The organism is Neolewinella xylanilytica (genome assembly GCF_002934605.1).
GTDB classification, from domain to species: Bacteria; Bacteroidota; Bacteroidia; order Chitinophagales; family Saprospiraceae; genus Neolewinella; species Neolewinella xylanilytica.
Map to the genome: position 1 here is coordinate 1 of NZ_PTJC01000007.1, position 57,671 is coordinate 57,671.

Consider the following 57,671-nt stretch of genomic DNA (forward strand, 5'->3'; position numbering starts at 1 on the left):
TAGCTGGGCAAGGAACTGGGTTAGAGCGTGAGTCATTCCCCTAAGTTCGGCCGCAATCTAATGTCGTAAAATACTTAGCTTAATGGCCATGAACACCGCGCCATCGTCAAGCCGGCGGTGGTGGTTTTGGACGTCGAGTATGCTTCATCGGCTAGGAAAAAAACGTTCTGATCACCACGTTGGCTGGTTTAGCGGCCTACAGCCTTCCCGCATCCTTGTTTCCGGTGCAAGCGGTCCTAGGGATAGGTAACCTGCCATTGCTCAGGCGATCGTGAAGTTCATTCAATCCGGCCGACCGGGAGTGAGGCGGAGTCAGGGCAGGGGTAGCAAATTGCTACATCGGATGTCCTGGTCGTTGAGCGGAGGGGTGAAAACAGGGCCGGGCTTTCCCTTTCCCGGTCGCAGCTTTCGGGAAGCGTACGTTTTCGTGTGATGTACTACCGAATGACTACCTCTCCCGATCCGATTCCCCCCCGTAAGCGAAAACAATATTGTCGGATTCCAGTCCGGATGTTTCGAGATAAAGCGATACGTTGGTTACGGGTTCTTTGGCCCCGCGATCATTGATAAGGTGGGGTAAGTATCCAACGGTACGCAGTAATTGTTCCGCCCGTTTGTGGCTAGCATCCCCCCTGCTCTTGGTGACATATTCCATTACGATTAGCGGGTGATGGTCCCGTACATAAGGCAGGAGGCCGTGGATGACGGTATACTCCGCGCCCTCAACGTCAATTTTAACGACGGCGGGGTGAATGGCTTCCGCTTCCAGATAGTCACCGAGTAGAATAGAAGGTATGTCTACCCGGGTAGGCCCGTTCTCGGAATACCAGTCGTTCGTTTTGTAGGCATTGATAAAGGAAGAATTGTACTCCGAGTACAAATTGGGGAATTCATAAAAGGCTACCCCGTCCGGGGTATCGGATACGGCAACGTTGTTCGTTCTGATGTTGGCGTACTGGGTCGTGTTGGCGTTCAAGACGCTGAAATTAGTTGGAGATGCCTCAAAGGCGATCACCCGCCCCGCCTCACCTACGATTTCGGAGGCAAGCAGCGTAAAGTAGCCATAGTGGGCCCCCACGTCAACGAACACCCCGCCCCGTTCCAACGCGTAAATTAAAAACTTGGCCAGCCTGATTTCGGAAGCGTGCGTTTTTCCACCCGTCAAATAGATGTCCATGCCGGCGGGAAGGGAGAGCTGCATCGGGGCGCCGAAAAAGGTCTCGGCTTTCACCTGCTTTGGCGCTTTGTTTCTTTTGTAAACGATTTCCCGGTGTATCATCGCCCGGATGTATCGAAGTGGGTTGCGCGCCATCCGATTCAATCTGCTTGCTAAAGCGATTGCTTCAACCTGGTGGAGCCGATCGATCAGTTCTTGTTTAAGCATATTTATTTCATTGCAACTTCGGCAGACTTCGCAAAAGTACCCTACGCCGCAAGCAATGCCGGAAGTTCTGAAGATAAGGGTACGGTTGGGGGGGGCGGCTCCATCGCTCCGACCACGAAAGTGGACCGAGGCTGCGCGCTGCCGATTCGCACGGGAGTCCGTTAAGTAGGGGCGGTCCGGAACCGCTGCCCTGCCGACCTCCGGCTTCGTCCCGGAGTAGACCCCGCCCCGGTGACGATGGGTAAGGCCGCCGCATCACCGGGCTAACCGATTCCGGAACACAGCGGTCGAAGAGAAGCTGAATTCGTGGCTCCGTCCGAACGTACCGGCCGCCACGCTCGTTGCCAATTAGACGGTGCCCCCGCTCCGGTAATCAACCGCTCGGGCGCTATTTTTTCATCACGGAATGCGGCCAGTCCGGCTCCTTTCCACCAAATAATCTACCCTTGGCACGCATCTTCATCACCGGATCCACCGACGGTCTCGGCCAGATGGCCGCCCGGGAACTCATCGAAAAAGGCCACGAGGTTTACCTCCACGCCCGCAACGCGGCCCGCGCCGAAGATGCCCGCCATGCCTTGCCCAATGCCACGGGCGTCCTCATCGCCGATCTTGCCGACCCCGAGGCCACCCGGCAACTGGCACGGGATGCCAACGCCACCGGGACCTTCGATACCGTCATCCACAATGCGGCCGTCTACCGGGCAAAAGGCCCCCTCATCGCCACCGTCAACGTGCTCGCGCCCTATCTCCTGACCTGCCTGATGGACCGACCCGACCAGCTTATCTACCTCAGTTCCAACGACCACACCTGGGGTAACTGGAAGGCCGCAGAGCTCAAACGGGACGCGCCCGACCTTACCTACGCCGACTCCAAATTGCTCATCGCCGCCTTCGCCCTGGCCGTAGCCCGTAAATGGGCGGCGGTACGCGCCAATGCGATTGATCCGGGCTGGGTGCCGACCAAGATGGGGGGCTCCGGGGCTCCCGACGACCTCCAGCAGGGCTACGCAACCCAGGTATGGCTCGCGGATGGAACCGATCCGGCGGCTCGGATTTCGGGCCACTATCTCTACCACAAACAAGACGGCAAGCTCCAGGAAGCGGCCCGCGACGAAGCCAGGCAGGACGAACTGATCCGGATCTGCGCGGACGTTACGGGCGTAACCTTTCCCGGAGCGGAATGACAAAAGTAGGGCGACGGAGCGCAGGTGAAGGAAACCATATCTTAGTCCGACGGTCCGGAACCGGGAAAATGGATCGTTGTACCGCTTCCTTCCACGCGATAAACCCTTGCTCCCGCGCGTCGGCGCAATAAACCTCCTTACCATGGCGAAGCTCTTTACGGATCAACGTCCCCTCCGCTGGGGCATCATCGGTTGCGGCGACGTCACCGAGGTCAAGAGCGGACCGCCCTACCAACTCACCCGGGGCTTCGAACTAGCCGCCGTAATGCGCCGGGACGAAGCCAAACTGCATGACTACGCCCGCCGGCACGGGGTCCCGAAAACCTACACCGATGCCGACGCGCTGATCAACGACCCGGAGATCGACGCCGTTTATATCGCCACCCCGCCGGACAGCCACCGGGAATACGCCCTGCGGGTGGCCGCCGCCGGGAAACCCTGCTGCATCGAGAAACCGCTCGCCCCTTCCTACGCCGATAGCCGTGCGATCGTGGATGCCTTCGCGGGAAGAGACCTGCCGCTCTTCGTGGCCTATTACCGGCGCACCCTGCCGCGCTTCGAGCGGGTGCGGGAGTGGCTGCAGTCCGGCGCGATCGGGATGGTGCGCCACATCGACTGGCAGCTTTGTAAACCACCCTCCGCGCTCGATCGAGCGGGCAAGGAGAATTGGCGTACCGAGTCCCGCGTGGCCCCCGGCGGCTACTTTGACGACCTGGCCAGCCACGGGCTCGACCTCTTCGTACACTACCTCGGGGAGATAAAGGACGTCCGTGGCTTTAGCCTCAACCAGCAGGGGCTGTATACCGCCCGGGACGCCTTCACGGCCTGCTGGCTGCACAAAAGCGGCGTGACCGGCGCGGGAAGCTGGAACTTCGGGACCCAAGAACGGGTGGACCGGGTAGCTATCTTCGGCAGCGAGGGCACGATCCGCTTCTCCCTATTCGACGACAACCCGGTGGAGTTGCGTACGGCCACCACCGAGGAGGCCCTGCACGTCGATCACCCCGAGCACGTACAGCGACCCCACGTAGAAGCGATGGCCCGCCACCTTTTCGAGGAAGGGTACGTACATCCTTCCTCCGGTCGATCGGCCCTGCACACGAGCTGGGTCATGGACCAGATATTGGGTGGAGCGAACGTAAGCTGAAGGGAATTATCGGTCGTCCGGTCGTAGTATTGCAGGATCGGCAGGTTCCCTTCCCCTGCGAATAAGCAAGTGTATATGACTGCATACCGTCCGGAATTCCGCTACCTCATCCTGCTGTTGGCCGGCCTGGCCGGAATTGCTTCCTGCACCCCCGCGCGGCAACCTTCGGCTACGGCACCCCCGGTGGCAGCGGGCTGGGTCGACCTGCTGGACCGCGAGCTTACCGACTGGGACACCTACCTCAGCTTCCGCCACCAACTGGGCTACGACGGCTCCGCCCCCGTAGACGAGGGCGGCAACCCGATCGAGCCGATCGGCATGAATCCGGAGGGGTATGACGTCTTTACCACCCAGGAAGAAGCCGGGGAGGAGGTGATCCGGGTAAGCGGGGAAGTGTACGGCTGCCTGATCTCGAAGGAGGAATTCGAGAACTATCACTTGCAAGTCCAGTATCGGTGGGGAGACGAAAAGTGGGTCCCCCGGCAAGCACTGCTCAAGGATTCGGGGGTGCTGTACCACTCGATCGGCCCGCCCGGCGCCGAACACTGGCGTACCTGGATGCTCTCCCAGGAATTCCAGATCATGGAAGGCCACACCGGTGATTACTGGAACCAGGCCTCTTCCGCCATGGATATTCGGGCCTACACCCCGGAGTACCTGATGAACCCGATGGCGAATGCCACCCAGGATTACCTGCACATCGGCGAGGGCGGTCCGTACAAGAATTACTGTCTGCGCAGCAACGACTACGAGCGTCCCCACGGGGAGTGGAATACCCTGGATCTGATCTGCTACGGCGATAAGGCCCTCCACATCGTAAACGGGGAAGTGGTGATGATCCTCAAGAACTCCCGCTACGTAAACGAAGCCGGGGAGGTGGTACCGCTGACCAAGGGCAAGATCCAGCTACAGAGCGAAGCGGCGGAGGTATTTTTCAGGGGCATCCGCGTTCGTCCATTGGAGGGAATGCCGGCCGAATACGCGGCCCTCTTCTAAGAGAACCGGGGCCCCCGTATCCCCGGCAGAAAGTATTTTTCCCGGCCAAACGATTCGTTGTATGTCCGCTACCACCGTTACCTACCGCCCCGCTACCCCCTTCGACGCGCCCCGGATTGCCGCCCTGCACGCCCAGAGCTGGCAGGAAAATTACCGCGGTGCCCTGACTGACGAATACCTGGATCGGGAAGCCACGGCCGAGCGCCTCTCCGTATGGACCGAGCGCTTCTCCCAACCCAACGACGATATGCAGGTGATGCTGGCCGAAGCAGGGAATCAGCTCGTAGGGTTTTGCTGCGTATTCCTGCACCACGACCCGCAGGACGGCGCCCTCCTGGACAACTTGCACGTCCGCGCCGAATACCAGGGCCGGGGAGTGGGCCGACGCCTGATCCGCTGGGCGGCCGTAATTGCCGTAGCCGCGGATCCCGAAAACAGACTGCATCTCTGGGTACTCAAGACCAACACCAGCGCCGCTGCCGTCTACCGTCACCTCGGCGGCCGCACGGGCCGCACGGAAAGCAAACAGCTTGTCCCCGGCCAGCCGGCACCGGTGGAAGCCATTTGCGTGCACTTCGATGCGGAGCAACTGATTTAAGGGGAGCTTTCCCGAAGTAATCGATCAGCCCGGCCCTGGAAGGGACGCCACGACGTAGCGAGGTCTGCCCGAGCGGTAGCGAGGTAAGGGCCTCGCGGCCAATAACTCCCCAAAACGTACCTTCCGAAAAACAACGCCGCCCCATGCCCCGCCCCTACATCCTAGCCGAAACCAACTGGAAGCACCTCCAAGACGCCACCGTCGACCTGGCCATACTGCCCTGGGGGGCCACCGAGGCGCACAATTTCCACCTGCCCTACGCCACCGACAACATCGAGGCGGAAGGGCTGGCCTACGAAGCGGCGCGCCAAGCCTGGGACCGGGGAGCAAAGGTGATGGTGCTCCCGACGATTCCCTTTGGCGTGAATTCCGGGCAGACCGACGTCTTTCTCGACATGAATCTCAACGGCAGCACGCAAATGGCCATCCTGCGCGATCTCATCGAGGTGCTGGACCGGCAGGGAGTGAAGAAATTACTCGTTTTCAACAGCCACGGGGGCAATAGCTTCAAACCGCTGCTGAAGGAACTCGGACTGGAATTCCCGGAGATGTTCCTCTGTACCTCCAACTGGTTCCAGTCGATGGACAAGACGAAGTACTTCGAGGAGGCCGGCGACCACGCCGACGAGATGGAAACCAGCCTGGTCATGTACCTTCGGCCGGAATGGGTGCTGCCGCTGGCGGAAGCCGGTCCGGGCCGGGAGCACCCCCACCGCATCCGGGCCTTCCGGGAGGGTTGGGTATCCCACGAGCGACGTTGGTCGCAAATCACCGACGATACCGGGGTGGGGAACCCGATGAAGGCGAGCGCGGAAAAAGGGGAGCGCTTCTTTCGGGACGTGACGGCGAAGTTCGCCGACCTGTTCGTCGAGTTGGCGGTGCTGGACATCGATAATATGTACGAAAAGCCGGCAAGCGACGGTGCCTAACCAACATGTTGGGCGGTATCGGCTTATACTAATAGTCCCCAGTACTCCGACCCAGTAAACCCCGGTATGCAGCTTTCTTTCCTCTTGTCGCTTTTGTCCACCCTGCTTATCGGCACCGGGTCGCTGCTGCGCGTAGAGGTGGCGGGTACCCACGGGCTTAGCGATGCGCTGCTGATCGCCGGGCTGGTGTCGCTCGTGCTGGCCATCATCGCCCTTTATTACCGGACACCGGCGGAGGAGCCGGTGTAAGTATTCGCCGCTCCCGCATTTCGCCGCTGACGGACGTATCTTCAAGAGCATGAAGTGGTTCATCCCACCGGTGCTCACCGGGTGCTGCGTCGCGCTCATGGTCTTGCTGGACCGAGCCCTCCCTATACTGACCGTTTTTTCCCGTGACTGGCGCCCCGCTGGAATCGGATTGCTCACGACAGGATCTCTCCTGATCGCCAGCACCGGCCTGCTGTTGCTGCGACGGGATACCGAGCTCCATACCTTCGGGCAGCCGCGCACGCTGCTTACCGACGGACCGTTTCGATTCAGTCGCAACCCCATTTATCTGGGTTTTCTGCTTAGCCTGTCTGGGTTTTGGGTCTACCTGGGCAGCTTGTCGCCGCTGCTGGGTTGCCCGATCTTCTTCTTCGTGGCCGAGCGCTGGTACATTCCCTTCGAGGAAGCGCAGCTGGACCGGAAGTTCGGGCCAGCCTATGCGGTTTACCGGGACCGGGTAGGTCGCTGGCTATGGTTTTTATGACCGTTCACCGGATTCCTTCGGTTCCCGCGCGCCGGCGCAAAAAAACCATTCGGGCGACGGAGCGCAGGTGGAAAAAAAAGCACCGAGCAGGTCCGCTGGTCGGTAAAAGCGTACCGGCGGTCGATGGAAAATGATCGAAGCCGAGCATACCCTTTACTTGTTGGACCATCCAATTGTCCCAAATACCTTGAAAGCAATCGTCATGAACGGTTACGGTGCCCCCGAGCGCCTTGGCCTGGCCGAAATTCCCATCCCCGACCCGGGCCCCGGAGAGGTCCTGGTGCGGGTCCACCACGCCGCCATCAATGACGTCGACTGGAGCCTCGTGCGGGGGCGGCCCTACGTTTACCGCTTACTTTTCGGACTACGGAGGCCGAAACACGCGGTGCCCGGCATCGAACTATCGGGAACGGTCGTCAAGACGGGAACGGGGGTAGATGGGTTTCGGGAAGGGGAGGCCGTATTCGGAGACATCTCCGGTAGCGGATGGGGCTGCCTCGCCGAATACGCGGCCGTAAAGGCCACGGACCTCATGGCGCGCCCTCAGGGGCTTTCCTCGATCATGGCCGCCGCCCTGCCCCACGCCGGTATGCTGGCCTGGCAGGCAATCTTCCGTTACGGGCGGCTGCAAGCGGGCGAACGCGTACTGATCAACGGGGCCGGTGGCGGGGTAGGGACCCTAGGATTGCAACTGGCCAAGCTCTACGGTGCTACGGTAACCGGGGTAGATGCCGGTCCGAAGCTCGACCGGCTCCGGCAGCTCGGATTCGACCGGGTGATCGACTACCGGCAGGTGGACTTCACCCGGACCGGAGCAACCTACGACCTGATCGTGGATGCGAAGACGAATCGGTCCGCGTTCGCCTACGCCCGGGCATTGCGACCCGGCGGACGGTACGTCACCGTAGGTGGGACGCCCGCGACCTTAGTGGGGATACTAGCCTTGCGCGGCTTTACCGGTCGGGAGATGCAAATCGTGGCGCTGAAGCCGAACCGGGACTTGGGAGAACTCCTCCCCCTGGTGCTGTCCGGAAAAGTAGTCCCGGAAATCGACGGGCCGCATCCCCTTGCGACGGTACCCAAGCTGCTGCGCTATTTCGGCAACGGCGAGCATCAGGGAAAAATCATTGTCGAACTGACTAATGTAAACGAAGCATGAACGCCATGGCACCAAACAATACCATGCGGGCGGCCAAACGGGATGCGTACGGCCCGCCGGAAGCGATATCCGTCACCCGGCTTCCGGTACCCTCGCCCAACCGCGGCGAACTGCTGGTGAGGATTCACGCCACGACCGTGAACCGGACCGACTGCGCCAACCTGACCGCCCGGCCGCTGGTCATGCACCTGGTGCTGGGAATACGTACCCCCCGGCAAGCCCGTATCGGCACCGACTTCGCGGGGGAGGTGGCCGCGGTGGGTACCGGGGTGACGCGCTACCGGGTGGGGGATCGCATCTGCGGCTTCCGGGATACCGGATTGGGAGGGCAGGCCGAATACCTGACGATCGCGGAGGACGGTCCGGTAATGTCCATTCCCGCTGGTTTGTCGGATGCCGTGGCCGCTGCCAGTCTGGAGGGGGCTCACTACGCCTTTGCCTTCCTGCAACGCGCCAACGTACAAGCAGGGCAGCGGGTGCTGATCAACGGTGGCACCGGGGCCATCGGCTCGGCCTTGCTGCAGTTCACCGCCGCATGCGATGCGGAAATAACGGTAACCGGCCCCGCCGACGCGGCTGGAATACTGTACGGGATGGGAGCCAGGCGGGTCATCGATTATACCCGCCAGGACTTCACCCAATCGGCCGAGCGCTACGATTGTGTTTTTGACGCGGTGGGCAAAAGCACCTTCGGCCGGTGCCGAGGACTCCTGAGCCGGACCGGCGTCTATATTTCATCGGAACCCGGTCCTTACTGGCAGAACGTAGGCTATGCGCTCCTGACCCCACTCGGGCGGGGGAAGCGGGTACGTTTTCCCGTCCCTTATGGTCACGAGCACAGCTTCCCCTTTATTCGCCGCCACCTAGAAGCCGGCACCTTCGTGCCGCTGCTTGACGAGCGCAGCTTTACGCTGGACGGGGTGGTCGAGGCATACCGGTACGTCCTGACCGGGCGGAAGCGGGGGAACGTCATCCTGCGAATCGGCGAAAAGGATCGGTGTTAAGATCTATTGCCCGCATGCACCCGGCGGAACGGGCAGCGTTATCCCGGCAACATTTATTGCCCGAAGTCAGGCTAACGGACCGATTTTTCCCCCGGGAAAGGTCGCTTCGGACGACGGGTGAGCGACACATTTTTTTGCGTGGTATCGGGTGATTGTTCGCCGGGCATACCACGGTAGTTTTAAAAAGACACGATGAAAGAACAAACACTCGGCGGGTACACCCCTGCCCCGAAACTCCAGTTTCACGACCTCCTGCCCTGGACCGCCCCGATACTCCTCTGGTTAGGCATTTTTGCCTGCCTGCTGCAGGGCAACACCTACGACCAGCGCATCCTCACCGGTGCCGCCTTGCTTGCGGTGGCCACCGTCATTACCTTTTTCCGCTCCGAGGCCGGCGTGCTCCTTACGCTTCCCGTCATCATGGCCGGTATCGTAGGTTTGGCGGTGTTCTTCCCGATTCAGCCTACCGCCGGATTGGAATTCGGACTCTTCAATCTGACGTTCGACCTGCTGCTGATCTTCGTGGCGGTGATTCATTTCCTGACCAATCGGGAAACTTTTTTACCCGTCCGGACCGAGCCCACTCCCCGGCAAAAAGAGCGGGAGTTACGCCGGGCGGTGGCTCAGTATAAGCAGCAATTCGCGCGCCTCGACCTGCCCGAGTTGGAGCACATTGCCGAAGACCGGCGGTTTCTGCCCGCTGCCGTCCGGGCGGCCCGGGAGTTGATCGAATCTTTCTCCCATGATTAGGCAAAGCAGCGAAAAGCAGTACGCCCGTCCCACGGCAAAGCGGGACGGGCGTACGGAAGAAGTTATGGGTATAGGTGTTTTTCAGAGAAGATAAATGAAGCAGAATATACCGTTAAAACGGTGCGATTCACCGGTTAGCGTGGGGGTGGGGAGTCTTTAACAGATGTTCCTGACTTTCATATGTAGCGACTTAATCGAAGTTAGCATAGCCCGTTTCCCCCCGTTCGGTGCGGATGCGGTAGAACCGGTCGGTAGCCGAGAGTACGGTTACGGGTTCCTCGTTGGCTAGCTCTCGTACGACCACGGTGCGTTGGCTAGCTGGGCTCCGGCGTAGGTAGTGGCGTCCGCGCTCGGGCACCGAATCGGGAAGCTCCGTGGGAGCCAGGGAGTACCGCAGGTCGGCCGGCACTCCGTCGGGGCCGAGTAAGTAGGAGTAGGGGTCGCGGGCCCCGTTGCGGTAAATGCCGAAGTGCAGGTGGGGCGGCGTGGTGCGGGCGTTGCCCGTGTTGCCTACCAGGCCGAGGGTATCTCCGCGGGTTACGATCTGTCCCGGGCGGACGAGCTGGCTGTCGAGGTGGGCGTAGTAGTAGGTCAGTCCGCGACCTTCGCCATCGCGGAGCCAGACGGTCTTTCCGCCCAATCCGCCGACTTTCGTGGATCGCACGATGCCGTCCGAAACCGCCACCAGAGGCGTCCCGCGGGGTGCGAAGATGTCGTTGCCCTGGTGCTGGCGGGCACCACCGGACCGGCTGTCTCCCCAGAAGGATTGAATATGGCGGGCGCTATGGCCCGCCACCGGAAAGAGCAGCGCGGGATCGGTGCGCAGCTCCAGGGCGTACGCGCCGGTATCCGACGGAGCCGACTGGACCACCAACAGTAGTTCCTGTCCGCTACGCGCGGCCGTTTCGTAGATGCCACCCGCGGCGCCGGGCTCCCAGCGAAGCAGGGCGTCGTCGGGGTCGATCGAGTTATCTCCGTCGACGGCGAAGAGTTCTCCGAACACTGGGCCGACGCCGCTGGCCGCCTCCGTACTTATGGTCAGCAGCCTGCCCGGCGGCAGGTAGAAACGATAGGAAAGCGCGGTGAATTCCAGGTCGTCTACGCGACGGACGAGCTCCCGGTGGGGGAGATCAACAACTAAGGTATCCTGGAGCGTACGTACGAAAGCGGAGTCCCACGCGGCGACCAGCGAATCGCCTGCGGGCAGTTCCTGAAAATAGTCGTGGGCAAAAGCTTCCCGCGGCGTGCGGCGCACGATGATGTTTTCGACCTTATCGGCTACGTTTTCGAAGAAACCGTTGCAGGCGCAGGCGGAAAGGAGGAGGGCGAGGCCGAGCAACAAATAGGTTGCCGGGCTCGGCGTCAGACGGTTACGCATGCTTTGGGAACACCGTTCACGCCCTTTGGATGTCGTTTAAGATTTGTTTAACGCCCGTCCCACCACTCCAAACACGGCATCCCAGCGGCCCGTTTCAGTAGAAAAGCCATGGCAAAGAACCACGGACCCAGCGTCAAGAATGACGATCAGTACGAGGCCCTGCGGGAAGAGGGAATGAGCAAGCAGAAGGCCGCCCGTATCGCCAATACCCCCGACGCCGGTAAGAAAGGGGGCAAGGCGGAAAATTACGAAGACCGCACCAAGGATGAACTTTACGAGCAGGCCAAGAAGGTTGGTATTGAAGGGCGCTCCAAGATGAGCAAGCAGGAATTGATCGAGGCGTTGCGGACTAATTGAGCTATGGCCCGGCCAGGCTTCACTCACGTGGTAGACGGACCAGGTCTTGGTTACCCGGACCCTCAAAGGTCCTTCGGACACTTGCAGGTCCTGATGTGCTTTCCGGGTGATGCGATTCGCAGGACCTCGGAGCGTGGGCGTACTTGGTAGGCGACCTGCGAAGGCCCGGATCTTCCGGCTTCCGGATAAACGTTTTTCCTGCGCGCCGGCGCCCAGATCAACTTAAGCCATTTGAAGCGCCTTGTAGTACTAGCCCCCAAAACGATACGTATGTCCTGGACCGAAAAAGACAATGCCCTGCACCGCGAATTCACCTTCAAGGACTTCCGGCAGGCTTTCGCTTTCATGACCGAGGTGGCCTTCGCCGCCGAGAAAATGAACCACCACCCCGACTGGACGAACGTCTACAATAAGGTTATCGTCAAGCTGAATTCCCACGACGCCGGTAACACCGTTACCGACCGCGACCACCGACTGGCCGAGCAAATGGACGGTATCTTCGCCAGGTATGCGTAGCACCCTTTTGCTGCTTTTTGCTTCGTTGAGCCTGGTCGCCGCCGCGGCGGAGTACCACTACGATTTTCACCGGGAGGCCGAAGCCATCTACGAAGACGTGATGCGCCTCGAACTGGACCTGGCCGAGGCCGGCATCGAGCGATTACAGCGGGACGAACCCCGCAATTTAGTAGCCCACCACCTAGGCAGCTATGTCGATTTTTTCCGCCTTTACCTCTCCGGCGACGAGCGGCTGGATGCCCGCCTGCAGGAGCGGTTCGACCGACGCATCGAATTGCTGGAGCGGGGCGACCCCGCCTCCCCCTACTTCAATTATGCCCTGGCCGAAGCCTTCCTGCACCGTAGCCTTATCGACGTACGCTTCGAGCGCCACTTGGCCGCGTTCCGCTCCCTGAACCGCGCCAACAAATATCTGCTGGATAATGCCGACCGCTTTCCGCAGTTCCTTCCCACTTTCAAGGACCTGGGCCTGCTGCAAGCGGCGGTAGGCACCATTCCCCCCCAGTACAAGTGGGGTGTCGAACTCTTCAGTTCCCTGACCGGAACGATCCCGGCCGGACGAAAATTGATGCAACGGGCGGTTGCCGATCGGGAAAGCCCGTTCGCTACGGAAACTAGCGTACTGCACGCGCTCATGGAATTATACCTGGCCGACGACGCCGAGCGGGCCTTGCGTACGGTAACCGCCCTGGACCTTCAGCCAGCCACTAACAAGTTGCACTGCTTCGTGTTGGCCACCATCATCATGCGGAACGACCGCAACGCCGACGCCCTCCGGATACTGGAGGCCCAGCCCCGGGGAGGGAGCAGCGCTGAGTTTCCCTATCTCGACTTTTTGCTGGGGCAGGCCAAACTTCGCAACCTGAACCCGCGGGCCCGTCTCCACTACCAATCCTTTTTGCTGCGGTACCCGGGCCGCCACTTTCGCGAGGAGGCCTTGCAGAAGATCGCTTGGTCTTACCTCCTCGAAGCGGACGTGGCGGGCTATCACCGGGCCATGGCGGAGATCGAAGCGGGCAGCCGGGCCGGTGGCGATGAGAGCGCTACCCGCGAAGCAATGACGGGCAAAGTGCCCCATCTGGACCTATTGAAGGCGCGCCTGCTCTTTGACGGGGGGTACTTCAGCCGGGCGCGGCAACGCCTGGACGCCATTGACCGAAGTAAGCTGACTACGGACGAAAACCTGGAGTTCCTCTACCGTACGGGCCGGGTGCTGGACGGACTGAAGGATCACCCGGGCGCGCTTTCGTTTTACGAGCGGACCATCAGTTTGGGGCGGGACAATCCGGCCTACTTTGCCTGCAATGCCGCGCTCCAGGCGGGCTTGTTGGAAGAGGACCGGGGGCGCTACCCTGCGGCCCGGAAGTACTTTACCCAGTGCCTGGAGCTTAGTCCGGCGGAATACCGCACCGGCCTCCACATGATGGCCAAGGCGGGGCTGGATCGCATTTCCGGTAAGATGCGCTAGAGCAAGCGTTCCCGGATGGTAAAGTACGCCGCCGGATTGCGTACGGTCAGCGTGTCGATCTCTTCTTCCGAGAATCCTTTGGCCCGCAGCACGGGAAGGAAGGCATTGGAGAGGAAATCCATGGGGCGGCGGGCTGTCAGGTCTGGCGGAAAGGTGCTGCCGTCGTGGCTGAGGAGGACTTGTCCGAGGTGGCCCGATTTGCGTAGGGCGAGTAGAAGTTCCAGGTGGCGATCAAAGGTGTCGTCGCCCTGAGCGCGGCCGGCCTGGTAGTAAGGTAACTTGAGCCCGTCCAGGCTGATCCAGGCGCCGGCGGTGGCGGCTTCGACGAGGGGCGCCGGGTCAGGCACCTGGAAGGCGTGCGTCCAGGTCCAGGCGGAGGGGTGGACACCTTCTCCTTCCAGAATAGTAAGTTGCTGGGCGGCGGCGGGGGCGTTGTTACCGGTGTGGATGGCCAGCGTGAGGCCGGTAGCGCGGTGCGTAATGGCGGCGGCCCGCACGAGCTTGGCGTCGATTTCGCTGATGGGGCCGTTGTCCACCGCCGTTTTGACAAAGCCGGGGCGAATACCGGTGTCACCGATCCCTTCCTCGAATTCCCGAATCCATTCGGCGGCAATTTCTTCCGCCGATTGTCCGTGGGCGGCACCGGGGATGTAGCGGTCTTCCGCCGCGCCGTAGTAGCCGGTATTGGTAATAATGTGGAGACCGCTGTCGGTAGCGAGCTTCGCCAGCATCGACGGGTTCCGACCGAAAGAATGGGCGGTACAGTCCGCGATGGCTTTCACCCCCAGCCCGGAAAGGTAGCTCAGGTAGGGGAGCACCGTGGCGGTAACGGCCGCTTCGTCGTAGCGGCCCGGCTCGGCGGGCTCCTCGCCGAACCGGCTGAGCAGGTGCTCGTGCGGCAGGCAAAAGCCGAGACTGTCGGGGTCGACCGGACCGATTACGGTCATTATCGTACCGACAAAATTGACGGCGGCTACCGGCGGTTTCGCCAGCGTTTTGTTTAACGGAAGAAGACTGGCGAGACCCAGGGCAGAAAGGTTACGAAGGGCGTGGCGACGTCCGATCGGCATCCGATTAGGCGGTTTTGAGGCGGGGCTTGGTTACGGTTGACCGGTCGGTCAGTAGCTCCGGCGTAATGCGATCGAAGGCGTATCCCCGCTCGGAGTAGTGCTCGAGCAAGCGGGGTAAAATGTTGCGCACCTTTTCCTCGGCTTTCAGGCTGTCGTGAAGAACGACAATGCTGCCGGGACTGGCGTTTTCGGTTACGTTATCGAAGCAGTCGTCGGGCGTCAGTTCCGGATCGAAGTCGCCGCTCAGCACGTCCCACATTACGATCTCGTAGTGGCGCTGCAGAAACTGGGCCTGGCTCGGCTTTAATCGGCCGTAGGGTGGCCGGAAGAGGGAGGTCTTCAGTTGGACGGCGCAGTGACGGATATCGTGGAAATAGGGTACGTTGTCGGTTTTCCAGCCATCCAGGTGGTGGGTGGTATGATTACCAACGGTATGTCCGGCGTCCAGCACCTGTTTCAGCACCTCGGGGTAACGCCGCACGTTGTTGCCCACGCAGAAGAAGGTCGCCTTCGCACCGAAGCGATCGAGCTGTTCCAGTACCCAGGGGGTCAGGTGCGGAATCGGTCCGTCGTCGAAAGTGAGGTAAAGGGTGGGCTTTTCCACGGAGGACTGCAACCGCCAGTGGAAATTGGGGAAGAGTTTCTGGATTACCCTGGGAGTCTTGATGAGGTACATGGTCTTGCGGAGTCTTGAGAGGAATGGAGCGAATGGCCGGGGGAAAGCGAAATCAGAAAACCAGGGTATAGGTACCGTTGTCGGGAGCGAAAATCGCGGGGGCGGTGGGCAGCCGGTGATTGGTCCCTACCTTTGCCCGAAATCTCGCATAACCGGTCCGATACGGTCGCATTTAAAACGTTATAGTAGTAAGTATTGCTGCTTTCGTAATAAAATTTTACCATTTGCTGTCCGCTTAATTACAATGTATGCAAAACGTTCGTGTTCGCTTCGCTCCTTCTCCGACCGGCGCCCTGCACATCGGCGGTCTGCGCACCGCCCTGTACAACTACCTCTTTGCCCGCAACCAGGCGGGCGTATTCGTGCTCCGTATTGAGGACACCGACCAGAAGCGCTACGTAGCGGGTGCGGAGGAATATATCATCGAAGCCCTTGACTGGGCGGGCATCACTCCCGACGAGGGGCCCGGTATCGGCGGCGATTACGGTCCCTACCGCCAGAGCGAGCGCCGGGAAACCTACCGGAAGTATACCCAGCACCTGCTCGATTCCGGCCACGCCTACTACGCCTTCGACACCGAGGAGGAGTTGGACCGGCGCCGGGAATCGGAAAAAGCGGCCGGAAACCACAACTTCCGCTACGACGCGACCACCCGTGGCGATATGCGCAATAGCCTGAGTCTGGGCCCCAACGAGACGGATCGCCTCCTTTCCGCCGATACGCCTTACGTCGTTCGCCTGCGGGTCGACCCGGGGCAGGTGGTGCACATCAAGGACCGGGTACGCGGCGACGTTGCCTTCCGCAGCGAGGAAGTGGACGACAAGGTGCTGATGAAGGCCGACGGACTGCCAACTTACCACCTGGCCAACGTGGTCGACGATCACCTGATGGAAATTACCCACGTGATCCGCGGGGAAGAATGGCTGCCCAGTACCGCCCTCCACGTGCTGCTTTACCGCGCTTTCGGCTGGGAGAAGACCATGCCGGAATTTGCCCACCTGCCCTTGCTCCTTAAACCGACCGGCAAGGGCAAGCTCAGCAAGCGCGACGGTCAGCAACTCGGCTTTCCCGTGTTTCCCCTGGACTGGGGGCAGCGCGGCAGTGACGAATACCTCTCCGGCTTCCGGGAAACCGGCTTCCTCCCGGAGGCTACGCTCAATTTCCTCGCTTTCCTCGGTTGGAACCCGGGCACGGAGCAGGAGATCTTCAGCAAGCAAGAGCTGATCGAAGCCTTCGACCTGGACCGCATCAACAAATCCGGAGCCCAGTACGACTTTGAAAAGGCGCGCTGGTACAATCAGCAATACCTCATCAGTACGCCGGCCGAGAAACTGGCCCCCCGGATCGCCCATGTCTTCACCGAAAACGGTTACCCCATCGACGAGGAAGCCGCGGCCACCATTGCCGAATTGCTGCAGGAGCGGGTACATACCCTGGCCGAATTTTTCGAACAGGGCATTTACTTCGTCGCCCGCGTCGGCATCAACGACGAGAAAACCGCCCGGAAGAAATGGAAACCCGACCAGCGTCCCACCTTCGAGCAACTCAAAAACAGACTGGCGGGTATCGACCGGTGGAAGGCGGATCGGATCAAGGAAGAAGCCGTCGCTTTCATGCAGGAGAAGGGGCTGGGCTTCGGCGCCGTCCTGCCCATCCTACGATTGGCCGTCAGCGGTACGGTGAATGGGCCGGATGCCTTCGCTATCCTGGAAGCGGTGGGTCGGGAAGAAACCATTGCCCGTCTTGGGGAGGGCTTCAACCTGATGGACCGGATCGTGGCGGGGGAGCGGAATTAGCCGGGTAGCCATTCCGATTTTTTAAGACGCTACCACTCGCATATAGCGAGAGTGGTGTAAACTGTCCGTTAAGAAATCGAAGGTCGTCGGTAGCGCAACTCGTCGGACGACTACTCGTCGGACGACAAATCGCGCGACCACTACTCGTCCGACGAGTTATCGCGCGACCACTACTCCCCCCGCCCGTCCACCTCCTTGGGGTAGCAGAGGAAAAACTTGGTATACGACCGTGGCGCGATCGCGAAATCGCTGATGCTCGACATCGGCACTACCTCGTTGTGCTTGGTCCACACCATGATCTCCTCCTTGGTCAGGGTATAGGCACTGTTCGTTTCCTGGCCCTGGATCACGAGGTGGTCGGCGGCGTTGCGGGGTAAGCGGGAATCGGCGCGGATGGTCTCGCGCAGCTCGTCGACGTAGGCCGGGTCGAAGGGGTCGTTGCTGAATTCGAGGCGGAAGAGCCGGCGGTTGACGAGTCCGTAGCTCAGGTACGATAGCAGGGGGTCGGGGTGGTGCTGCCAGGTCTTTACGGCGGAACTGATGTCGGTGTCGTCCAGGGCGGCGAAGCAGTCGAGGAGCTGATTCCGGGAGGCTACGAAGTCTTCGCTTCCCACCCGGTGAATGAGGAAATACTTCAGCGCCGGCGGCGCCCAGGGCGGTTGCCCGAGTTCCGAGAGTTCGCGGGCGCGCCATAGGGTGAGTTGGAGCATCTGCTCGGCGGCCACGACCGTCTTGTGCAGGTACACCTGCCAGTACATGATCCGGCGGCTGGTCAGGAAGCGTTCGACGCTGTAAATGCCTTTTTGCTCCACGACGAGCCGGCCCCCGATCACGTTGAGCATCTTGATAATGCGGTCGTAGCCGATCACTCCCTCGGCCACGCCGGTGAAGTAGCTGTCGCGGTTGAGGTAATCGAGGCGGTCCATATCCAGCTGGCCGCTTACCAGCTGGTGGAGAAACGGCTTGGGGTAACGGCCCGTGAAGACCTCGATGGCCAGGCTCAGCTTGCCCCGGAACTCGTCGTTCAGTCGTTGCATGAAGAGCAGACTGAGCGTCTCGTGGCTCACGTTGATGAGGGTGTTCTCCAGGGTGTGGGAAAAGGGCCCGTGGCCGATGTCGTGCAGGAGGATCGCCACCATCACGGCTTCGGCTTCCTCCTCGCTAATGGTCACGCCCTTGCTACGCAGGCTGGTCACGGCCTGTTGCATCAGGTGCAGCGCACCGATGGCGTGATGGAAGCGGGTATGCAGCGCCCCGGGGTAGACGTAGTGGGTGAGGCTGACCTGCTTGATGTTGCGCAGCCGCTGGAAATACGGATGCTCGACCAGGTCAAACAGGATGCCGTAGGGTATGCCGACGAAGCCGTAAACGGGGTCGTTGAGGATTTTGGTCTTTTTTTCCATCGTGGTCAGGCGCAGGCTTTACTTTCGGTTCCCCTTCGCGAGTCAATCCTTTTGGCCCGGTGGGTACTCGCCTGTTCAAAAGACGAGGCGGCCACCGTAGCGGCTTCCAAATAGCCCTGCAGGCTCGGTACGGTGAAGGTAGGCCACTATTTTTTGTTCGCCGGGGCGCGGGAGCAAGCCGGATGGTAAAATCTGCTAACCTTCTGGCAATCTTCCCGTTACATCAGAAATGCCTGCTATGCGTCTTTTTTACTTCTTTCAGTTTCTGGTGTGGCCGTTTGTACTCTCCGCCCAAGCCGTGTCGGTCGAAGGAACCCTGGTGCAGGATTCCGACGGCCAGCCGCTGGGATTCGCTACCGCCGTGGCCTACCGGCAGGCCGACAGCACCATGGCCGCCAACGCCACCACCGCCAACGACGGCACCTTTACCCTTAACTTGGAACCGGGCACCTACTACCTGGAAATCCAGTTTCTCGGCTACGACGATCTCCTTATTCCGGACGTTATCGCGGCCGACGAAGCCATCGACCTCGGCACCCTCCGCCTGGGTCAGGGTGGTGTCGCCCTGGAAACCATCGAAGTCACTACCGAGCGCAGCCAGATGGTGATGAAGCTCGACAAACGCGTCTTCAACGTGGGCAAGGACCTCACCGGTGCCGGCAACAACGCCGCCGATATCCTGAATAACGTTCCCTCCGTCAACGTCGATCCCGAAGGCAACGTCAGCCTGCGCGGCAGCAACGGCGTTCGGATACTGGTAGATGGTAAACCCTCGGCCATGCTCAGTTCCGGCGATCTGGACGCACTGCGGCGCATGCAGGGCGACATCATCGAAAGCGTGGAGGTGATTACTAATCCCTCGGCCCGCTACGAAGCGGAAGGGGAGGCCGGCATCATCAACATCATTCTTAAGAAAAATCAGCAACGCGGCATCAACGGCTCCTTCGGGGCAACGTTGGGCTATCCGGAAAACTTCGGGGCCAGCTACAGCCTTAATTACCGCCGCAACCAGTTCAATCTCTTTTCCAACTTCGGCATTGCCTACCAGCGCTCGCCCGGTGGAGGCAGCAGTGACCAGCGCTTCTTCGACGACGACGGTAGCCTGCTGGAAGTGTACGAAACCGAAACCGACCAGGACCGCGGTGGTATCGGCGGCAATTTTCAACTCGGCACGGACTGGTTTATCAACGACTACAACCAGCTCACCGGCTCCCTGCTCTACCGCCGTTCCGAAGACGACAACTTCACCGTAGTTACCTACCGCGATCTGGACGAGGACCGCAACCCCGTCTCCACTACCGTTCGCGATACCGAGGAGGAATCCGGTAATCAAAACCTCGAGTCTTCCCTCGCGTACAAACGCACCTTTCCGGATGACGACGAGCACGTCTGGACCGTAGACGCCCAATATATCCTGGATGACGACCTGGAGCTGTCGGACATCGTCCAGACCACCACGGGCGTAACCGACCCCCTGCTACAGCGCGCCAGCAATACCGAATACGAAACGAACCTGCTGCTGCAGAGCGACTACATCCACCCGTTCAGCGATTCCCTGAAACTCGAGGGCGGGGTGCGGGCCACCTTCCGCACCGTGCAAAATGACTACCAGGTAACGGAGGCAGACGCCGCCGGTAATTACCAGGTAGTCGGTGCATTCGACGACGAATTGGAATACACCGAGAACATCGCCGCGGCCTACTTCATCGGGAGTACCCAGCTGGGGCCGCTGGGCATTCAGGCGGGACTTCGGGGTGAATTGTCGGACGTCACGGCAACCCTGCTCCGGGCCGAGACGACTAACGAGCAGGATTACTTCAACCTCTTCCCGAGTGCCTCGCTATCCTACCAGGCTTCGGAGGGGAATCAGCTCCAACTCAGCTACAGTCGCCGGCTTTCCCGGCCCTACTTCCGGCTGCTCCTGCCCTTCTCCAACTTCAACGACCCCCGCAACAACACCGTCGGCAACCCCACCCTGCGCCCCGAATACACGGATTCCTACGAAGCCGGCTGGCTGCGCTACCTAGATAATGGCTCGTTGCTGGCCAGCGTCTACTACCGCTACACCACCGGGATCATCGAACGGCTGGTGCTGCCGGCGGACGACGGCACTACCATCGAATTTCCGGTTAACCTGGGTAACCGCGACGCCTACGGGGTGGAGCTGAACGTCAATTACGACCTCTTCGATTGGTGGAAATTTACTTCCGACTTCAACCTGTATACCGCACAGGTAGAAGGATCTTACCAGGAGATCGATTACGCGGTGGACATCACCTCCTGGAGCGGGCGGGCCGCATCCATCCTGGATCTGAGCGACCGCTTACAGGCTCAGGTCACTTTCGATTACAACGCCCCCCAGAATACGGCCCAGGGGCGGCGGTTGTCGACCTACGCGCTCGACGTCGGTGCCTCTTTGGATGTCTTCCAGGGCAAGGGCACCCTCACGCTTAGCGGGCGGGACCTGTTCAACACCCGCATCGATCGCACCATCGTCGACCGGCCGGATTACCAGTCCACCTCCGAATTCCAGTGGCGGCAGGCGCGCCAGGTAGTGCTTAACCTGGTATACCGCCTCAACCAGGACAAACCGGCCGCGGTGCAGTAACGAACCCTATGCTAATATTCGCAAGTCCTACCGTCCGTTCCTCATGCCCATCGCCCGATTGCTGCATCCCGATACCGGAATCACTTACCTGGGGGGGCGTACCCTGACCACTGCGGCTACCGCACCCGCGCCCCGGCGCCCCGCATGTGCCCGTGAATGACGACCTTTGCGGCAGCTTTACCTTTAGCTAACGATGAATATAGTAATTGCCGGTGCCGGCGACGTGGGATTTCACCTGGCCGAACTATTGGTTACGGAGAACCAGAACATCACTCTGATCGACAACGACCAGGAGGTGCTTGATTACGCCGGATCCCATCTTGACGTCCTTACGGTGCGGGGAGACGCAACCAGTCTCGTCACCCTGCAGAGCGCCCGCGTGCGCAACGCCGACCTGATGCTGGCCGTTACGACGAGCGAGAAGACCAATATGATGTCGGCCATCCTCTCGAAAAAACTCGGAGCGGGCCGCGTCATCGCCCGGGTGGATAACGAGGAATACCTGGAGCCCGAAAACCAGGAAACCGTGTGCTCGCTCGGCATTGATCAGCTGATCAGCCCCCGGCAGCTCGCGGCCATCGAGATCGAACGGCTGGTAAATAAGTGTTCCTTTACCGACATCTACGAGTTTGAGGACGGGAAGCTTTCGCTGGTGGGCATCACGCTCGACAGCAACTCTCCGCTGGTGGGTAAGAAGCTTTCGGAAATCGAGGGCCTCAACGATCGGGATCAGCTGCAGCTCATAGCTATTCTGCGCGGCCACCAGACCCTGATTCCGCGCGGCCACACCGAACTGCGGCGCAACGACCACATCTACTTCATCACCCGGCCCGAGCATACGAAGAAGGTAGAGCGATTCGTGGGTAAGGATCACGTGAAGGTGACCAACGCGATGATTATGGGCGGCACGGACCTGTCCATCGCCACGGCCCGCCGGCTGCAGAAGCATTACCAGGTCACGATCGTCGAAAAGTCCAAACCCCGTTGCCAGTACATTACCGAAATGCTGGACAACGTGCTGGTGGTGAAGGGGGATTATACCAACTTCGACCTACTGGAGGAGGAAGGGTTGTCGCGGATGGATGTCTTCATGGCCCTGACCGAAAACAGCGAGACGAACATCATCGCCTGTCTGACGGCCCACAACCACGGTGTGTATAAGACGATCGCCCAGGTGGAGAACAAGGAGTACGTCCACATCAGCCAGAACATCGGGGTGGACACGCTGATCAATAAAAAACTGCTGGCGGCCAATGACATCTTCCGCTACGTCCGGAAGGGCAACGTGGAGGCCATTACCAGTCTGCAGGGGGTGGACGCGGAGGTGATTGAGTTCATCATCAAGAAGAGCAATCAACTCACCAAGAAGCCGCTGCGAGACCTTCACTTTCCGGATACCTCCCTCATCGGCGGGGTCATCCGCGGAGAAGAAACCATTATTCCAAACGGATCTACCCAACTGCAACTGAACGACCGGGTGATCGTATTCGCCAAGCCGCAGGCTATCCGGCGCCTCGAAGAACTGTTTCGCTGATCGATGAATAAACGCCTGATCAATTTTCGCCCCATCGCGAGGGTCGTCAGCGTGCTGTTGCTGATTATCGGCGCACTGATGCTTACGGGCATGCCGTTCAGCTATTACTTCGGGGAGAGCATGCTGCCCCTGCTTTACGCGGGACTGACGACCATCGGGGCCGCCGGCTTGCTTTTTCTCGTCCCCCGGGCCCCACGCGGTTCGCTACCCCAGCCCAGCGACCTGACCATTCGCAAGCGGGAGGGCTACCTGATCGTGGCATTGAGCTGGACGGCCATGGTTACCTTCGGTATGTTGCCCTATCTCTACAGCGGCATGCTGCCGAACGTGGCCGATGCCCTCTTCGAGACGGTGTCGGGCATGACGACCACCGGGGCGTCCACCCTTAGCGACATCGAGATCCAACCCCGGGGCCTCCTTTACTGGCGCAGCCTTACGCAGTGGATCGGGGGTATGGGGATCATCGTACTTACGGTGGCCATCTTTCCGCTGTTGGGCATCGGGGGCATCGAGCTCTTCGCCGCCGAGGCCCCGGGGCCGACCTCCGACAAGCTCCACCCCCGCATCAGCGAGACCGCCAAACGCCTCTGGTTCATTTACGTGGGGCTGACCCTGCTGCTCGGGGTGCTGATGTATGTGATGGGGCTGTCGGGCTACGACGCCATCAATCACTCCCTGACCACGATGGCGACCGGTGGATTCAGCGTTTACAATGGGAGCGCGGGGGTATTCCCGCCGCGGATCCAGTACCTCATCACGATCTTCATGTTTTTGGCCGGGGTGAACTACACGGTGCTGTATCTGAGCATCAAAATGCGGTGGTCGGAGGTATGGCAGAGCGACGAGCTCAAAGCGTACATCGGGTTGGTGATCGTATTGTCCCTCTTCTTCACGGCCCGTGTATGGTACATTACCGGAAACCCCCTGGAGCAAAGCTTTCGCGAGAGCGTCTTCCAGGTGGTAAGCCTCATCACGACGACGGGATTCGTCACCGCCGACTACACCAGTTGGGCACCCAGCCTGACGATGATCTGCTTCGTCCTGCTCTTCCTGGGGGCGTGCGCGGGGTCTACTTCCGGGGGCATCAAGATTATCCGGAACCTGGTCTTCCTGAAGAACAGTTACCTCGAGTTCCGGCGTATCGTCCATCCGCAGGCCATCATCCCCCTGCGCCTCAACGGCCAGATCGTACCGGGCCGGATCATCACCCATATTTTCAATTTCCTGCTGCTCTACCTCATCCTTTTCGTCTTCGGATCGGTGGTGCTCAGCGTACTCGGGCTCGATTTCATGACGGCCATCGGAGCCATGGCTACCAGCCTCGGCAATGTCGGGCCGGGAATCGGGGAAGTGGGGCCGGTGGACAATTTCTCCTGGCTGTCCGCACCGGTGAAATTGGTCCTTTGCTTCGTGATGATCATCGGGCGCCTGGAACTCTTTACGGTGCTCGTACTCTTCACGCCCTACTTCTGGCGGCTGAACTGAGCTGGTTCCGGGTCAGAATAACGTCACGATGGATATTCCAATCAGCCGAAGACCAAGAAATAGATCAGTGAGGCCAGCAAGACCGCCAATAGGAGGGCCAGGACCAGTAGCCGCCACGTCATGCTCCACCGGCCGATGAGCGGCAAGCTCTCCGTAAGGAGCTCCAACTCGTGCAGGCGGCCGAAAGCGTCGCGGGAATCGCGGCTATCTGCCGTAAATCCCTCGTCGGCGAGTATGCGGACCGCATCGGCGTAGTCCGGCTCGAGCACCTGGATCACCGCCCCCCTACTTCCACCGAGCAGGTAGCTGCCGACGTGGAGGCTGTGCTCGAAAAGTACCCGGTAGCGGAGTCCCGACCGATCGAGCGACAGTTTGATCAGCGCCAGGTTTTGCAAATTGATGACCTCGATGAGGCGGACGTAGCGCAAATTAGCGGGGGTAATAATGCAAAACTACGACGATCGGCCGGCTCCGACCCCCCGGTTGAGCCGGAAGGTTTCCCGCGTGAGCCGATAGATCACCGCTTCCCCGAGATCTTCCGCCGTTTCCCTGGCGTGGAACTGCATCCCGATCTTTTCCAGCACGCGGATGGATGCCCCGTTCGCTACGGCCGCCCGGCCGATGATAGCGGGTAATTCGAGGGCATCGAAGCCATGTACCAGGCTTGCGGCGGCCGCTTCCGTGGCGTAGCCTCGCCCCCAGTATGCGCGAAACAGCCGGTAGCCGATGTCGACCGTCCGATCGAGGTTGCGTTTTAGGCCACACCAACCGAGGAAGCTGCCGGTGCCCCGCTCAATGACTGCCCACCGACCGAATCCGTTTCGCCCGTAATCGGGGTAGTCGCGGATCAGGTCCGCGGCCGCCGCTACCGAAGCGAAGGGACCGTCGCCGGTGTAGCGGATGACTTCCGGATCGGCGTTCAGCCTATACAGGGCGTCCGCGTCGCCGGGTGCGATTCGCGTAATAGCAACCGGGGCGTCTTACGAATGGTCGGCACGCTTACTAGTTGGTAACCGCACTCCTCACCCGTTCCAGCAGCGCCAGGAGCTTATCGATGTCCGCGCGGGTGGTGGCGTAGTTCGTAATGCCGGCCCGTAAGCAATCCACTCCCCGAATCGGATAAACCGATATCCATGCTTCCCCCGATGCGACCACGCGGCTACACACTTCCCGTGCGAAAGCCCCGGCATCGGTCACGCCCGGCCGGGAAAAGCAGACCACGGGCAGTGGGGTGTCGTTGGTGAGGGTCCACCCGTGGGCGGTGAGGCGCTCCCGCAGGTAGTCGCCCATCTCCACGTGGTGGCGGATCGTTTTGGCGTAGCCCGCCCAGCCGAAAACCAGGAGCGAGAGGTACATCCGCAGGCCGAGAAAACGGCGTGACCATTGGATGGTATGGGTATAGGGGTCGACGATCGACAGGGACTTGCCTTCCCGGGGCATATAGGCGGCCTGGGTGTTGAACGTTTTATCCAGGATGTCGGGGTGGCGGGTAAGGAGCATACCGGTACCCATCGGTACCGAGAGCCACTTGTGAATGTCGGTGGCGATGGAGTCGGCCCGCTCGATACCTTTGAGCCAGTGGCGGTAATCGTCGTTAAGGACGGCCGCACCTCCGAAAGCGGCGTCGACGTGGAACCAGCAATCGTTTTGCCGGCAGAGCTCCGCGATGGCCGACAACTTGTCGATGGCGGCGGTTCCCGTGGTGCCCGCGGTGGCGATCACCAGGAAGGGGCGGTTGCCGGCGGTCCGGTCGGCCAGGAAGTGATCGCGCAGGGAGTCGACGGAGAGCTCCAGCCGGTCGTTGGTAGGAATGGTGACGACCGCCTGGAGGCCGAGCCCGACGACCCGGGCGGCCTTGACGACGGAGTGGTGGGCCTGATCGGAGCAGTAGATCACCGGCTCCCGGTGAAAGGCCCGGTAGCCCTGGTTGGCGTAGTCCGGGAAGGTATGGTTGAGGGCGCAGAGGATACCGGTCAGGTTGGCCTCGGCGCCGCCGCTGGTGAAGGTGCCGTCGACCGATTCGCGGGCGTAACCGAAGCGGGCACCGTATTCCCGGAGCAGGTAACGCTCTACTTCCGCGGCGTAGGGGGAGTGACTCCAGGCGGCCAGCTGGGGATTGAAGTAACCCGCGATCAGCTCCGCCAGGATGGATGGGAAGTTGGTGCGGGGATTGTAAAGTCCGTAGTACATGGGATGGGGGACGTGTACCTGGTACTTCAGTAAGTTATCCACTACCGTATCCACGGCTTCCAGCGGCGGCAGGGGCCGGGAGAAGTCGAATCCGGCTACCCATTCCCGTATTTTTTCCGGGTCCAGTTCGGGACTTACCCGCAGGTCACGGGTTTGGCCATAAAATTGCTCGAGTCGTGGCAGCAATTGATTGAACAGTTGTTGCCGCTGATCTGGGGTAAGGTCGAAATCCATATCCCGAAGGTAGGGTGACCCGGGCATCTTTCTCTTTGGGTCCGCCTGCTTATGTGGTTTGCCTTTGGAAGGGGCAGCTCAGCAGAGCCTTGTCGTTTCGCGGCTTCGGTTAGCCAAGGAGGAACCACGGAGTGCGGCTAAGCGATGTCGCTGATTGACGGCGGGGGACCGCAAAGAAAAGCAGGAGCGCCAGGTAACGCCAAGCCGTAACGGGAGGTGGTCGCAATGCTTCCGATAATTGGAAAGTCGCAAGCGTATTGCGGGAAAATTCGTTTCCATCTGTGCCGGGAATCCGGGCGATCGGGGTTGCCACATTCCGAGTCGGGGGGGGAGTGGGCGCCAAACCTCAAATTCTACACCATCCCCTCCTCCACCAGCACTTCGAAGGCGTCTTCCATTGTCATTTTCAAGGGCCGGAAGTTGATTCCCAATTGGTTGCGAATCTTCGAATTATCCGCCGTCCAGGGTACGCCGACGTTGTTGCGCACGAAGCGGCGGGAAAGCGATTTATTGACGAGCGGCCCCACGATCATGACCAGCCACTTCGGTAGGGTACGGGTGGGAATGGGGTAATCTTTACCGTACTTCGGTTGCAGGGCACGCGCCAATTCCGGGAAGGACGTATTGTGGGCGCAAGTGATATACCGGCCCTTGGCTTCGGGGGTAAAGGCCGCCAGGTAGTGCGCGTCGGCCACGTCCCGCACGTCAACCAGGCCGATATTGACATTGGGGACGCCGCTGCGCATGGTGCCGTCGCCAAGTTGCCTGAGCAAACTCAGGCTTTCCGAAGTGGTGCCGCCCGGATTGAGGGTGGGCCCCATGACCAGGCAGGGGTTAATGGTCACCAAGTCCCAACGGCTCTGGGCGTTGGCCATATCCCAGGCGGTTTTTTCCGCCAGGGTCTTGGAAAAGGCGTAGGGTTGATAATCGAGCGAGGCCGTGGTGTTCCAGACGCTCTCGGTTAGGACACCGCCGGGTGCCCTTTGGCAGTCGGTGGCGTCGGTGTAGATGGCCGCGCAGCTGCTGGTGAGGACCACCCGTTTTACGCTTTTGACCGCGTTGGCGCCGTTGAGTACGTTTTTGGTGCCCTTTACGGCGGGCTCGATCAGCTCCCGTTCCGGGTTATCCACATTGGGGCTAAAGGGGGAAGCGGTGTGGAAAACCAGTTCGCAGCCCTGCATGGCTTCGGTGTAGGAGCCTTCGTCCAGGAGGTCGGCCCGGAAGTAGCGAATCGTGCCCGGGGCGGTTGCGGCCAGTTCGTCCAGGTGGGCCCGCTTTGCCTCGTTATCGGGTTGGCGTACGGGGGCATGGACGGTGAATCCTTCGAGCAGGAGCTTTTTTACCAGCCAGCCGGCTACATAGCCGGTTGCGCCGGTGACTAAAACGGGTTTGCTGCGATCGATCGTTTGCATAGGAAGGTGGGGCTTTGGCAATGGTAGTCGGGGTGCCGGCCTTTTGTTCGCTTACGGCGTAGGTTTGCCCCTGCGCTCCGCCGCCCGCATGCCAGGTCGTAAGGTTCCGGGAGGTATCGGTTCCCGAATTAAATCCCAGCTACTGCGGGTGGCGATGATATGGGGTAGGCTACACGGGCGGACCCCCCGAACCGGCTCTTTACTCCCGGGAAAGCGAGTACGGATACGCCGAAGCCTCCGTCCCCCACTCCCGGTTAGGTTCCGGGCCCATTTCGAACTCGAGGGTGCCGCCCTGCATCAGTGCCTCGTGGCTGACCCAGTTCTTTTCGTAGGGCTCGCCGTTCCAGCTTACGCGCTGGACGTAGCGATTCACGTCACTGTTTTCGGGGGCGGAGATGACCAGGGTATTGCCGTTCTCCAGCTCCAGGGTGATGCGCTCGAAGAGGGGCGCGCCCAGTACGTACTGATCGGTAGCCGGAGCTACGGGGTAGAAGCCGAGGGCCGAGAAGACGTACCAGGCCGAGGTCTGCCCGTTGTCCTCGTCGCCGGCGTAGCCGTCCGGACCGGGGTGGTACATCCGGTTCATGGTCTCCCGTACCCAGTGCTGCGTTTTCCACGGCTGGCCGGCGTAGTTGTAGAGGTAGATCATGTGCTGGATCGGCTGATTACCGTGTGCGTACTGCCCCATATCGGCGATCTGCATCTCCCGGATCTCGTGGATCACCTGGCCGTAGTAGCTGTCGTCGAAGACCGGCGGTAGGGAGAAGACGCTGTCGAGCTTCGTGGTGAAAGCCTCCTCGCCGCCCATGAGATCGATCAGGCCCTGTACGTCGTGGAAGACCGACCAGCTGTAGTGCCAGCTGTTGCCCTCGGTGAAGGCGTCGCCCCACTTATAGGGATTGAAGGGGGCCATGAATTCGCCGTTCTCGTTTTTGCCGCGCATGAGGCCGGTCTCGGGGTCGAAGAGCTTGCGGTAGTTCAGGCTCCGCTGACGGTACTTTTCCACTTCTTCCGCCGGTTTGCCCAGTTTCTTGGCCAGCTGATAGATGGCGAAGTCGTCGTAGGCGTACTCCAGGGTGCGGGCCGCGCTTTCGTTGATGTCGACGTCGTAGGGGACGTAACCGAGCTCGTTGTAGTACTCGGCACCGGCCCGGCCCACGGCGGTCAGGGGGCCGGCGTTGTTGGCGCCGTGTTTCAGGGCCTCGTAAAGGTTCTCGATGTCGTAGTCGTAGGCCTCGCCGCTTTTCAAATAGGCTTCGGCGACCACGGAGGCGGAGTTATTCCCGACCATGACGTTGCGCAGTCCGGGGCTCGCCCATTCCGGCAACCAGCCGCTTTCGTCGTAGGTGTTGGACAGCCCCTCCTGGATGTGGCCGTTCAGTTCGGGGTACATCAGATTGAGGAAGGGAAAGAGTGCCCGGAAGGTGTCCCAGAAGCCCGTATCGGTGAAGAGGTAGCCGGGGCGCACCTCCCCGTTGTAGGGGCTATAGTGTACTACCTCGCCGTCCGCGTCGAATTCGTAAAACTTGCGGGGGAAGAGCAGGGAGCGGTACAGGCAGCTGTAGAAGGTGGCCACCTGGTCCGGCGTACCGCCTTCCACCTGGATGCGGCCGAGTTCCTCGTTCCAGACGTCCCGGCCCTCCTGGCGGACGGCCTCGAAGTCGTCGTCGCCCAGTTCCTGCAGGTTCCGTTCGGCCTGTTCGTGGCTGATGAAGGAAGAGGCGACGCGGGCGTGGATTTGCTCGTCCGCCGAGGTCCGGAAACCAACTAGCGCCCCGGCGTGGTTCACCTCCGCTTCCAGGCCTTCGGTTAATACTGAATCTTGGAAGGTTTTAGTCCAGGCGAAATCGGTATCGAACTGCACCACGAAGTAGTTACGGAAGTTCTCCGGTACCCCGCCGCTGTTGCGGGTGGTATAGCCGATGACCTTGCGTTCTTCCGGGATGATCTTCACGTAGGAGCCGCGGTCGAAGGCGTCGACGACCACGAAGCCGCTGTCGGTCTCGGGGAAGGTGAAGCGGAACATAGCCGCCCGGTCGGTGGGGGTGATTTCGGTGGTGATATCGTGGTCGGCCAGGTATACGCTGTAGTAATGCGGTTGCACCGTTTCGGCCTTGTGGGAAAACCAGCTCTGCCGTTCGTCTTCGTGGAAGCGGGGGGTGCCGGTAGCCGGCATGAGGGAGAACTGCCCGTAATCGTTCATCCACGGAGAGGGCTGGTGGGTCTGCTTGAAGCCCCGGATGCGGTACGCATCGTAGGTGTAGGCCCAGCCATTGCCCATTTCGCCGGTCTGGGGGGTCCAGAAGTTCATCCCCCAGGGGCGGGCGATGGCGGGGTAGACGTTGCCGTTGCTGAGGCGGTATTCCGAGTCGGTCCCCATGAGCGGGCGCGCGTAGTCTACGGGCTGGGCGGTGGCCCAATCCTGCGCGGAAAGATTCATCGATAAGGCTAGTACAAACAGGAGCAGCAGGGTACGCATATGGAGTAGGAGCATGACGGGATAGTTTCGGGATGGCAGTAAGGTAGCCGGTAAGTACGTATTGTAAAAGTAAATCGATTTAGTGGAACATTAGCTTCGTCCGCCCAACGTAGCGTGCGCAGTTGGTCTGCCGAAGCGGATCGGACGCTCATTCTCCGTTAAGATGTACGCTCCTGGGTAGACGAGCTATCGCTCGGCGGACCAGGAGACGCCGTCAGCTTCGGGCATACCGGTCCACTAAGTCGGCAATATCCCCCGGCACGCTCACCCGCGGGACATCCCGCCCCGCCTGCTCCGCCAGCCAGTCCCCCACCCCCTTGCGGCGGCGCAGGGCGGCATCGCTGCGGGGCGGTACCCAGCCGTACACGTCGATTTCGCGGTAGCCCTTCTTCGCGTCGCCGAAGCCCCAGTGGATGTTGCCGTAGGTGGAGGCGTCGCGGCCGTCCAGGCTGAAGCGGTCGTTGAGGTAGCAGGCCACGGCGAAGGCCTCCTTCGGGTCCGGCCGCCAGCGGAGGAGCTGCTTGACCCAGTACATGCGCAGGTTGTTGTTCATCCAGCCGTCCAGCACGAAGGCTTTCTGGGCGGCGTTCCAGCTTTCGTCGTCGGTCTCCCCGTGGATCAGGGCCTCCAGTTCGTAGACCCGCTCCCGTTCGTCGCCGGCGTGCGCCAGCAGACTCTTGCGCGCCCACTCCGGCAGGGCCGCCCACCGCGTGAAGTCCGGCAGCTTCCGGCAGCGGTGGTGAAAGTATTCCCGCCAGGTCAGCAGCTCGTCGAAGAATTTATACCGCGCCGCCGGATGCACGTCCCCGGCCTGCTCGGCCCGGAGCACGGCCAGGGCTACCTCCCGCGGCGAGAGCACCCCGAAGTGCATATAGGGCGACAGGTGGGTCGAGTCCTCCGCCAGCGCCGGATTGTTCCGCGTCCACTTGTAGCGCGGCACCACTTCCCGCACCGCGTGGTCCAGCCGCTCCAGCGCCTGGGTGCGGCCGCCGGGGTAAGCGGGCACCGCCCGTACCGACTCGTCGACGCCGCAGGTTTCAATCAGTTGATCCAGCCGGTCGAGGGTCCGGTCGGTGGCCTCGCCGGAGCCCAGGTCGAGGGGGCCGGCGAACGGTCCGACCGCAGGCCGCTGTTCCAGTTCCGTAGCCAGGTACTTGTCGCGCAGGGGCGTATGCGCCGCCCGGAATTTTTTCGTCGTATCCAGGTGCCCGGAGAACGCATTCATCGGCACGGCGCAGCAGGCGTCGACCGCCCATACGGCAGCGGACAGCCGCCCGGCCAACTCGTCGGCGTAGCGCCGCGTCACGAAGGTGGGTACGTCATCCACGACTACGGCGGCGGCGGGTTCGGCCAGCTTGGCCACGATGTCGACTTCTCCCTCTCCCGCACGACGAACCCAGCGGACGAAGCGGAGGCCACGCTCCTCTAGTCCGGCCTGCAGGTCCAGGCTCGCCTCCAGAATGAACCGATGCAGCCGATGGGAGGCGTAGGGGTAGCGGTTCTCGAGGGCATGTACCACGACCACCGGAAGGCCCAGGTCGTTGCCCAGCAGGATGGCCACGTCCAGGACGGGATTATGCTCGCTGCGCAGCGCCTGCATCAGCCAGCAGAGCACGTACGCGCCGGATCGATTGACCGGCTGGGAAGTAAGTGGGCGGGTACGCTGGCGTAGGATGTCGTGGGCAGTCACCCCCAAACAACCGCGGGCGGATCAAAGGGTTCTTCCCTCCGATCCGCCCGCGGCGAAAGCTATTTATGCTACCGGTTACCGGGTCACGATCAGGCGACGGGCGGTCCGTTTGCCTTCGGCGGTCACGGTAATGATGTAGGCGCCGGGGCGCAGGTTAAGTGCTCCTGCGTTGACCGGAATGATTTCCTGGCGGTCCGCGTTTTGGCGGGCCACCTCCTTACCCAGCTGGTCGTAGATCCGCAGTTCGGCCCGGTTCAGGGCCTCACCCAGGCGCACGGTGAAGCTGCCCGCGGTAGGGTTGGGGAAGATCTCTACGCTGGTGGTCAGCTCCGTAGGCTGGCTGAAGATCGAGCTCGGTGCGCAGTAGGTGAACTCGTTCAGGGGCGGGTTGTCCGCACGGCGCAGGCTGTCGTTCAGGTACTCGGCGAGGGCCGGACGGGGCCCCGTAGTACATGGGTCGAAGAGGTATGCTTCCTGATCATTCCGCCATAGTCCGCTCCGATAGCCCCACAGGGTGATGCCGATGACAGAGGGGTGGTTCCAGAAGAGTCCGAATACCCGCTCGTACTCCGCCAGCTGGAAGGAATCGGCCACCATCTGGTCGTTGGTCTCGGTGTAGGTGCCGTCGGTGTTGCCGTCAATATCCAGTTCGGTGACCATCAGCGGCAGGCCGATCATGGCCAGGCTGTCGAGTTTTCGGGTGAGTACGGCGGTTTGCGCGGCGAAGGTCGAGTCGTTGTAAACGTTGTTGTACACCCGGGTGGAGAAGGCATGTCCCTGGAAACCCAGAACATCGACCAAACCGAGGGAGTCTAGCAGCTCGGCGACTTCGACGTAATCCCGGGTGGTGGTACCCCCGCCGTTGACCACGTTGTATTCATTCAGCATCAACTTGGTTTCCTCACAGGGGAAATAGCTACGGGCTATTTTGAAGGCATTGACGATCCAGTCGTACTCGCCCGGAGTGGTCTGCAGCGAATCGTTGAGCGACCGCAGGGCGCCGATGTAGTCACCGCTACCGGCATCGTCGGCGTTCTGGCCCAGGTTATCGGGCGGCTGGTTGATGAATTCGTTAAGTACCTCCACGTACTCGAGGGTCGCACGGGCATCGCTGCTGCCGTCGAAGTGGTCGGCCACGCCGGAAATCCACTCGATGATCTCGTCCACTTTCTCCTCGTCCGAAAGCGGCTTCAGCCAGGTAGGCTGCTGGGCACCCCACAGGAGGACGTGGTAGCGGAAGGGGAAATCATTGCGGGCGGCGAAGGCGCGGATGCTGTCGAGCTGCTGCCAATCGAAGGTGTCGCGGGTACCCTCTACGCTGCCCCATTTGCCGGCGTTCTCGGGGGTGACCTGGTTAAAGTAGTATTCGAAATCGGCCGACTGGCTACCGCCGTAGACCGAGCCGATGAACTTGTTCTTCCCGGCGGCGATGGGGGTCTGGGTGCTGTCTACCGAGAAGGTGTCGATACAGGGAGTCACCGGTCCGAGCATCTCGGCGTCGTCAAAATAGTAGGTAGCCTCGCTGTAGCCCAGGTCCAGGGCAATCACGGTCGCCGGTTCGTTGGCGGTGAAGGTCCAGGTGAGTTGGGTCCATTCAGTTGGCACGATGGTGTCAGGTCGGTAAAGGGCGTTCGGCTGGGTCGAGAAGCGGACGATGCCGCCTTCCGTTTCGGCCTTCGCCCAAATGGTGAAGGTGTACTCGTTCCCCGGCGTGGTCGTGATTTCGTCCGTGGCCAATTGTACGCGCCAGTGGTCCGGTGCGGTGCCGGGGCTGTTGACCTGCAGGGCCCGGTCGCCGGTACGTACATTGTCCTCCTCGGTGGTTTGCACCAGGTATTCGCCACCGTTGTACTTGTTCCAGTTAGTGAAGTCGTCTCCATCGCCCTCTTCGAAGCTCGGGTTTTGGATCAGGTTGACGTCCTGCGCGAGGAGTAGCGTGCCTGGGAGTAGCAGACATAGCAGGACGAGAAAAATGGGTGGGTAAAATCTTTGCATCGATCGAGTTTTGGTGGCAAAAAGCGAAGTGGCCAATAGCGGCCGACCGTGAATATATACCGCCAGGCGGCATTTCCAAGGATTTACGCAAACGATTGTGCAAAATTATTGCCCAAAGCCAACACATTGTGATTTTTATAATCTTTGGCGGAAATCGAGCCTAGCGAGCCGCGGTGAACACCAGGCGATCGCCGGGGGCCGTCGGCACGTCGTATTCGAATACCCGCGGGGCGCGGGCATCCGCCGTGAAGGTTTCCGGACGGATCACGGGTTCCGCAACCGTCGGTACCGCGAAGAGGGGATTGGGATTATCGCCGCTGGCCTTCCGGAGCCCGGCGCCCGTCAGGGGCACGTACGACCGCAGGCGCAAGTTGCCACCCAGGGCCGACTGTACCGTTACCGAATCCACTTTTCCTTCCGACCACCGCAGGTCCACCTCGAAGCCGCCCCGGCCCCGCAGCCCCGAAACCGAGCCCTCTGACCAGTCCGTAGGCAGGGCCGGCAATACGTGCACGGCGCCGTCGTGGCTCTGGAGCAGCATCTCCGCGATGCCGCTCGTACAGCCGAAGTTCCCGTCGATCTGGAAGGGCGGGTGGGCATCGAAGAGGTTGTTGTAGGTGCCGCCCCGCGCCCGTCCGCCCCCCAGGGGTACGGCCGGCGTCAGCTGGTCGCGGATGAGCTTCAGGGCGTGGTCGCCGTCGAGGAAGCGCGCCCAGAGGTTCACTTTCCATCCCATTGACCAGCCGGTGCTCTCGTCGCCCCGGGCCTCCAGCGAGGTGCGGGCCGCGGTCAGCAGTTCTGGTGTGCGGTAGGGCGAGATCTGGTTGGAGGGGTAGAGCCCGTAGAGGTGCGACACGTGGCGGTGGCGGTCGTCCTGCCGGTCCCAATCGTGCATCCATTCCTGGAGTTGCCCCCAGCTGCCGATCTGCATCGGCGCCAGCCGGGGCAGCATCGCCCGCAGGGTATCCGCGTAGGCCGCATCCCGGCCCAGCAGTTCGGCGGCCGCCACGGCGTTTTGGTATACGTCGAAGATCAGCTGGTTATCCATGGTCGTGCCGGCGGCAATGCTTACCCCTTCGTGGTGGGCGTTCTCCGGCGACATCGACGGACTGAGCACCATCCACCCCCGCTCGGGCTCCGCCAGCAGGTTGTCGAGGTAAAAATCGGCGGCACCCTTCAGGATGGGATACACCTCCGCCAGGTAGGCGGTGTCGCCCGTGTAGAGGTAATGCTGCCAAAGATGTTGGCTCAGCCAGGCACCGCCGTTGGGCCACAGTCCGAAGAACGCGCCGTCGACGACGCCCGAAATGCGCCAGATATCGGTGTTGTGGTGAATCGCCCACCCACGCGATCCGTATACCTCCGATGCGGCCGCACGCCCTGTCTCGGCGATGTCTTTGACCAAGCCCAGTAGGGGGGCGTGCAGTTCCGACAGGTTGGTCGGCTCGGCCGGCCAGTAGTTCATCTCCGCGTTGATGTTGACGGTGTACTTACTGTCCCAGGGCGGCGTCATATGGTGGTTCCAGATACCTTGCAGGTTGGCGGGCTGGCTACCGGGTTGCGAACTGGAAATGAGCAGGTAGCGACCGAATTGGAAGTACAGGGCCACCAGTTGCGGATCGTCGCCCGTAGCAAAATCGGCTACCCGGAGGTCCGTGGGGTTGGTGATCGCCGCGGTGCTGCCCAGGTTGAGGTCGACCCGGTCGAAGTATGTCCGGTAGGCCGCCATGTGGGCGGTCTTGAGCTCATCGTAGGTTTTGCCGACCGTAGACTGCAGGGCGGCATTGGCGCGAAAGTCGGGGTCCGCCGAGAGGTCGTCGTAGCTGACGAAATTCGTACCGGTGGAAACGAAGAGTACGACGGTATCCGCCCCGGTTACCGTCAGGGAGGTGTCCGTAGCCGACAGGGAGCCCCCGCTCAGCCGCGGCAGTACGCGGGTGGTAAAGGCCACCCGGCCCGTCTTATTTTCGAAGTCGCTCGAGGTGGCCCGCAGTGTCAGGCTTTCCGCGTCGGTCGTGTATTGTGGGGCAGCGTGCGGGCTCGGCAGGTCGAGGGTGAAGGACAGACTGCCGGGCCGGTCGGCGGTCAGCTGGATCACCACCACGTCGTCGGCCAGGGAAGCAAAGGCCTCCCGGCGGTAGTTGATGCCGCCGCGGCGGTAACTGGTGGTGCTGTAGGCATTGGCAATGTCCAACTCGCGGTAGTAATCCTCCAGCGGACTTGCATCGTCGAAGACCAGGCGCAGGTCCCCGACCGGCTGGTAACACATGCCGTAGTTGCCGTCGCCGTGTCCGAAGGGCAGTACCGAATTGGCCAGTTCCTGCGCCGCGGCGTGTTCTCCGGCAAAGATCAGGCGGCGGATCTCGGGCAGGTAAGCCCGCAGTTCCGGCCGCAGGTTGTTCCCCGGCTCGCCGGCCCAGACCGTTTCCTCGTTCAGCTGGAAGACGGCGGTGTCGGTCTGCCCGTAGTCCATGGCGCCGAGTCGGCCGTTGCCCAGCGGCAGCGCCTGTTCCCACCGCTCGGCGGGGCCGGTGTACCAGAGCACCATCGGGTTGTCATCGGCAAGTGCCTGGGCAAAAAGCCCAGCGGAGGTGGAAAGCAGGAGTACAAGCAGCGAAAGAAGCCGGTAGATGGGCATATAGCAAATGGATTCGGCCGGTAAAATAACGAATCACCGCTTGCGTCCTCCCCGCTCATTCCCAGTCGTGCGCTTCCAGGACAAACAACTCGTCAACCCGTATCTGCAGGACGGCGGCGATCTTCAGGGCCAGGACGGCCGAAGGGTTGAAGCGGCCGCTTTCCACGGCGTGGATGGTCTGCCGGGTCACCTGCACCCGCTCGGCGAGCGCCGCCTGCGACAGTCTGTGACGGGCTCGCTCCACTCGGATCGAATTGGTCATTCGCGCTGCTTCAGGATCTGGTAAGCAAAGAAAGCGACCGACAGACAAGCGATCGCGAAGCAGTTGGAAGAAAGCGCATCGGTCTGCCGCCCGTCCGGGTACGTGACCAGGTAGTTGAGGATGGAAAACAGGATGCTGCTGACCACGAAGCCGGAAGCCAGCGCCTTGAACTTAAGCAGGCGGATCCGCTCGTCGATCATGGGTTTCCCGGAAAAGTAGAGAAACAGCAATCCCATGGCAAATGTGGCGAGCAGGCTTTCCACGTACCAGCTCCCGTTGATCAGTTGCTCGCGGACGGCAGCGCCCGCGGCCATTACCATCAGAAAGATCCCGAAGTAGAAGCTGCCGGAAAACCAGGATATCAGGTAGGGATGACGCGTAGTCATATGCAGTGCTTTCCCTTAAATGTAAAGTTTTATTTACATATTGTCAAGTCAGCTTACCAATTTTTTTGCTGCATTTGCCATAGTGGGCGTCGGAGCGCAGGAGAAAACCCATCCGCTATCGCTCCACGTACACCCTGCCGTCCCGCATGACGAAGACGGGGCCTGCCTGCAGCGCGGCGGCGAATTCCCCCTCCAGGTCGCCGGTGAAGGCGATCAGGTCGGCCAGGGCCCCCGGCCGGATAACCCCCAGGTCGTCCTGCCCGACCGCGCGGGCCGCATGCAGCGTGGCGAAGCGCAACACCTCGGCGCTCGAGATACCCGCTTCCGCGTAGCTGACCAGCCCCGTCAGCGCGGCCCAGCCGGGCGGATCCGTGCTCTCCAGGTACATGTCCGACCCCCATACGATTTCGACGCCGGCCGCGATTGCCCGACGGAGCCGGTCCTGGCTACTGGCCACCCAGTTGCGCACGTTCTCCTCGTTGATCTTCACGTCCGGCCCAGCCTCGAATATGTGGATGTAGCCCTCCGCGGTGCCGTCGGTCGGCACCAGGTATACCCCGGAATCCGCCAGCATCCGCAGGGTTTCGTCGTTCACCGAGTAGCCATGCTCGATGCCGTGCACCCCGGCCCGGACCGCGTCGCGGATCACGTCGTCGTAGGTAGCGTGGGCCGTCACCGGCAAGCCGTGGCGCCGGGCCTCCTCCACCATGGCGGTCATTTCCTCCACCGAGAGGGTCAGGCCGTGGTCGTTGGTCGCGCAGATCTTGATCACGTCCACCCCGGCGGCGGCGTGGTCCGCCACCTCGCGACGGGCTTCCTCCACCGTGCGTACGATGGCGTATTCCTTGGCTACAATGGGTTCGTGGTAGTAGGGCATCTCATCGAACTGCCCGCCCGGCGGACTGATGATCGGTCCCGACGCGAAGAGGCGCGGACCGTCGATCCAGCCCTCCCGCAGCGCCTTGCGCAGGGGGATGTCCAGGTAGGTGCCCGAATTCCCCAGGTCGCGCACCGTCGTGACGCCGGCTTCGAGCCAGACGCGGGCGCGCTCCGCGCCGCGCAGCAACCGCTCGTGGTCGGTGTGCTCGATGATGTCCTGCTCCATGGGTACGTTCGACCGCTGCATGAACAGCAGGTGGGTATGCGCATCGATGAGGCCCGGGGTGACCGTAGCCTCACTCAGGTCGATGCGCGTATATCCGGTATGCTCGTCCGCGTCCGCCGGGGTGACCGCGGTGATCCGGTCGTTTTCCACGAAGACAAAGCGGTCTTCCAGAAAGGCGGCGTTCTCGGCGTCGAAAAGTCGGCCGGCGTGGATCAGGTAGCGGGTGGTATCCTGGGCGGTAAGCGCGAGGGAGCAGCAGAGCAGCAGGAGCAAGGGGCAAGTCTTGGCGTACATGGATGGTCGGGTAAAGCTGAATAAATGTAGCCTTTCCCCGCTTCCCGAGCGGTAGCCCATTCGGTCCTTCACGCATTCACTAATTCAATCCTTGCCCCAAAGTCGCCTACCGGCTACCCAGGTCGTCCAACATCACCTCCACGGCTCGCTCCAGTTGCTGGTCGCGGCCGTCGGCGATCACCGCCGGCTCGTTCTTCACTTTGATCTGGGGTTCGGTCTGGTTGTTTTCCATCCAGTCGCCGTCGATGTCGCGGGCGCTTACCGGCACCACGCCCCATACGATGCCGTTCGGCAGCCGCTCCCAGCCGGCGAAGCTGCAGGTGCCGGGGGTGGGCATGCCTACGGTCTTACCGATCTTCAGGTCGCTGTAGCCGGCGGCGAAGCAGTGGCCGTCGCTGTACTGGGCCTCATTGATGAGGGCCAGGGTCGGTTTCGTCCAGCGGGAGGTCGGCTCGCCGCCCACCACCTTGGCCTCCGTAGCGTAGGTGATGAAGGGGACGCCGGTGAAGAACATAGCCAGGTCGGCTACCAGGTCGCCGCCGCCGTTGAAGCGGGTATCGATGATCATGCCCTCGCGCTCGAAGTACTTACCCATCATATCCTGGTAGATGCTGCGGTAGGGCTCGTCGCTCATGCCCGGGATATGGACGTAGCCCAGCCGGCCCTGGCTCAGTGAGTCGACCTCCTCTTCGTTCCGTTCCACCCAGCGCTTGTACAGCAGCCGGCTTTCCTCGCCCTGGCTGATGGGCTTGACGGTGATGGTGGTCCGCTCCTCCGTTTCCGGGTCCACGAGCTCCAGCAGGGTGAAGTCCCCCTCCAGGCGGTTGAGGTAGGCGGCCCAGTCGCGGTCGCCGGCGATCAGTTCGCCGTTGATGCGCTCGATCAGCAGGCCCGGCTTCAGGTCGAAGGCCGCGCGGTCCAGCGGGCCACCGTCGATGATCTCCTCGATCAGGATGCCGTTGCCGCTGTGGTCGTAGCTCGGGAAAATGCCGAGGGCGGCCGTCTCGTCGGGGTTGTCGCCGCCCGTGGGCCGGTAGCGGGCACCGGCGTGGGATACGTTGAGCTCGCCGAGCATTTCGGAGAGCAGTTCCACCAGCTCGAAGTCGTTGCCGATGGAAGGCAGGTGCTTGGCGTATACGGTCCGCAGGGAATCCCAGTTCACGCCGTGGAAATTGGAGTGGTAGAAGACCGCATCCGTACGCTGCCAAACGTGGTCGAAGATGGCGCGCCGCTCGGCCACCGCGTCGAAGGGGATCTCGCCCTGCAGCTTCACCAGTGTTTTCTTTTCCTTGTCGATGTCCAGTTTGGTGATCTTCCCGCTGCTGAGCAGGTAGAGGTTTTCCTGCTTGCGGTCCCACTGCAGGCTCCCGTTACCGGCTTCCAGCTCCAGGGCCATCTTGGTGTCGCGGGTGCGCAGGTTGGTTACCCACAGGTTCAGCTTGTCTTCGAAGCGGCTCAGGTAGTAGAGTTTTTCCCCGTCTTTGGACAGCACCGCGTCGCCCAGGCGGGACGAGTGGATGGTCAGCCGCTTCGTGCGGTCGTGCAGGCTGTTCCAGTCAAAAGTGAGGGGTTTCACCTCGGTGCTGTCGGTCTTTGGTTCGTCTTTCTTCTTTTTGTCCTTCGCGTCTTCTTCGTCCTGCTTGTCGTCCGCCTTATTGGCTTTCTCGATGGCTTGCTGGAGCTTATTTTCTTCCTCAGTGAGGTTGAATTCGTCCCAGGCGGCCTGGGTGAAGAACATCGCGTATACATCCTGTTCGCTCTGCCCGCTGGTAGCGTAGGACTTTAGTCCGTCACGGTTACTGAACCAAATCATGGCCTTGCCGTCGTCCACCCACTTCGGGCGGGAATCGTAGTAGCCGCTCTCGGTGAGGTTGACGCGCTTTTCGCCGTCGGCCTTCAGCAGCAGGACTTCGCTGTTGTTGAGCAGCACGTCGTGCTCGACCAGCAGCCACTCGCTATCGGGGCTCCAGGTGAAGTACTTGTCGCCGTCGCGCATGTGGAAGAGCTCGTCGGCGCCCAGGAGGGTCGTATCCTTTCCGGTGGTCAGGTTGCGCACCTTCAGGTTGCGGCGGTCCTCGATCCAGGCCAGGCGCTTGCCGTCGGGGGAGTACTCGGCCAGATAGTTGTCCCGACCGTTTTCGAGTACCGGCGTTTCCTTCAGCAGGGTGGCGGCGTAGAAGAAGGGTTCCTCCTCGCGGACCTTCTCCGTTTTATAGGTGCTCCACTTGCCGTCGCGCTCGCTGGCGTACACCACCGACTTGCCCTCCGGCCCCCAGCTTACGAAGCGTTCCCGTTCCGGGGTGGTGGTGAGGCGCTTGGTGAAGGACTCGTCGGCGGAGGTCACGAAGACCTCGCCGCGGGCCACGAAGGCGATCTCCTTGCCGTCGGGAGAAACGGCCATTTCCTCGATGTCGCCGTCCACGCTGACGAAGCGGTCGGTATTGCTGCCGGCCTGGGTCACGATGTTGACCGCTACTTTTTTGGGTTCCCCACCCTCGCGCAGGGTGTACAGCTCGCCGTCGTAGCCGAAGCTGAGCAGGTCGCCGCCGCGGCTCAGGAAGCGGACCGGGTGCGGACCCAGCTCGGTCAGCTGCTCCTCGGCACCGCCCGCCAGGCTGCGCTTGTAGACGTTGAAGTTGCCGCCGCGCTCGCTCAGGTAGTAGAAGCCGCTGCCGTCGGCGGTGAAGACGGGCTGCCGGTCCTCGGCCGTATTGTCGGTCAGCTGGCGGTGGGTACCCGCGGCCAGGTCGTAGGCCCAGATGTCGCGCGTGATAGCCGAGGTGTGGTGCTTGCGGTATTCGTTCTCGCCGCCCTTCTTATCGTGGTAGAGCAGGGTCTTGCCGTCCGGGCTCAATTGGGCGTACTCGGCCGGTACGGTCAGGAGCTGGCCGACGCGGCCGCCCGTCGCGGAGACGGTGTACAGCTCGGGCTGGCTGCCGGTGGGGTACTGCCGGTGGTCGGCGGCGTCCTGCCGCTGGCCGCCGAAGATGACGGTGCTGTCGCCGGCGCCGAAGGCGAAGGGCTGCTCGTCGGTGCTGTGGTAGGTCAAGCGCGTGGCGTCCCCCCCGGTAGCGGGCATCACGAAGACGTCGAAGTTGCCGTAGCGGTTGGATGCGAAGGCGATGCGTTGCCCGTCCGCGCTCCAGGTAGCCATATAATCGTGGGCGTCGTGGTAGGTCAGGCGATTGGCGTCGCCGCCGCCGGAAGGCACGGTGTAGAGGTCGCCGCGGTAGGTAAAGGCGATGCGGGAGCCGTCGGGGGAGATGGCCGCGTGGCGGAGCCAGTTGGGCGCTTGCTGGGCGGTAAGGCCGAGGGTGGCGAGGAGAAGGGGGAAAAGTAGTTTCACGGTCAGGGGATTATACGGTCGGTAAATATCCGCAAAACCGGGCCGTTTTCCCTCCACCGCGGGTAAGTATTCTACCTGCGCCACGGCGCCCACTTTGCATGCGCGAATCTTTCGGTACATTTCGTACCGGCCAATCCAATTCCCATGCGCTACCCGATCCTGCTGCTCTTCCTGCTGCTGCTGGCGACTTTTGCCTCAGCCCAACAGGACTATCCCATTACACCCGTCTCCTTTTCCGAAGTAAGGATCCAGGACGACTTCTGGCAACCCAAGATCCGCACCAACCACGAGGTCACCATCCCCATCGCGATCGCGAAGAGCCAGGAATCGGGGCGCATCGACAACTTCCGCATGGCCGCCGGGCGCATGGAGGGGCAGTTTTGCACCGAGTACCCCTTCGACGACAGCGACATCTACAAGATCATTGAGGCGGCCAGCTACTCGCTGCAGACTTTCCCGGACGCGGAGATGGAAGCCCGGGTAGACAGCCTGATCGAGCTGGTGGCCGCCGCCCAGGAACCCGACGGCTACCTCTACACCACCCGCACCATCGGCAAGAACGTCCACCCCTGGGCGGGTACCGAGCGCTGGGAACTGGTGCACGAACTCAGCCACGAGCTCTACAACCTCGGCCACCTGTACGAGGCCGCCGTGGCCCACTACCGCGCCACCGGTAAGCGCTCGCTGCTGGACGTAGCGATCAAAAGCGCCGACCTGGTGGACGCCACCTTCGGCCCCGGGAAGACCGAAAACTACCCCGGCCACCAGGAGGTGGAACTCGGTCTGGTGAAGCTTTATCGCGTGACCGGCGAGACGCGCTACCTCAACCTGGCGAAGTACTTCCTGGACGTCCGCGGCCGACCGGGCATCGGCAACCCGAAGGAGTACGACCAGTCGCACCTGCCCGTCACCGAGCAGTCCGCCGCCGTCGGACACGCCGTGCGCGGCGCCTACATGTGGACCGCCATGGCCGACGTGGCCGCGATCACGGGCGACAGCGCCTACCGTCGCGCCATCGACCGCATCTGGCACGATATCGTGGACGGCAAGTACTACCTCAACGGCGGCATCGGCGCCACGGGGGCGGGGGAGGCCTTCGGATCGGCCTACGAGCTGCCGAATATGACGGCCTACGCCGAAACCTGCGCCGGCGTGGGCGTCGTGCGCTGGAATCACCGGCTCTTCCTCATGACGGGGCAGAGCAAGTACATCGACGTCCTGGAGCGCTCACTGTACAACAACGTCCTGGACGGCGTCTCCCGCTCCGGCGACCGTTTCTTCTACCCCAATCCGCTGGCCAGCATGGGGCAGCATGAGCGGCGCGAATGGTTCGGCTGCGCCTGCTGCCCGCCGAACGTGGCGCGTACCCTGCCCTCGATGCCGGAGTACCTCTACGCCTACCGGGATGAGGACATCTACGTGAATATGTACGTCTCCAGCGAGACGGAGCTGGACCTGGCCGGCACCACCCTTCGCTTACGCCAGCAGAGCGGCTTCCCCTGGGAGGGGGCGGTACGGCTGTACGTAGACCCCGCCAGCCCGGTGGAAGCGAGACTGCGCCTGCGGGTGCCCGGCTACGTCCGCAACGCCCCCACCCCGGGCGATCTGTACCGCTACGCGGACCCGGAGCTACCGGCCTTCACCGTGACGGTCAACGACGCGATCGTACCCGTTACCACCGACGCCGACGGCTACCTCACCCTCGACCGCACCTGGCGTGAAGGCGACCGCGTGGAGGTGGACTTTCCCCTGCCGGTCCACGCCGTACGGGCCGATCCGCGCGTGGCCGCCGACAGTGGCCGGGTCGCCTTCGAGCGCGGTCCGCTGGTGTACGCCGCCGAGGGGGCCGACAACCACGGGGAGGTGCTCAACCTGGTCGTGGACGAGACTACGCCGGTGCGGGCGGAGCGCTCCGGGGAGCTAGGCGGCATCTACGTCCTGCGCGGCCGGGCCCGTACCGTGGACCGCCAACTGGACGGCAGCCTGTCGACTTCGGAACCCCGGCCCCTCACCCTTGTCCCCTACCACCTCTGGAACAACCGCGGCCCCGGCGAAATGGCCGTGTGGCTGGCGACTACGGAAGCGACCGCCCAACCGAGCCCGGCGCCTACGCTGACCTACACCAGTACGCTCACCTCCTCGCTGGGGGAGGAAAAGCCCCTGCTGGCCCTCCGGGATCAGCTGCTGCCGGCGCATTCCAACGACCACTCCGTCCCCTATTTCCACTGGTGGCCCCGCAAGGACAGCCGCGAATGGATCCAAGTGGACCTGCCCGCCCTGGCCAATGTGTCGAAGGTGAGCGTCTACTGGTTCGATGACGGCCCGGACGGCGGCTGCCGCATCCCCGCCGACTGGCAGGTTTAATACCGCACCGGCGATGGCTGGTCGGCGGTCGAGCCGCAGGGCGACTACCCCATCGCCAAGGACGAGCTCAATACCGTCACCTTCGCTACGGTGCAGACGGACGGCGTTCGGCTGCTGGTCGACTTGCCGGAGGCGTATGCTACGGGCTTGTATGAGGTGATTGTGGAGTAGCATCAGTCGTCTGCCCAGCGGTAGCTGGTCCGCCGACGGGTTGAAGGGGTGAATGGTTGAGGGACTGAATTAGTGAATGGGTGGGGATGCTCGCTTCGCTCGTCGGGCACTAGTCGTCTGCCCAGCGATAGCTGGTCCGCCGACGGGTGGGGGTGGTGAATGGTTGAGGGACTGAATTAGTGAATGGGTGGGGATGCTCGCTTCGCTCGTTGGGCGTTAGTCGTCTGCCCAGCGACAGCTGGTCCGCCGACGGTTCGGAATGGAAGACTCGCCTCCTGGGCAGACGAGCTATCGCTCGGCGGACCAGGAGCTATTGCTGGTCGCCGCCGGTCATCAGTCGTCTGCCCAGCGATAGCTGGTCCGCCGACGGGTGGGAATGGTGAATGGTTGAGGGACTGAATTAGTGAATGGGTGGGGATGCTCGCTTCGCTCGTTAGGCCAGGGGGCTATGGCTGGTCCTCAACGACGTACATTAGTACCTCAACCGTCCACCAGCATATGTACCAGGTAATTCTGCTCCTCGTCGCGCTAAGCGCCAGCCTGTTCGCCCAAGATCGCCATCCCGTGGAACCGTTCCCACTGCACCAGGTCAAATTGCTCGACGGCCCCTTCCGGCACGCCACCGAGCTGAACGAGGCCTCCCTGCTTTCCTACGATCCGGATCGCCTGCTGGCCCGCTTCCGCATCCAGGCGGGGCTTGCGCCGAAGGCCGAAGCTTACGGCGGCTGGGAGGCCGAATCGCTGGCGGGGCACAGTCTCGGCCACTACTTGAGCGCCCTGTCCCTCATGCACCAGACCACGGGGCGGGATACCTTCCGCAGGCGGGCGGTGTACATCGTGGATGAGCTGGCCACCGTCCAGGAAGCCAACGGCGGCGGGTACCTTGGGGCATTCGACAACGGTCAGCGCATCTTCGAGGAGGAGATCGCGAAGGGGGAGGTTCGTTCTCAGGGCTTCGACCTCAACGGGATCTGGGCACCCTTTTACACCCACCATAAGGTGCTGGCGGGGCTGCGGGACGCCTACCGCTTGCTCGGAATCGAACGGGCGTTGGTAGTGGAACGGAACTTCGCCGACTGGATCGGTGGGATCGTCCTGCCCCTCAGCAACGAGGATATGCAGGAAGTCATGCACTGCGAATTCGGGGGAGTTCAGGAAACCCTCGCGGATCTGTACGCCGATACGCGGGAGCAACGCTACCTGGATATCGCGCGCCGCTTCCACCACGAAGCCATCGTAGACCCCCTGGCCCGGGGCGAGGATATCCTGCCCGGTAAGCACGGCAACACCCAGATCCCGAAGATGATCGCTTCCGCGCGGCTGTACGAAATTACCGGGCAGGAAGCAGACCGGGCGCCGGCGGAATTCTTCTGGGATCGCGTAGTTAACCACCATTCTTACGTCACCGGGGGCCACGGCAATTTCGAGTACTTCGGGGCGCCCGACGCGCTCACCCACCGCCTCAGCGACGGCACCACCGAGACCTGCAACGTCTACAACATGCTCAAGCTCTCCCGCCACCTCTTTCTGTGGGAGCCACGGGCGGAGGTGGCCGACTACTACGAACGGGCGCTGTTCAACCACATCCTGTCCAGTCAGCACCCCGATGATGGCCGAGTGATCTACAACCTCTCCCTCGAAATGGGCGGACACAAGGAATATCAGGACCCGGAGTATTTCACCTGCTGCGTAGGCAGCGGCATGGAAACCCACAGCAAGTACGGCGCCAACATTTACTACCACGGTGAGAACGAGCTGTACGTGAGCCAGTACATTGCCTCCGAGCTCGACTGGGCCGAACGGGGCGTGACGGTTACCCAGCAAACCACGTATCCGGAGGAAGCCGCCACGGAACTCACCCTGGCCATGGATTCCCCCCGGGAGCTCACCCTCTACCTGCGCCACCCGGCCTGGGCCACGGCGGGCATCACGCTCACGGTCAACGGCGAGCCACAGGAAGCGGCGAGTGCGCCGGGCACCTTCGTCGGACTGACCCGCGAGTGGGCCGACGGCGATGTGGTAAAACTGGAGATGCCCTTCTCGCTGCACCTCGAGGCGATGCCGGACGACAGCAGCCGGATCGCCGTCTTCCACGGTCCCCTGGTGCTGGCGGCCGATCTCGGGCCGGAGGGTGATGTCGGGGCGGAGGCGTCCGACTACGTTCCGGTACTGATGTCGGAATCCCGCGACCCCGCCGAATGGCTCGAGCCGGTAGCCGGTGCGGCCAGTACCTTCCGTACCGTAGGGATCGGGACGCCCCGGGAGGTGGAGCTGCGGCCCTTTTACCGGGTGCACGAACGCAACTATTCCGTCTACCTCGACCTCTTCAACGACCGGCAGTGGCGGGAACGGCAGGCCGCCTACGAGGCGGAGCGGGAACGCAAACGGGAGCTGGAAGCCATTACTTTCGACGAATTCCAGCCGGGGGAGATGCAACCAGAACGCGACCACCACTTCACCGGTGAGGACCTCAACCAGCTGGAGGACTTCCGCGGTCGGAAAGCCAGGGGGTCGGAGCGCGGCGGCTGGCTGTCCTTCACCATGGCGGTAACACCCGACGCGCCCATGGCGCTGGTGCTCGAGTACTGGGGCGGATTCACCGGTTCCAAGACCTTTGATATTCTAGTGGACGGCGAGCTGATCGCCACCGAGAACATCAGCGGCAAGGCGGATGGGCGCTTCATTGACGTCCGCTACCCCCTCCCGGAAGCCCTGACGGCCGGCAAGGAAAGCGTGACGGTGAAGTTCGCGCCCCACGTCGGGCACCGGGCCGGCCCGTTCTTTTACGCACGTACCGTGAAGGGATCGTAGAGCTTTCCACCGCTCACGCCACCTACCCGCCGGCCCTATACCTATCTTCCCAAAAACTAAAGCAAGCAATCATGTCCGACGATATCCAAAACCTCCGTCATGCCCTTAAGTCCGAGGGGCTTAGCGTGGAAAAAGCGGACGATAAGCAAGTCCACCTCGCCCACGGAACCTCCGTGGAGGTGATCGGCCCGGGCCGCTACCGCGTCCTCAGCGACGGTCATCCCGTTTCCCCCTTCGACAGTGCCGAGGAGACCGCCGGCTTTATCAAGATGGACTGGGCCCAGCGGGGGCTGGAGCGGTAAAAAATTTTTTTTCATTTCACTTCGCGCAACCAGAATAGGCTGTAAATTAACTTCGTCCGGGAGGAGCGGCGTACAGCCTTTCGGAGCAGCGTAACCCCGGCACCTAAGACACGCAACTTTACCGCTGGTAAAATTTCCCGCGGATGTCCGCACCCCGTGGCCGGGAATTCCCCCCAGCTACCGGCTGCGATAATGTAGGATTGGATTTTTTGGGGGTAACAGGGCCAGGTCCTCCATAAAACAGCTATGGGGAAGTTGCTAATCTTTCGCATCCGACTCCTCTTCTCCGAAGAAGCGTGAGGTGCTGGATAAGGACAACATCCATGGTTTAAATCTCCTGAATCAGGTGGTGGGCCCAACCGAAAAGGCCTGCCTCGTATCGCACGCCAAAACCCGAAAACGAATATGTGGAGCTGATCACTTCCTCACTTCAGGGTTGCGGGCCAGCCAGTCCTATTGCTTAAACTACTGCTAGATCACTATGACACACGATCCGTTTCGGGCCCTTCTGGCCCAACTGCAAAAATTGGTTGCGACTTTTGCCTTGGTACTTTGCTTTTCCCCCTTACCTGCACAGCTTCAAGGGACATTCACCATCGGGGGAAACGCCCCGGATTACGCTACGATCAACGCGGCGGTAGCGGATCTAATCACCGAGGGCATCGCGGGAGCGGTGGTGTTTAACGTAGCGGAGGGCACTTACGACGAGCAGGTGGAGATAGGGAAAATCTCCGGCACATCGGCCACCAACACGATTACCTTCCAGCCTATGCCGGGCGTTGTCGGGAAGGTAACCGTGACCTCCCAAGGGAAATACGTGATCCGGCTAAATAATGCCTCCCACATCCGCCTGCTGGAACTGGAAATTACGGCCACCTCTTTCGACGGCAGGGCGCTGGAGGTGATTAACCAGGCGGACGATTTGTTAATCGAAGGCAACCAATTATGGGCGGAGGTGGCCGCCCCCGACCCCGACCACGCGGTCCTTTACCTCAAACCGTCGCTGGCCAGTAACATTCGCATTCGGGGCAATCGGATCACGGGTGCGTCTTACGGAATCTACTTTAGTGGATCGGCTAGCTCCCCACCCACGGGCACGGAGATCACGGGTAACTTGGTGGAGGATTTCTTTTATACCGGCGTTTACCTTCAATCACTACAGGGCGGGTCGTTTACCGGGAACAGGATTAGGGGAACGGTTACGTTTTACTATGGTGATTGCGGGCTCTGCGTGAACAGCTGGAAGGGTACGCCGGCCGCCCCGGTCTTGGTGGCGAACAATTTCATTTCCGTTACGACCAAATCGCTGGCGGTTGGTTTGTCCAATGCGGACTATCTCCAGTTCTATCACAACACCGTGAATGCAAGCGGGAACAACGTTCCAGCCTTCGACTTAACCTTCGCAAAGAACGTAGCGGTCAAGAACAATATCTTCCAAGCAAGCAAGGAGAAGGCGGTGGTGGTTTACGGTGCCGTTTCGCTAGATATGGACTACAACGACCTCTTCACTGAAGGTACTTACCTGGGGCGGTGGGAAAATTCAACCGTGACGGACCTGGAGGAATGGCAAAGTACTTCAGGGCAGGGGGCCCACTCCATTAGCATCGATCCCCAATTCACCAGCGCCCTGGCCGGTGCCGGTGTCGCCGTGTCGGAGGTGACGGCGGATTTTTACGGGGAACTCAGGGGCACCCCCCCCTCCATAGGCGCCGTTGAATATGTAACCGACAATGACGGTATCGACAACGATGAGGACAACTGCCCGACTACCTATAATCCCGGCCAGGAGGATTTCGATGGGGACGGCATCGGCGACGTTTGCGATACGGACGACGACAATGACGGGGTGGCGGATACGGGAGATTGCGATCCTTACGATAGTTCCGTCAGTGTGCCGACGACCTTCTACGCCGATGCCGATGCCGACGGATTCGGTGATCCCAATGATGCGCAAGAAGCATGCTTCCAGCCCATTGGCTACGTTCGTAATTCCCTGGACTGCGACGACAACGATCCACTGTCCTACCCCGGTCAAAGCTGGTACGTTGATCGGGACGGCGACGGCCACCCGGAGGACGTTGTCGCCGCCTGCGCACGGCCCGCTGATGCTTTCTTGGAAACCGAACTAACGTCCATAGAAACCGACAACTGCCCCGGGATCGCCAACCCCGATCAGTCCGACACCGACGGAGATGGTGTCGGAGATGCGTGTCAGCCGGGAAGCGGTACGCTATCCGGATACTGGCTGGAAGCGGAGTGCGGCGTAGTGGGGAGCAACTGGGAAGTGGTAGCTGACAGCGACGCTTCCAACCATGCCTTCGTATACGCGCCCGGCCAACGATTTACCGTCCGCCCGCCGGCGGACGTACCCGACAACCGTATCCGCTTTACTGTCGAACGGGCCGAAGCCGGGAGCTATTTCTTGCACCTCCGCGCCTTTACCCGGAACTCCGGCAAAGATTCATTTTGGATCCGCGCTAACGGTGGCCATTGGATCCGGTGGAACAACATCGATTGCGACCGGAAATTCAGCTGGGCTACCCTGCCTACTCTTCTGGAACTCTCGGCCGGAAGTAATACCGTCGACATTGCCTTCCGCGAGGGGGGGACCATCATCGATAAACTCTTCCTGGCCCGGGATCCCACCCAGCCCACCGGATTCGGCGAACCGTCGACGAACTGTTCCATCCTGGCTCCCCAGCCGCCTACGGCCATTGCTACCGCTTCGGTGACGCAGGGAGCCGCCCCGCTCACGGTACACCTAGATGGTAGCGAGAGCTACGACTACGACGGACAGATCGTACAGTATGCCTGGACCTGGCAAGGTGGTAGTGCCACCGGTCCGACGCCAACGGTAATTTTTGCCGCCGGGGTCTATACCGTGAAATTGAAGGTGACCGATAATACGGGTAATACCAATACTACCAGCCTGGCCCTGAAGGTGACGCTTCCCAGCGGGATACCAAGCTCACCACCCTTTTCCTTCGAAGCGGAATGTACCGTCCGCGACCGCAACTGGAGACTCAGTGAAAGCACCGAGGCGAGCGGCAATAGGTTTGTCAGTTATACCGGCTGCCGTTGTGAAGGGGAGCCGACGATGCGGCAGGCGGATCAGCACTTGAACTACGACTTCGTTAGCCCCCAGGAGGATACCTTTTACCTCTTCTTCCGGCTAGAGGCCCCCGATGTCGGTCGCAACTCCTTTTGGGTACGGGTAGACGGCGGCAACTGGATCAAGATGTGGCGGGAATCGAATGGTGGTCCACTCCTGACCTCCGGTTTCGAGTGGCGGCGCGTAAACGACGATGCAGATCCGGTATTTTTCTACCTCGGTCCCGGCAAACACACCGTCACGGTCGCTCCCCGGGAGCCGGGAACCAAGTTAGACAAGATACTTCTCTCGACTACGGATGCCCTTCCCCTCGGCACCGGTGCTGCCGCCCAAAATTGCCTGCTGTCCTCGACCTATTCCCTGAGTAAAGCGTCGGGAGAGGAAGTATTTCCCTACGAGGATGCGATGTTTACCGCGGCCAGGTTCTCCGTATTCCCTAATCCCGTCACGGACATCGTCACGGTGGAATTGAGCGACGGGTATACGGGAGAGGTCGCCTTTGCCGTCGTGGATGCCCTGGGTCGCCAAGTACGCCACCTGCGCCGTTACAAGGAGGACCGTACTTTACGCAGCGAGCTTTCCGTGGAGGATCTGCCGCACGGCATCTACTACCTCCAACTGCTTCAGGGTCAGTGCCAGACGATCGAACGCTTCGTAAAGCAGTGATCGAACCTTCGAAGCCACGGCCAAGTGGCGGAATCTTTGGATGTGGGCCCTTATCGTGTTCGGCAGACGATTCTCGGATGAGCGCGTGTTCCCTTTCGTAGCCGGTCCGTGGTACCGGAACGGCGAAGGACGGCGGCGGAGCGCTGGAAAATAATGCCGATCAGGCCGGAATAGGTGCCAAGCCCTACGTCCAGGCGACCGCCTTATCTCAATTTCATCTCCACCGGGTCCCACTCGACGACCCGCCGGTCGAAGTAGCTCAGGTTCGCGGCCAGCGACGGGGCGGCGGCACGGAAACCGAAGGCGCCGTCTTCCACCACCTTACCGCCGTTCCGGATGGCCTCGAACCAGTTGCCGAAGTGGTGCACGTGGTCGCTGTATCCCTCCGGCGTGCGGTAGGTCCATTCCTCGGGGCCGACCACGGTGGGCGCTACGGGCGGGTACTGATCGCGGTACCAGGTTTCGAACTCCTCGCGGGTAGCCTCGGGGAAGGTATTGTAGGTGTCCCAACCGCCGTAGCCGGGTGCGGTGGGGAGCGTTTTACGCCTTAGGGTTAGCGCACTACCGGTGACCTCCAGGCTGCCCTCGGTGCCGACGAAGCGGGTGCGCGAGCCACCCCCGCCGCCGTCGACGAAGTTGACCCGCAGCTGCATATTGAAGGCCGGGTGGCTATCCTGCTCGCCGTAGTCGCAGCTGGCGATGAATACGTCGGGCACGTCACGGCCGTCCTTCCAGTAGCGCAGACCGCCGGTGGAGTAGATCCGCTCGGGCCCGAGGGAATCCAGGATGCGGTGGCTGCCGGAAAAGAGGTGGACGAAGAGGTCGCCGGCCACCCCCGTTCCGTAATCGCGGTAGTTGCGCCAGCGGAAGAAGCGTTGGGCGTCGAAGGGAAGGGCTCCGGTATCCTTGAGGAAGGTGTCCCAATCGACGGTCTCCGGGGAGGCATCGCGGGGGATGGAGTACTGCCAGGCGCCCAGCGCGTCGAAGCGGTCGTTGAAGGTTTCTACCAGTACCAGCTGCCCAAGGTCGCCACGGCGGTAGATTTCCCGGGCCTGTTCGGTCAGGATGGAACTGACGCGCTGGCTGCCCACGATCAGGATGCCCGGATTGCGCGCTTCCGCGTCGAGCACCGCCCGGCCCTCCGCCAATTGCTGGACCATTGGTTTCTCGCAGTAGACGTGCTTCCCCGCGTCGAGGGCTTCGATGGTGATGGTGTCGTGCCAGTGGTCGGGGGTGGCTACGATGACTGCATCCACGTCCGGTCGGGCCAGTATCTCCCGGTAATCACGGGTCAGAAAGGGATCGGCCCCGTAAACTTCCCGGAAACGTTCCAGGTGGCCGGTGTACAGATCGCAGGCCGCTACCAGCTCCACGTTCGGGTGCCGAAGGGCCGCGGCCAAATCGCTGAAACCCTGGATACCGAGGCCGATGCAGGCCAGGTTGATGCGGTCGTTGGGGGCCGGGCGAGCGGGCGGGGCGGGCAAGGTCTGCGCGACGGCGGCGTCCGTCAGTAACGGCGCGGCAAGCAATCCGGTGGAAAGTTGGCGCAAAAAGCGCCGGCGGGTACGGGTGGGCATACGGGAAATACTTAAAAGCGCGGACCCGCATGCCTCGGTTCGATGGCTGCAACCGCAGGGAAAACCATCGGTGGGCGGCGGCGCGCGGGAGCGGAGCAAATTACGCTAATTTCCGGGCGTTCCCACGGTCCGTCGGCCAACTCCCACCGTTGGGTAGGGTCGCTTGCTACGAAAAGAGGGGCCGGCACCCTTATGGCGCCGACCCCTCGGAGTGGTAAATCAACTAGCCGATTACATCCGCACAAACCGTTGCAAGGACTGGCAATCGCCCTCCAGTATGCGCAGGAAATAGGGGCCGGCCGGCAGCTCGGCCACCGAAAACTCCGTGCGGAAGTATTGGTCCTCCTTATTGCCGGTACGCTGGCGGACCGTACGGCCCATCATATCCGTTACCGTCATATTGACTTCACCCACGTAGCCATCGGTCAGCTCCACCGTCAGCCGGTCCACGGTGGGGTTCGGGTAGACCGCTACGGGCTCGGTGGCGAATAGCGCATCGTCGTACACTACCGCTCCCTGCCGCAGGGATGCCAGGTCCTGCGATTTAGCCTCGGTGCAGTTGGTGGCCATATCACCCTCACCGGTGGGTAGTACGTCATACGGGCTCAGGATCACTTTGTCCAGTTTGGTGCCGGGTTCGCGGGGGGCAATGGTGATGGTATGCTTGCCCGGGTCGAGGTCGAAGGAAACTTCCCGGGTGTCGTCGTTTACCTTCCGCCATTCCATGCCGCTGGTCAGCAGGTGGCTTCCATCGGCTTCCTTCCACATCTTGATCCAGTCACCGTCGTCTACCCGTACCCAGAAGGAGTTGCGTCCGACGTTCGGGGTGCCGATACGGAGAAACAAGTAGTAGGTATCGGAGGTGGTGGTGGTCAGGTTGAAGTGGAGGAAATTTTCGGATTTCTGCCGTTGGGGTTCCTCGATGCACCGGCAGCCGGTAAAGGCAACGAACAGGTTCTCACTGGCGTCGGTGTCCGCGAAGAGCCGCCAGAGGTTGCTGCGATCGGCGCACTCGGCTTCGAATACGAAGGGCGGCGGCGGGGCGATATCCTTGTCACATACGTCTCCCACTCCGTCGCCGTCGTAATCCTCCTGTCCGGCATTGACGACATCGGGGCAGTTGTCCGTTCCGTCGAGTACGCCGTCGCCGTCGGTATCGGCGGTCGGGTCGAGGACGCGGAGGGATACGATGTCGGTATCCTGGTCACCCTGGTCGTCGGTGACGGTAAGGGTGATGGCGTACCTACCGGGTGCGAAGGTTACCTGGGTGGTCATGCCGCTCGCGCTGCCTCCGCCCCAGTTCCAGGAATAGTCGGCGATGGTGCCGTCGGGGTCGTAGCTTTCGCTGGCGTCCAGGTCTACCGTCAGCGGGCCGATGCCACCCGACGGATCGGCGGAGATGAGGGCTACGGGGGCCTGGTTGACGGGGGAACCGCAATTGGTGGCATCGCTACCGAAACCGGTGGGCATGGTAGCGGCTTTGGCCAGATACACTTTGTCGAGCAGGGTTTTTCCCTCCCGGTAAGCAAAGTCGATGGTGTTGGTTCCGGCGGTCAGCTGTAGCGAATCGGGGAAGGTGGCCCAGCTGAAGTCCTGCCCGCACTCGATGGCGTTCCACTTGATCCACGATCCGCCGTTCGCGCGAATCCAGTACGAATCGCGATCCGATTTAGGAGCGAACAGCCGGACCATCATGGTGTAGTATCCCGCCTCAGCCTTTTCCACCGTGAAGCGAACGCGGGTGTCGGGAATGTCCCGCGGCGGATTGCTGACCGAGCGTTTCCCCGGAGCGTAGATGTACGTTTGTCCGGAGGCTGCGTTATCGCTGACGGACTTCCAGTAAGTGCCTACTTCGGCGCATTCGGCTTCCAGCCAGAAGGAGGCATAGCTGGTGCCGCCGGGGTCGTCGCCGGTCACCTCGAGTTGCCACATTTGTCTGGGCACGGCGGGCACGTTCTGATGGTGATAGATATCCTGCGCCTCTACCGTGACGGTGTGGGTACCCACGTCGCCGGCGGCGGGGGTGCCGCTAAGCACGGCCGTGCCGTCGCCGTTGTCGGTAATCGTCAGCCAGCCGGGAAGGCCCAGTCCCAGGATTTCCAGGGCGTCACCGAAGTCAATGTCGGGGTCGATGGCCTCGATGAGGTAGGTATACAGTACGCCGACGGTTGCGGTCGTTTCCGGAGTGCTGGTGAAGACTGGGGTGGTGTTGACGAGAATGGCCACTTCGTGAGTGTTGGTCTCGCTAAAGCTGTCCTCCGCTTTGAATACTACGTGCTGGTGTCCCCACTGTGCTTGGGTAGGTGTCCAGCTGAAGACCGTAGCGGTAGGGTTGGCGGCCGGCGTGGGGAGGGCGGGCGTGAGCGTCGCCCCGAGGCTGGTGAAATCATCGCCGGACACCTTGTGGATCGCCTCGGTAATGGAAACCGGATCGGCGGGGTCGAGATCGGAGGCCTGCACCGTGAAGGTCACTTCCTCGCCGGGGGTGACTACGTTGTGGGTGCTGGTGGCCGGCGTCGGGGGAACGTCGAAGGTAGGCCGCTGGCTGACCACGATGGAAACGTTGGTCGACGTTTGGGTGCCGCCGTTATCCGTAGCGGTGATGTTGATGACGTTGGTCCCGATGTCACTGAGGGCCGGCGTCCAACTAAAGGTGGAGCTTACGGGGTTCGCGGTAGTCGGCAGGCCGGGGGTAAAGGTGCTGCCGCGGGGGGAGCCGACCGCGTTAAGGGTGACCGTACTGCTGGGGTCGGGGTCACTGGCCCGAACGGAGAAGTTCACGGGCTGGCCGGGGCCGACGAAGATCACGCTGTTATCCGGCGGGGTAATGGCGTAGTCGAAAGCCGGCGGCGCGGAGGATTCTACCACCCGCACGAGAAAATCGACCATCGTCATACTCTTGGGATTGCCGTTGTTGTCCAGATCCTCTACCACGACGATGACCACGAACAGGTCGCCCACGGAGGCTCCGCCGGTGTTCAACGTGACCGTACCACTTGGCGTAACCGTCTGTCCGGAAATATTTCCGCTACGGTATTCACTGGCCGTGGGCATGCGGTAGCGGAGGGGATCGCCATCCGGATCCGTGGCCGGCAGGAAGAAACTGCTGCTGGTGCCTCCCACCAGGTTAACGATCGGGGAGATTGCCGTGATCGGAGAATCGTTGCCGAAGTTCGTGCCCGTTAGGTCCACGATCGTTTGCCCGTACCAGTCGCCCTGGGGCGCGTTGGCAAGTCCGGCAATGCGGCAGCAGCCAAAGAAAAAGGCGGTGTATTCCGCGGCGGAGGCATACGTGTGGGTAACGGTGGTCTCACCGAAGAACCAGTCTTCGGTCGGGTTGACGGCGGTGACCGTCAACTGAAAATTTTGGAACGCCCCGTCACCGAAGTAAATGGCGTCCACGAACTGCGGCGTGGTACTGCCGACGGAAGGTATCCCGGGGAAACCGTACCCGACGGACATTCGCCACGATTGCTGGATTTTAAATTCCACCGTAGTTCCCCCTAGGTGGCGCCAGCTGATCGAGCCATATCGGAAGTGGGTCGCTTGCAGCGAAAGGCTGCCCAGCAACAGGAAGAGGAGCAGCAGGTGAAGAATCGGTTTGCGGAGCGGGGCGTAGTCACCACGGGTGACGCGCCGGAAAAATGGGTAGTGTGTAGGTAACATGCTGTGTTGTTGAATAGTGTGAAAAGGAGACCAGGATGCGGACCTGGTCGTCAGCAGGGTATTTGTACCGCTGCCACGGCGTTTGTTACCGGGATGGATGGGTATTTTGATCCCTATTTCTGGGTATTTAAACAGGCTCCCGCGCGCCGGCGCCATCCTTGTCGTAGGCGGGCATGATTACCTGATCGTCGCTGCGCTATTCCCCGGTTCAAGGGGTCGAGGGATCCGCTGAACGCCGTGGGCTTAGGGGGACCTATCCGGGCCCCAGCATCCGCAAAATCTCCTCGATTTCGAGTCCGGCCGATTTTCCCGTCCCCGCCAGGATTTGGTCCGCCAGGTCGCGCTTGTCGGCGTGCAGGGCCAGCACTTTCTCCTCGATGGTTCCCTCGCTCACGAAGCGGTACACGGTCACCGGCCGCTGCTGCCCGATGCGGTGGGCGCGGTCGCTGGCCTGGTCCTCGGCGGCGGGGTTCCACCAAGGGTCGAGGTGCAGGACGAAGTCGGCCGCGGTGAGGTTCAGCCCGGTACCGCCCGCCTTCAGGCTGATCAGGAAGAGCTGCCCATCGCCCGCCTGGAAGGCATCCACCCGCCGTTCGCGCTCCTTGCCCGGGGTGGAGCCGTCGAGGTACTGGTACGGGATGCCGGCCTCCCGCACCCAGTCCTCCACCAGTTTCAGGTGTTTCACGAACTGGCTGAAGACGAGGGCTTTGTGGCCGTTGTCTAATAGCTCGCGCACCGTTTCGGCCACCAGTTGCAGCTTCGCGCCGGGGAGCTT

41 protein-coding genes and 1 pseudogene (1 of these 42 running past the window's edge) are annotated in these 57,671 nt (G+C 61.6%); 21 read left to right on the plus strand and 21 right to left on the minus strand.

The genetic code is table 11. The annotated features are described in order from the left end of the window. Positions 1-448 precede the first annotated feature (448 nt). The gene (locus CLV84_RS18085; RefSeq protein ID WP_170067766.1) at positions 449-1,279 is read right to left on the minus strand and encodes an FkbM family methyltransferase; all 831 of its coding nucleotides are present in this window, start codon (positions 1,277-1,279) and stop codon (positions 449-451) included. A 551-nt stretch (positions 1,280-1,830) separates the two neighbouring features. Between CLV84_RS18085 and CLV84_RS18090 the strand changes: the two genes are divergently transcribed. The 10 genes from CLV84_RS18090 to CLV84_RS18130 all read left to right on the plus strand — a co-directional run bounded on the left by CLV84_RS18090 (position 1,831) and on the right by CLV84_RS18130 (position 9,905). Further along, positions 1,831-2,571: an SDR family NAD(P)-dependent oxidoreductase gene (locus CLV84_RS18090; protein ID WP_104421247.1), complete on the plus strand. Its 741-nt coding sequence runs from the start codon at positions 1,831-1,833 to the stop codon at positions 2,569-2,571. 142 nt (positions 2,572-2,713) lie between these two features. Further along, entirely contained in the window at positions 2,714-3,718 is a 1,005-nt protein-coding gene (locus CLV84_RS18095; RefSeq protein ID WP_104421534.1) for a Gfo/Idh/MocA family protein, read from the plus strand. 75 nt (positions 3,719-3,793) lie between these two features. Continuing rightward, positions 3,794-4,714 (plus strand): 3-keto-disaccharide hydrolase, encoded by a 921-nt coding sequence (locus tag CLV84_RS18100; RefSeq protein ID WP_104421248.1) that lies wholly within the window; start codon positions 3,794-3,796, stop codon positions 4,712-4,714. A 61-nt stretch (positions 4,715-4,775) separates the two neighbouring features. Then, positions 4,776-5,312: a GNAT family N-acetyltransferase gene (locus CLV84_RS18105; protein ID WP_104421249.1), complete on the plus strand. Its 537-nt coding sequence runs from the start codon at positions 4,776-4,778 to the stop codon at positions 5,310-5,312. A gap of 143 nt (positions 5,313-5,455) precedes the next feature. After that, complete coding sequence (locus CLV84_RS18110) at positions 5,456-6,241, plus strand: creatininase family protein (protein ID WP_104421250.1); 786 nt, start codon at positions 5,456-5,458, stop codon at positions 6,239-6,241. Positions 6,242-6,307: 66 nt separating this feature from the next. Beyond that, complete coding sequence (locus CLV84_RS21550) at positions 6,308-6,490, plus strand: hypothetical protein (RefSeq protein ID WP_146088867.1); 183 nt, start codon at positions 6,308-6,310, stop codon at positions 6,488-6,490. A 49-nt stretch (positions 6,491-6,539) separates the two neighbouring features. Beyond that, positions 6,540-6,992, plus strand: coding sequence for a methyltransferase family protein (locus CLV84_RS18115; RefSeq protein ID WP_104421251.1), 453 nt, complete (start codon positions 6,540-6,542; stop codon positions 6,990-6,992). A gap of 187 nt (positions 6,993-7,179) precedes the next feature. Beyond that, positions 7,180-8,151 (plus strand): NAD(P)-dependent alcohol dehydrogenase, encoded by a 972-nt coding sequence (locus CLV84_RS18120; protein WP_104421535.1) that lies wholly within the window; start codon positions 7,180-7,182, stop codon positions 8,149-8,151. Positions 8,152-8,156: 5 nt separating this feature from the next. Next, complete coding sequence (locus tag CLV84_RS18125; RefSeq protein WP_170067767.1) at positions 8,157-9,155, plus strand: NAD(P)-dependent alcohol dehydrogenase; 999 nt, start codon at positions 8,157-8,159, stop codon at positions 9,153-9,155. A gap of 192 nt (positions 9,156-9,347) precedes the next feature. Next, a complete protein-coding gene (locus CLV84_RS18130) occupies positions 9,348-9,905 on the plus strand; it encodes a hypothetical protein (RefSeq protein WP_104421253.1) in 558 nt (185 codons plus the stop codon). Positions 9,906-10,095: 190 nt separating this feature from the next. Here the strand turns inward: CLV84_RS18130 and CLV84_RS18135 are convergent, their stop codons facing one another. Beyond that, entirely contained in the window at positions 10,096-11,283 is a 1,188-nt protein-coding gene (locus tag CLV84_RS18135) for a peptidoglycan DD-metalloendopeptidase family protein (protein WP_104421254.1), read from the minus strand. A 108-nt stretch (positions 11,284-11,391) separates the two neighbouring features. Here CLV84_RS18135 and CLV84_RS18140 point away from each other — a divergent pair, with 108 nt between their 5' ends. The 3 genes from CLV84_RS18140 to CLV84_RS18150 all read left to right on the plus strand — a co-directional run bounded on the left by CLV84_RS18140 (position 11,392) and on the right by CLV84_RS18150 (position 13,624). Continuing rightward, a complete protein-coding gene (locus tag CLV84_RS18140; protein ID WP_104421255.1) occupies positions 11,392-11,640 on the plus strand; it encodes a DUF7218 family protein in 249 nt (82 codons plus the stop codon). A 270-nt stretch (positions 11,641-11,910) separates the two neighbouring features. Beyond that, the gene (locus CLV84_RS18145) at positions 11,911-12,156 is read left to right on the plus strand and encodes a 4a-hydroxytetrahydrobiopterin dehydratase (RefSeq protein WP_104421256.1); all 246 of its coding nucleotides are present in this window, start codon (positions 11,911-11,913) and stop codon (positions 12,154-12,156) included. Further along, the gene (locus CLV84_RS18150; protein WP_104421257.1) at positions 12,149-13,624 is read left to right on the plus strand and encodes a tetratricopeptide repeat protein; all 1,476 of its coding nucleotides are present in this window, start codon (positions 12,149-12,151) and stop codon (positions 13,622-13,624) included. The genes CLV84_RS18145 and CLV84_RS18150 overlap by 8 nt, the downstream gene beginning before the upstream one ends. Here CLV84_RS18150 and CLV84_RS18155 read toward each other — a convergent pair. After that, a complete protein-coding gene (locus CLV84_RS18155; RefSeq protein WP_104421258.1) occupies positions 13,621-14,694 on the minus strand; it encodes a phosphotriesterase family protein in 1,074 nt (357 codons plus the stop codon). The two genes, CLV84_RS18150 and CLV84_RS18155, sit on opposite strands and share 4 nt — an antisense overlap. A 4-nt stretch (positions 14,695-14,698) precedes the next feature. Further along, positions 14,699-15,370, minus strand: coding sequence for a polysaccharide deacetylase family protein (locus CLV84_RS18160; RefSeq protein WP_104421259.1), 672 nt, complete (start codon positions 15,368-15,370; stop codon positions 14,699-14,701). Between the two features lie 248 nt (positions 15,371-15,618). On the opposite strand from CLV84_RS18160, the gene gltX reads away from it, so the two are divergent. Next, a complete protein-coding gene (gene gltX / locus CLV84_RS18165; RefSeq protein WP_104421260.1) occupies positions 15,619-17,166 on the plus strand; it encodes a glutamate--tRNA ligase in 1,548 nt (515 codons plus the stop codon). Between the two features lie 170 nt (positions 17,167-17,336). Here the strand turns inward: gltX and CLV84_RS18170 are convergent, their stop codons facing one another. After that, on the minus strand, positions 17,337-18,569 hold the full coding sequence (locus CLV84_RS18170; RefSeq protein ID WP_104421261.1) for an HD domain-containing protein: 1,233 nt from the start codon (positions 18,567-18,569) through the stop codon (positions 17,337-17,339). A 238-nt stretch (positions 18,570-18,807) separates the two neighbouring features. On the opposite strand from CLV84_RS18170, the gene CLV84_RS18175 reads away from it, so the two are divergent. The 3 genes from CLV84_RS18175 to CLV84_RS18185 all read left to right on the plus strand — a co-directional run bounded on the left by CLV84_RS18175 (position 18,808) and on the right by CLV84_RS18185 (position 24,196). After that, positions 18,808-21,177 carry a TonB-dependent receptor gene (locus tag CLV84_RS18175; protein WP_104421262.1) on the plus strand — a complete coding sequence of 790 codons (2,370 nt, stop codon included), beginning with the start codon at positions 18,808-18,810 and terminating at the stop codon, positions 21,175-21,177. 193 nt (positions 21,178-21,370) lie between these two features. Further along, positions 21,371-22,711: a Trk system potassium transporter TrkA gene (gene trkA, locus CLV84_RS18180; RefSeq protein WP_104421263.1), complete on the plus strand. Its 1,341-nt coding sequence runs from the start codon at positions 21,371-21,373 to the stop codon at positions 22,709-22,711. 15 nt (positions 22,712-22,726) lie between these two features. Continuing rightward, on the plus strand, positions 22,727-24,196 hold the full coding sequence (locus tag CLV84_RS18185) for a TrkH family potassium uptake protein (RefSeq protein WP_104421536.1): 1,470 nt from the start codon (positions 22,727-22,729) through the stop codon (positions 24,194-24,196). Positions 24,197-24,237: 41 nt separating this feature from the next. Here CLV84_RS18185 and CLV84_RS18190 read toward each other — a convergent pair whose 3' ends face one another. The 13 genes and pseudogenes from CLV84_RS18190 to CLV84_RS18245 form a co-directional block, all read right to left on the minus strand. Continuing rightward, complete coding sequence (locus CLV84_RS18190; RefSeq protein WP_104421264.1) at positions 24,238-24,624, minus strand: hypothetical protein; 387 nt, start codon at positions 24,622-24,624, stop codon at positions 24,238-24,240. A gap of 24 nt (positions 24,625-24,648) precedes the next feature. After that, a complete protein-coding gene (locus CLV84_RS22355; protein ID WP_406603345.1) occupies positions 24,649-24,780 on the minus strand; it encodes a hypothetical protein in 132 nt (43 codons plus the stop codon). 36 nt (positions 24,781-24,816) lie between these two features. Then, a pseudogene (locus CLV84_RS22185) lies at positions 24,817-25,161 on the minus strand (GNAT family N-acetyltransferase); the annotation flags it as partial. 37 nt (positions 25,162-25,198) lie between these two features. After that, entirely contained in the window at positions 25,199-26,620 is a 1,422-nt protein-coding gene (locus tag CLV84_RS18200; RefSeq protein ID WP_104421265.1) for a pyridoxal phosphate-dependent decarboxylase family protein, read from the minus strand. Positions 26,621-26,973: 353 nt separating this feature from the next. Then, entirely contained in the window at positions 26,974-28,032 is a 1,059-nt protein-coding gene (locus CLV84_RS18205) for an NAD-dependent epimerase/dehydratase family protein (RefSeq protein WP_104421266.1), read from the minus strand. Positions 28,033-28,231: 199 nt separating this feature from the next. Continuing rightward, positions 28,232-30,511 carry a GH92 family glycosyl hydrolase gene (locus CLV84_RS18210; protein WP_104421537.1) on the minus strand — a complete coding sequence of 760 codons (2,280 nt, stop codon included), beginning with the start codon at positions 30,509-30,511 and terminating at the stop codon, positions 28,232-28,234. 214 nt (positions 30,512-30,725) lie between these two features. Next, entirely contained in the window at positions 30,726-32,201 is a 1,476-nt protein-coding gene (locus CLV84_RS18215; RefSeq protein WP_170067768.1) for a deoxyribodipyrimidine photo-lyase, read from the minus strand. A 75-nt stretch (positions 32,202-32,276) separates the two neighbouring features. Beyond that, positions 32,277-34,196: an endo-1,4-beta-xylanase gene (locus tag CLV84_RS18220; protein ID WP_146088869.1), complete on the minus strand. Its 1,920-nt coding sequence runs from the start codon at positions 34,194-34,196 to the stop codon at positions 32,277-32,279. Between the two features lie 160 nt (positions 34,197-34,356). Continuing rightward, a complete protein-coding gene (locus CLV84_RS18225) occupies positions 34,357-36,834 on the minus strand; it encodes a glycoside hydrolase family 95 protein (protein ID WP_104421269.1) in 2,478 nt (825 codons plus the stop codon). A 55-nt stretch (positions 36,835-36,889) separates the two neighbouring features. Beyond that, positions 36,890-37,096 carry a helix-turn-helix transcriptional regulator gene (locus CLV84_RS18230; protein WP_104421270.1) on the minus strand — a complete coding sequence of 69 codons (207 nt, stop codon included), beginning with the start codon at positions 37,094-37,096 and terminating at the stop codon, positions 36,890-36,892. Next, a complete protein-coding gene (locus CLV84_RS18235; RefSeq protein ID WP_104421271.1) occupies positions 37,093-37,482 on the minus strand; it encodes a hypothetical protein in 390 nt (129 codons plus the stop codon). Before CLV84_RS18235 ends, CLV84_RS18230 begins: the two co-directional genes overlap by 4 nt. A gap of 115 nt (positions 37,483-37,597) precedes the next feature. Beyond that, positions 37,598-38,881 (minus strand): amidohydrolase family protein, encoded by a 1,284-nt coding sequence (locus CLV84_RS18240; RefSeq protein ID WP_170067769.1) that lies wholly within the window; start codon positions 38,879-38,881, stop codon positions 37,598-37,600. A 106-nt stretch (positions 38,882-38,987) separates the two neighbouring features. Further along, positions 38,988-42,227, minus strand: coding sequence for a S41 family peptidase (locus CLV84_RS18245; protein ID WP_211295299.1), 3,240 nt, complete (start codon positions 42,225-42,227; stop codon positions 38,988-38,990). Between the two features lie 144 nt (positions 42,228-42,371). Between CLV84_RS18245 and CLV84_RS18250 the strand changes: the two genes are divergently transcribed. The 4 genes from CLV84_RS18250 (at position 42,372) to CLV84_RS22360 (ending at position 51,653) form a co-directional block, all read left to right on the plus strand. Then, the gene (locus CLV84_RS18250) at positions 42,372-44,591 is read left to right on the plus strand and encodes a glycoside hydrolase family 127 protein (RefSeq protein ID WP_104421274.1); all 2,220 of its coding nucleotides are present in this window, start codon (positions 42,372-42,374) and stop codon (positions 44,589-44,591) included. Positions 44,592-45,260: 669 nt separating this feature from the next. Next, on the plus strand, positions 45,261-47,573 hold the full coding sequence (locus CLV84_RS18255) for a glycoside hydrolase family 127 protein (protein ID WP_170067770.1): 2,313 nt from the start codon (positions 45,261-45,263) through the stop codon (positions 47,571-47,573). Positions 47,574-47,644: 71 nt separating this feature from the next. Beyond that, positions 47,645-47,875, plus strand: coding sequence for a hypothetical protein (locus CLV84_RS18260; RefSeq protein WP_104421276.1), 231 nt, complete (start codon positions 47,645-47,647; stop codon positions 47,873-47,875). 481 nt (positions 47,876-48,356) lie between these two features. After that, a complete protein-coding gene (locus CLV84_RS22360) occupies positions 48,357-51,653 on the plus strand; it encodes a T9SS type A sorting domain-containing protein (RefSeq protein WP_104421277.1) in 3,297 nt (1,098 codons plus the stop codon). A gap of 203 nt (positions 51,654-51,856) precedes the next feature. On the opposite strand, the gene CLV84_RS18270 is transcribed toward CLV84_RS22360, so the two are convergent. From CLV84_RS18270 to CLV84_RS18280, 3 genes are all read right to left on the minus strand, one after another. Beyond that, a complete protein-coding gene (locus CLV84_RS18270) occupies positions 51,857-53,230 on the minus strand; it encodes a Gfo/Idh/MocA family oxidoreductase (RefSeq protein WP_104421278.1) in 1,374 nt (457 codons plus the stop codon). Positions 53,231-53,461: 231 nt separating this feature from the next. Then, complete coding sequence (locus tag CLV84_RS18275; protein ID WP_104421279.1) at positions 53,462-56,896, minus strand: PKD domain-containing protein; 3,435 nt, start codon at positions 56,894-56,896, stop codon at positions 53,462-53,464. Between the two features lie 253 nt (positions 56,897-57,149). After that, positions 57,150-57,671, minus strand: the 3' portion of a protein-coding gene (locus CLV84_RS18280) for a DEAD/DEAH box helicase (RefSeq protein ID WP_146088871.1). The gene runs 3,615 nt beyond the window's last position; 522 of the gene's 4,137 nt are visible here — the last part of the coding sequence; the start codon falls outside the window, past its right edge; the stop codon is at positions 57,150-57,152.

Excerpts from the sequence above, each read along its gene's own strand:
- CLV84_RS18240 (WP_170067769.1), bottom strand. The coding sequence starts at position 38,881 with ATGTACGCCAAGACTTGCCCCTTGCTCCTGCTGCTCTGCTGCTCCCTC.
- CLV84_RS18115 (WP_104421251.1), top strand. The coding sequence starts at position 6,540 with ATGAAGTGGTTCATCCCACCGGTGCTCACCGGGTGCTGCGTCGCGCTC.
- CLV84_RS18145 (WP_104421256.1), top strand. The coding sequence starts at position 11,911 with ATGTCCTGGACCGAAAAAGACAATGCCCTGCACCGCGAATTCACCTTC.
- CLV84_RS18225 (WP_104421269.1), bottom strand. The coding sequence starts at position 36,834 with ATGCCCATCTACCGGCTTCTTTCGCTGCTTGTACTCCTGCTTTCCACC.
- CLV84_RS18135 (WP_104421254.1), bottom strand. The coding sequence starts at position 11,283 with ATGCGTAACCGTCTGACGCCGAGCCCGGCAACCTATTTGTTGCTCGGC.
- CLV84_RS18095 (WP_104421534.1), top strand. The coding sequence starts at position 2,714 with ATGGCGAAGCTCTTTACGGATCAACGTCCCCTCCGCTGGGGCATCATC.
- CLV84_RS18220 (WP_146088869.1), bottom strand. The coding sequence starts at position 34,196 with ATGCAAAGATTTTACCCACCCATTTTTCTCGTCCTGCTATGTCTGCTA.
- CLV84_RS18200 (WP_104421265.1), bottom strand. The coding sequence starts at position 26,620 with ATGGATTTCGACCTTACCCCAGATCAGCGGCAACAACTGTTCAATCAA.
- CLV84_RS18110 (WP_104421250.1), top strand. The coding sequence starts at position 5,456 with ATGCCCCGCCCCTACATCCTAGCCGAAACCAACTGGAAGCACCTCCAA.
- CLV84_RS18105 (WP_104421249.1), top strand. The coding sequence starts at position 4,776 with ATGTCCGCTACCACCGTTACCTACCGCCCCGCTACCCCCTTCGACGCG.
- CLV84_RS18230 (WP_104421270.1), bottom strand. The coding sequence starts at position 37,096 with ATGACCAATTCGATCCGAGTGGAGCGAGCCCGTCACAGACTGTCGCAG.
- CLV84_RS22360 (WP_104421277.1), top strand. The coding sequence starts at position 48,357 with ATGACACACGATCCGTTTCGGGCCCTTCTGGCCCAACTGCAAAAATTG.
- CLV84_RS21550 (WP_146088867.1), top strand. The coding sequence starts at position 6,308 with ATGCAGCTTTCTTTCCTCTTGTCGCTTTTGTCCACCCTGCTTATCGGC.
- CLV84_RS18255 (WP_170067770.1), top strand. The coding sequence starts at position 45,261 with ATGTACCAGGTAATTCTGCTCCTCGTCGCGCTAAGCGCCAGCCTGTTC.
- CLV84_RS18140 (WP_104421255.1), top strand. The coding sequence starts at position 11,392 with ATGGCAAAGAACCACGGACCCAGCGTCAAGAATGACGATCAGTACGAG.
- CLV84_RS18210 (WP_104421537.1), bottom strand. The coding sequence starts at position 30,511 with ATGCGTACCCTGCTGCTCCTGTTTGTACTAGCCTTATCGATGAATCTT.
- CLV84_RS18270 (WP_104421278.1), bottom strand. The coding sequence starts at position 53,230 with ATGCCCACCCGTACCCGCCGGCGCTTTTTGCGCCAACTTTCCACCGGA.
- trkA (WP_104421263.1), top strand. The coding sequence starts at position 21,371 with ATGAATATAGTAATTGCCGGTGCCGGCGACGTGGGATTTCACCTGGCC.
- CLV84_RS18100 (WP_104421248.1), top strand. The coding sequence starts at position 3,794 with ATGACTGCATACCGTCCGGAATTCCGCTACCTCATCCTGCTGTTGGCC.
- CLV84_RS18275 (WP_104421279.1), bottom strand. The coding sequence starts at position 56,896 with ATGTTACCTACACACTACCCATTTTTCCGGCGCGTCACCCGTGGTGAC.
- CLV84_RS18160 (WP_104421259.1), bottom strand. The coding sequence starts at position 15,370 with ATGTACCTCATCAAGACTCCCAGGGTAATCCAGAAACTCTTCCCCAAT.
- CLV84_RS18125 (WP_170067767.1), top strand. The coding sequence starts at position 8,157 with ATGGCACCAAACAATACCATGCGGGCGGCCAAACGGGATGCGTACGGC.
- CLV84_RS18260 (WP_104421276.1), top strand. The coding sequence starts at position 47,645 with ATGTCCGACGATATCCAAAACCTCCGTCATGCCCTTAAGTCCGAGGGG.
- CLV84_RS18205 (WP_104421266.1), bottom strand. The coding sequence starts at position 28,032 with ATGCAAACGATCGATCGCAGCAAACCCGTTTTAGTCACCGGCGCAACC.
- CLV84_RS18085 (WP_170067766.1), bottom strand. The coding sequence starts at position 1,279 with ATGATACACCGGGAAATCGTTTACAAAAGAAACAAAGCGCCAAAGCAG.
- CLV84_RS18170 (WP_104421261.1), bottom strand. The coding sequence starts at position 18,569 with ATGGAAAAAAAGACCAAAATCCTCAACGACCCCGTTTACGGCTTCGTC.
- gltX (WP_104421260.1), top strand. The coding sequence starts at position 15,619 with ATGCAAAACGTTCGTGTTCGCTTCGCTCCTTCTCCGACCGGCGCCCTG.
- CLV84_RS18250 (WP_104421274.1), top strand. The coding sequence starts at position 42,372 with ATGCGCTACCCGATCCTGCTGCTCTTCCTGCTGCTGCTGGCGACTTTT.
- CLV84_RS18155 (WP_104421258.1), bottom strand. The coding sequence starts at position 14,694 with ATGCCGATCGGACGTCGCCACGCCCTTCGTAACCTTTCTGCCCTGGGT.
- CLV84_RS18130 (WP_104421253.1), top strand. The coding sequence starts at position 9,348 with ATGAAAGAACAAACACTCGGCGGGTACACCCCTGCCCCGAAACTCCAG.
- CLV84_RS18175 (WP_104421262.1), top strand. The coding sequence starts at position 18,808 with ATGCGTCTTTTTTACTTCTTTCAGTTTCTGGTGTGGCCGTTTGTACTC.
- CLV84_RS18150 (WP_104421257.1), top strand. The coding sequence starts at position 12,149 with ATGCGTAGCACCCTTTTGCTGCTTTTTGCTTCGTTGAGCCTGGTCGCC.
- CLV84_RS18235 (WP_104421271.1), bottom strand. The coding sequence starts at position 37,482 with ATGACTACGCGTCATCCCTACCTGATATCCTGGTTTTCCGGCAGCTTC.